General features: G+C 39.7%; 44 protein-coding genes, 1 tRNA gene and 2 pseudogenes. 30 read left to right on the forward strand and 17 right to left on the reverse strand.

Annotation, left to right across the window (positions count from 1 at the left end):
* The first annotated feature begins 255 nt into the window (after nucleotides 1-255).
* The 4 genes from Q0Z55_RS07500 (at nucleotide 256) to Q0Z55_RS07515 (ending at nucleotide 6,950) form a co-directional block, all read left to right on the forward strand.
* On the forward strand, nucleotides 256-927 hold the full coding sequence (locus Q0Z55_RS07500) for a hypothetical protein (RefSeq protein WP_297426490.1): 672 nt from the start codon (nucleotides 256-258) through the stop codon (nucleotides 925-927).
* Complete coding sequence (locus Q0Z55_RS07505) at nucleotides 927-3,254, forward strand: hypothetical protein (protein ID WP_297426493.1); 2,328 nt, start codon at nucleotides 927-929, stop codon at nucleotides 3,252-3,254. The genes Q0Z55_RS07500 and Q0Z55_RS07505 overlap by 1 nt, the downstream gene beginning before the upstream one ends.
* Entirely contained in the window at nucleotides 3,238-6,453 is a 3,216-nt protein-coding gene (locus Q0Z55_RS07510) for a tyrosine-type recombinase/integrase (protein WP_297426495.1), read from the forward strand. Before Q0Z55_RS07505 ends, Q0Z55_RS07510 begins: the two co-directional genes overlap by 17 nt.
* Before the next feature lie 164 nt (nucleotides 6,454-6,617).
* Nucleotides 6,618-6,950 carry an antitoxin Xre/MbcA/ParS toxin-binding domain-containing protein gene (locus tag Q0Z55_RS07515; protein WP_297426498.1) on the forward strand — a complete coding sequence of 111 codons (333 nt, stop codon included), beginning with the start codon at nucleotides 6,618-6,620 and terminating at the stop codon, nucleotides 6,948-6,950.
* 60 nt (nucleotides 6,951-7,010) lie between these two features.
* Here Q0Z55_RS07515 and Q0Z55_RS07520 read toward each other — a convergent pair.
* A pseudogene (locus Q0Z55_RS07520) lies at nucleotides 7,011-10,358 on the reverse strand (DEAD/DEAH box helicase).
* A gap of 278 nt (nucleotides 10,359-10,636) precedes the next feature.
* On the opposite strand from Q0Z55_RS07520, the pseudogene Q0Z55_RS07525 reads away from it, so the two are divergent.
* A pseudogene (locus tag Q0Z55_RS07525) lies at nucleotides 10,637-11,182 on the forward strand (helix-turn-helix domain-containing protein); the annotation flags it as partial.
* A 425-nt stretch (nucleotides 11,183-11,607) separates the two neighbouring features.
* On the opposite strand, the gene ppk1 reads toward Q0Z55_RS07525, so the two are convergent.
* The 6 genes from ppk1 to Q0Z55_RS07555 form a co-directional block, all read right to left on the reverse strand.
* Nucleotides 11,608-13,686 carry a polyphosphate kinase 1 gene (gene ppk1 / locus Q0Z55_RS07530; protein ID WP_297426502.1) on the reverse strand — a complete coding sequence of 693 codons (2,079 nt, stop codon included), beginning with the start codon at nucleotides 13,684-13,686 and terminating at the stop codon, nucleotides 11,608-11,610.
* Between the two features lie 313 nt (nucleotides 13,687-13,999).
* On the reverse strand, nucleotides 14,000-14,794 hold the full coding sequence (locus Q0Z55_RS07535) for a MipA/OmpV family protein (RefSeq protein ID WP_297426505.1): 795 nt from the start codon (nucleotides 14,792-14,794) through the stop codon (nucleotides 14,000-14,002).
* Between the two features lie 235 nt (nucleotides 14,795-15,029).
* On the reverse strand, nucleotides 15,030-15,230 hold the full coding sequence (locus tag Q0Z55_RS07540) for a hypothetical protein (protein ID WP_297426508.1): 201 nt from the start codon (nucleotides 15,228-15,230) through the stop codon (nucleotides 15,030-15,032).
* Nucleotides 15,231-15,569: 339 nt separating this feature from the next.
* A complete protein-coding gene (locus Q0Z55_RS07545; RefSeq protein WP_122901178.1) occupies nucleotides 15,570-15,779 on the reverse strand; it encodes a cold-shock protein in 210 nt (69 codons plus the stop codon).
* Between the two features lie 249 nt (nucleotides 15,780-16,028).
* Nucleotides 16,029-17,390, reverse strand: coding sequence for an MFS transporter (locus tag Q0Z55_RS07550; RefSeq protein ID WP_297426515.1), 1,362 nt, complete (start codon nucleotides 17,388-17,390; stop codon nucleotides 16,029-16,031).
* Nucleotides 17,391-17,520: 130 nt separating this feature from the next.
* Complete coding sequence (locus tag Q0Z55_RS07555; RefSeq protein ID WP_297426519.1) at nucleotides 17,521-18,432, reverse strand: LysR family transcriptional regulator; 912 nt, start codon at nucleotides 18,430-18,432, stop codon at nucleotides 17,521-17,523.
* A gap of 126 nt (nucleotides 18,433-18,558) precedes the next feature.
* Here Q0Z55_RS07555 and Q0Z55_RS07560 point away from each other — a divergent pair, with 126 nt between their 5' ends.
* The 12 genes from Q0Z55_RS07560 to pcaD all read left to right on the forward strand — a co-directional run bounded on the left by Q0Z55_RS07560 (nucleotide 18,559) and on the right by pcaD (nucleotide 29,709).
* On the forward strand, nucleotides 18,559-19,665 hold the full coding sequence (locus Q0Z55_RS07560) for a muconate/chloromuconate family cycloisomerase (RefSeq protein WP_297426522.1): 1,107 nt from the start codon (nucleotides 18,559-18,561) through the stop codon (nucleotides 19,663-19,665).
* A 57-nt stretch (nucleotides 19,666-19,722) separates the two neighbouring features.
* Nucleotides 19,723-20,013, forward strand: coding sequence for a muconolactone Delta-isomerase (catC, locus tag Q0Z55_RS07565; protein WP_297426525.1), 291 nt, complete (start codon nucleotides 19,723-19,725; stop codon nucleotides 20,011-20,013).
* Nucleotides 20,014-20,160: 147 nt separating this feature from the next.
* On the forward strand, nucleotides 20,161-21,081 hold the full coding sequence (gene catA, locus Q0Z55_RS07570) for a catechol 1,2-dioxygenase (RefSeq protein WP_297426528.1): 921 nt from the start codon (nucleotides 20,161-20,163) through the stop codon (nucleotides 21,079-21,081).
* A gap of 73 nt (nucleotides 21,082-21,154) precedes the next feature.
* Complete coding sequence (gene benA, locus Q0Z55_RS07575; protein ID WP_297426531.1) at nucleotides 21,155-22,543, forward strand: benzoate 1,2-dioxygenase large subunit; 1,389 nt, start codon at nucleotides 21,155-21,157, stop codon at nucleotides 22,541-22,543.
* Nucleotides 22,540-23,049, forward strand: a complete 510-nt coding sequence (benB, locus tag Q0Z55_RS07580) for a benzoate 1,2-dioxygenase small subunit (protein ID WP_297426534.1) — start codon at nucleotides 22,540-22,542, stop codon at nucleotides 23,047-23,049. Before benA ends, benB begins: the two co-directional genes overlap by 4 nt.
* 86 nt (nucleotides 23,050-23,135) lie before the next feature.
* The gene (gene benC, locus Q0Z55_RS07585; RefSeq protein WP_297426537.1) at nucleotides 23,136-24,152 is read left to right on the forward strand and encodes a benzoate 1,2-dioxygenase electron transfer component BenC; all 1,017 of its coding nucleotides are present in this window, start codon (nucleotides 23,136-23,138) and stop codon (nucleotides 24,150-24,152) included.
* A gap of 13 nt (nucleotides 24,153-24,165) precedes the next feature.
* The gene (benD, locus tag Q0Z55_RS07590; protein WP_297426540.1) at nucleotides 24,166-24,945 is read left to right on the forward strand and encodes a benzoate diol dehydrogenase BenD; all 780 of its coding nucleotides are present in this window, start codon (nucleotides 24,166-24,168) and stop codon (nucleotides 24,943-24,945) included.
* A 44-nt stretch (nucleotides 24,946-24,989) separates the two neighbouring features.
* On the forward strand, nucleotides 24,990-26,210 hold the full coding sequence (benE, locus tag Q0Z55_RS07595) for a benzoate/H(+) symporter BenE (RefSeq protein WP_297426543.1): 1,221 nt from the start codon (nucleotides 24,990-24,992) through the stop codon (nucleotides 26,208-26,210).
* A gap of 27 nt (nucleotides 26,211-26,237) precedes the next feature.
* Complete coding sequence (locus Q0Z55_RS07600) at nucleotides 26,238-26,909, forward strand: 3-oxoacid CoA-transferase subunit A (RefSeq protein WP_297426546.1); 672 nt, start codon at nucleotides 26,238-26,240, stop codon at nucleotides 26,907-26,909.
* A gap of 21 nt (nucleotides 26,910-26,930) precedes the next feature.
* Complete coding sequence (locus Q0Z55_RS07605) at nucleotides 26,931-27,581, forward strand: 3-oxoacid CoA-transferase subunit B (RefSeq protein ID WP_297426549.1); 651 nt, start codon at nucleotides 26,931-26,933, stop codon at nucleotides 27,579-27,581.
* 87 nt (nucleotides 27,582-27,668) lie between these two features.
* Nucleotides 27,669-28,874: a 3-oxoadipyl-CoA thiolase gene (gene pcaF, locus Q0Z55_RS07610; RefSeq protein ID WP_297426619.1), complete on the forward strand. Its 1,206-nt coding sequence runs from the start codon at nucleotides 27,669-27,671 to the stop codon at nucleotides 28,872-28,874.
* A 49-nt stretch (nucleotides 28,875-28,923) separates the two neighbouring features.
* Nucleotides 28,924-29,709, forward strand: coding sequence for a 3-oxoadipate enol-lactonase (gene pcaD, locus Q0Z55_RS07615; RefSeq protein WP_297426552.1), 786 nt, complete (start codon nucleotides 28,924-28,926; stop codon nucleotides 29,707-29,709).
* 44 nt (nucleotides 29,710-29,753) lie between these two features.
* Here pcaD and Q0Z55_RS07620 read toward each other — a convergent pair whose 3' ends face one another.
* The 5 genes from Q0Z55_RS07620 to Q0Z55_RS07640 form a co-directional block, all read right to left on the reverse strand.
* The gene (locus tag Q0Z55_RS07620) at nucleotides 29,754-30,794 is read right to left on the reverse strand and encodes an enoyl-CoA hydratase/isomerase family protein (protein WP_297426555.1); all 1,041 of its coding nucleotides are present in this window, start codon (nucleotides 30,792-30,794) and stop codon (nucleotides 29,754-29,756) included.
* A 10-nt stretch (nucleotides 30,795-30,804) separates the two neighbouring features.
* Complete coding sequence (locus Q0Z55_RS07625) at nucleotides 30,805-31,989, reverse strand: acyl-CoA dehydrogenase family protein (RefSeq protein ID WP_297426622.1); 1,185 nt, start codon at nucleotides 31,987-31,989, stop codon at nucleotides 30,805-30,807.
* A 24-nt stretch (nucleotides 31,990-32,013) separates the two neighbouring features.
* Nucleotides 32,014-33,672 carry an AMP-binding protein gene (locus Q0Z55_RS07630; protein ID WP_297426558.1) on the reverse strand — a complete coding sequence of 553 codons (1,659 nt, stop codon included), beginning with the start codon at nucleotides 33,670-33,672 and terminating at the stop codon, nucleotides 32,014-32,016.
* An 84-nt stretch (nucleotides 33,673-33,756) separates the two neighbouring features.
* Nucleotides 33,757-34,653, reverse strand: a complete 897-nt coding sequence (mmsB, locus tag Q0Z55_RS07635) for a 3-hydroxyisobutyrate dehydrogenase (RefSeq protein ID WP_297426561.1) — start codon at nucleotides 34,651-34,653, stop codon at nucleotides 33,757-33,759.
* Between the two features lie 11 nt (nucleotides 34,654-34,664).
* A complete protein-coding gene (locus Q0Z55_RS07640; RefSeq protein WP_297426564.1) occupies nucleotides 34,665-36,194 on the reverse strand; it encodes a CoA-acylating methylmalonate-semialdehyde dehydrogenase in 1,530 nt (509 codons plus the stop codon).
* A gap of 194 nt (nucleotides 36,195-36,388) precedes the next feature.
* On the opposite strand from Q0Z55_RS07640, the gene Q0Z55_RS07645 reads away from it, so the two are divergent.
* Nucleotides 36,389-37,285, forward strand: a complete 897-nt coding sequence (locus Q0Z55_RS07645; RefSeq protein ID WP_297426567.1) for a LysR family transcriptional regulator — start codon at nucleotides 36,389-36,391, stop codon at nucleotides 37,283-37,285.
* An 806-nt stretch (nucleotides 37,286-38,091) separates the two neighbouring features.
* Here Q0Z55_RS07645 and repM read toward each other — a convergent pair.
* A complete protein-coding gene (gene repM, locus Q0Z55_RS07650) occupies nucleotides 38,092-39,018 on the reverse strand; it encodes a replication initiation protein RepM (protein WP_297426570.1) in 927 nt (308 codons plus the stop codon).
* 860 nt (nucleotides 39,019-39,878) lie between these two features.
* Here repM and Q0Z55_RS07655 point away from each other — a divergent pair.
* From Q0Z55_RS07655 to Q0Z55_RS07665, 3 genes are all read left to right on the forward strand, one after another.
* The gene (locus Q0Z55_RS07655) at nucleotides 39,879-40,712 is read left to right on the forward strand and encodes a ParA family protein (protein WP_297426573.1); all 834 of its coding nucleotides are present in this window, start codon (nucleotides 39,879-39,881) and stop codon (nucleotides 40,710-40,712) included.
* Nucleotides 40,713-40,724: 12 nt separating this feature from the next.
* Entirely contained in the window at nucleotides 40,725-41,780 is a 1,056-nt protein-coding gene (locus Q0Z55_RS07660; protein WP_297426576.1) for a ParB/RepB/Spo0J family partition protein, read from the forward strand.
* 182 nt (nucleotides 41,781-41,962) lie between these two features.
* Nucleotides 41,963-43,162, forward strand: a complete 1,200-nt coding sequence (locus Q0Z55_RS07665) for an MFS transporter (protein WP_297426578.1) — start codon at nucleotides 41,963-41,965, stop codon at nucleotides 43,160-43,162.
* Between the two features lie 34 nt (nucleotides 43,163-43,196).
* Here the strand turns inward: Q0Z55_RS07665 and Q0Z55_RS07670 are convergent, their stop codons facing one another.
* The gene (locus tag Q0Z55_RS07670) at nucleotides 43,197-43,556 is read right to left on the reverse strand and encodes a hypothetical protein (protein WP_297426581.1); all 360 of its coding nucleotides are present in this window, start codon (nucleotides 43,554-43,556) and stop codon (nucleotides 43,197-43,199) included.
* 89 nt (nucleotides 43,557-43,645) lie between these two features.
* Nucleotides 43,646-45,241, reverse strand: coding sequence for a fatty acyl-CoA synthetase (locus Q0Z55_RS07675; protein ID WP_297426584.1), 1,596 nt, complete (start codon nucleotides 45,239-45,241; stop codon nucleotides 43,646-43,648).
* Nucleotides 45,242-45,560: 319 nt separating this feature from the next.
* Between Q0Z55_RS07675 and Q0Z55_RS07680 the strand changes: the two genes are divergently transcribed.
* From Q0Z55_RS07680 to Q0Z55_RS07710, 7 genes are all read left to right on the forward strand, one after another.
* Nucleotides 45,561-46,727, forward strand: coding sequence for an acetyl-CoA C-acetyltransferase (locus Q0Z55_RS07680; RefSeq protein ID WP_297426587.1), 1,167 nt, complete (start codon nucleotides 45,561-45,563; stop codon nucleotides 46,725-46,727).
* 377 nt (nucleotides 46,728-47,104) lie between these two features.
* A complete protein-coding gene (locus tag Q0Z55_RS07685; RefSeq protein WP_297426590.1) occupies nucleotides 47,105-47,776 on the forward strand; it encodes a GntR family transcriptional regulator in 672 nt (223 codons plus the stop codon).
* 13 nt (nucleotides 47,777-47,789) lie between these two features.
* A complete protein-coding gene (gene prpB, locus Q0Z55_RS07690) occupies nucleotides 47,790-48,674 on the forward strand; it encodes a methylisocitrate lyase (protein WP_297426593.1) in 885 nt (294 codons plus the stop codon).
* A 78-nt stretch (nucleotides 48,675-48,752) separates the two neighbouring features.
* A complete protein-coding gene (prpC, locus tag Q0Z55_RS07695) occupies nucleotides 48,753-49,904 on the forward strand; it encodes a 2-methylcitrate synthase (RefSeq protein WP_297426597.1) in 1,152 nt (383 codons plus the stop codon).
* Nucleotides 49,904-52,546 (forward strand): Fe/S-dependent 2-methylisocitrate dehydratase AcnD, encoded by a 2,643-nt coding sequence (gene acnD / locus Q0Z55_RS07700; protein ID WP_297426600.1) that lies wholly within the window; start codon nucleotides 49,904-49,906, stop codon nucleotides 52,544-52,546. The genes prpC and acnD overlap by 1 nt, the downstream gene beginning before the upstream one ends.
* A 76-nt stretch (nucleotides 52,547-52,622) precedes the next feature.
* On the forward strand, nucleotides 52,623-53,174 hold the full coding sequence (locus tag Q0Z55_RS07705; protein ID WP_297426603.1) for a hypothetical protein: 552 nt from the start codon (nucleotides 52,623-52,625) through the stop codon (nucleotides 53,172-53,174).
* A 177-nt stretch (nucleotides 53,175-53,351) separates the two neighbouring features.
* Nucleotides 53,352-53,861, forward strand: coding sequence for a hypothetical protein (locus Q0Z55_RS07710; protein WP_297426606.1), 510 nt, complete (start codon nucleotides 53,352-53,354; stop codon nucleotides 53,859-53,861).
* A gap of 25 nt (nucleotides 53,862-53,886) precedes the next feature.
* Here the strand turns inward: Q0Z55_RS07710 and Q0Z55_RS07715 are convergent, their stop codons facing one another.
* Nucleotides 53,887-54,117 (reverse strand): hypothetical protein, encoded by a 231-nt coding sequence (locus tag Q0Z55_RS07715; protein ID WP_297426608.1) that lies wholly within the window; start codon nucleotides 54,115-54,117, stop codon nucleotides 53,887-53,889.
* 244 nt (nucleotides 54,118-54,361) lie between these two features.
* Nucleotides 54,362-54,438: transfer RNA gene (locus Q0Z55_RS07720), tRNA-Met, on the reverse strand.
* Between the two features lie 259 nt (nucleotides 54,439-54,697).
* On the opposite strand from Q0Z55_RS07720, the gene Q0Z55_RS07725 reads away from it, so the two are divergent.
* Together Q0Z55_RS07725 and Q0Z55_RS07730 are read left to right on the forward strand one after the other, a co-directional pair.
* Complete coding sequence (locus Q0Z55_RS07725) at nucleotides 54,698-55,075, forward strand: IS630 transposase-related protein (protein ID WP_297426612.1); 378 nt, start codon at nucleotides 54,698-54,700, stop codon at nucleotides 55,073-55,075.
* 23 nt (nucleotides 55,076-55,098) lie between these two features.
* Nucleotides 55,099-55,617 (forward strand): IS630 family transposase, encoded by a 519-nt coding sequence (locus Q0Z55_RS07730; protein WP_297426615.1) that lies wholly within the window; start codon nucleotides 55,099-55,101, stop codon nucleotides 55,615-55,617.
* Nucleotides 55,618-55,977: the final 360 nt, after the last annotated feature.

Raw genomic sequence — 55,977 nt, forward strand, 5'->3', positions numbered from 1 at the left:
ACTATGATAAGATTAACCCGTTAGGTCAGGTGGCTTAACTTAAATAAAAAAGTCTCCGACAAACCCGGTACGGTTCAGCTTTAAAATAAATAGCATTGCTATAAGTTGTGACCCAGTTCTTAAAAATATTAAAAATCACAATATATTGTATATTGATTGTAAGTAGACACAAAATATAGGGTAGATCAATCTTGTTTAATTTTTCAAAAAATTATAAGTATATTCACTTGATTATTTTTACATTTGTCGGGGAATATGGAAATAGCTTTGGATTTCAATGAAAAATTTGGCGCACCTAAAAAATTGTTGTGCAAAAATTTTAATAAAATCAAAATCAGCATACATCCTGATTTTTCTGGAATTTATCTTTGCTATCAAGAGGCTTTCAAATCTTTAAAAGCTGATCTATCAATATTTACTTCTTACCCTGAAATCCGCGTCTGGAAAGATCCTAATAGATCTGGCTATATCATCGCGAATGCCTGTCAATGGCATTTATATTGGTCTCAAAATATACCGAAAAATATCGAACTACTCATACATTCTTTCCCCCACGATTGGGAAAAAATTGAGTTATTAAAAAAAGTGACAAGTTTGGAATTCATGAAATTTCTGTCCTCTTATCATCATGATCTAGATCGTATGAATCCAGCAAAAATACAATCGCTGATCAATGCCCACATTTCATCTGAAGTTATCCTGGCTTTAAACAAAGAAAATTCTTTCAAACCTCACCGTACTATGAGCTTAGACCTGCTAGCAAAACTACTCTCATACACACGAAATCAGCTGAATTATCGCAATAAAGTTATAAACCGGAAAAGACAGAATGTACTTGATCAACTGGAACAAACCAGTGGAGTTGTACAACAGCTTTTAAATAATGTGGACTTCGTTCTCACGCCAGATCAGCTATGGAAAGCATAATGTCAGAATCCAACCCAACCCATCAAAATATTGCTGATATTCCACGGGTATCATTAAAACAGACATTGGAAAAACTCTTTGGTGATGAGCAGCTCCAACGTACCGAACATATTCAATATGTTGCTGATTTACTGACTTTACACCCCACTGATCAATATCTGGAAGGACTGAATCTCGATCTATTAGATTTTGATCTAGAAACTAATTCTGTTGTTGCTAGACCAGCTGCCTTGGTCTTCTCGCGAAAACATACTGTTAGCGCAACACCAGTTACTTGGTATGTGAACTCAATTGCACAATTAGCAGAGTCGGAAGAAAACGCCTTAATCTGGAATATCCTAGTCTTAAAAGCAGCAATCTATTTAATTGCACTTCCAGACATTAAACCTGAACTTTTTAAAGATGACCACACTGAACATTTCAATACTGTAAAACGTTTATTCCAGCGCTTCCGTGCAGCCAATCGGGCTTTAAACACTCAGAAAACATATGAAAATACTCCTGAATATATGCTTCTCTGGAAGAAGCATCTTCAAAACTCTACACTTTCTTTAGTGAAATTCGTTCAGTACCTGAAGGATGTCATTGATAAAAATAGTAATAAAGAGCCGTCTAATGACTTTATGCAAAACCTGCTAAAAGTGATCCGCATCACCTTTAATTATGTTTTGGAAAATAAGGCAAAAATTGCCAAAGCGAGCATCGAGACGCAACTGCAACATGAATTTTTAGATGAAGATCAGCTGATTGTAGAAAGTTCAGAAATTAAAAAAGGGCAAAAGTCTAAAGCTCTCAATATAGAAAAACAACTAGATGACCAAGATACACGTCAAATACTTGTAGACCCAACCATCGTTACCCCTCTTGCTGCATATTCAGAATCCATCCAGAACTATGTGCTGCCTCTGGTTGCCAAGCATATTCAACGAAAAGAACATTTACTGACATACAGTAGCCTCTTTCCTAATACCACAAGTATAGTTGCCTTAATTACTGAACTATATCAAAATTACATTGTTGAAATTGAAGAAGGCTCTAAAGACAAGGATAAAGAAACTAAAAAAAAGAAGGTATCCTTGATCCTGATGCTGTCATTTCTCACCGGAAATAAAATCCAGGAGTGGCTACGTCTACAAAGTAAACGTGCTAAAAATTTAAATGCTCGCCAACAGATCAAGCAAAGCAATGGGCAATATTTTCTGAGGAGTAAATTTTCAATTTTCGAAAATAAGGATTTTGCTTATCCAGAGGGTTTGCTCAACCAAACAGTCTATCTAGATATCCCAATTCCAAATTCATTTATTGCTTCGCTACGAGATGGTAACAGCGTTACGGAAGATGACCTTCAGCAACATTTGAAACAGCTGAGAGCCAAACTTTATATCCCAAAATTATCATTGATAAGAATTAGCTCTCTTTTACATCAGACTATTTTGCAACGCACTGGAAATAAACAGCTTGCTGACCTTCTCACCGGTATTGATGCCAACAAGTCTTCTTCTACTTCTTATTGTCATCAAAACATCCTGACTTTACAGACTGAATATGTCTCAATTGTAAAAGAGCTGTGTGAGTCGTTATCCGATGACTACCAGAATATCGAATATGCTGCAGAAAAAAACTTTGGAAGTCGCAAAGCACCTACTTCAAATGTGATTCAAAATATCTTTGCCACACTCAAATTCAGAATAATTTCACAAAAAGAAGACGACTGGATAGCAATTTTCAATCATTACAATCTGTGGATGTGGCATTTCTTGTTGCTCTTTACTGCTGCACGCCCCGTCGCTGAATTTCCAGGTTTTTTAAAAAACTTTAACCTGAAAAGAAAAATATGCATGGTTTCTGATAAAGAGGTGGGTGGGCGTCAAGGCTATGGACGTTTAATTCCACTGGGTAATTTTGTCGCACAAGAACTCCAGAAATTCATAGAATTTTTACATTATTTTAAAACTCAAATTGCTCCTAGTCAGCCAGAAATTCCACAACATATTCAACAAATTTTAGAGAGCAAGCTCCCACTTTTGAGTATCTTTCAGGATGGTCAATGGCACCCCTTAAGGCCATCAATTGTAAAAAACTTTCATCCCGAGTTAGGTTTGGAGCATGTAAACTGGCACCGGCATACTGCCCGTGCGTTTCTCAGCCATAAAATTAGCGAAATTGAAATTTTAGCTTTATTCGGTCATGAACCGATGCAGCAAGAAGCTGCTCATCCTTATTCCAGCTTATCTATTTCACAATATTCAAGCATTGCTCATATTCTTGAACAAATGAAAGATCATTTTAATATTACCGGTATTGAACTCGATGTCCTCACTCAATAAACGTACTAAGCAAACTCGAACACTATATGCCGAAGCACGTAGAAAACAAGACCGACTCGATCAGGAAAAACAGCTTCGAGCAGATGTAGAACAGGAACTAATTCAATATTTCCAAGAACAAGATTTGGAACAAAAAGAGCATCTTGAATCCTTCTATCCAGCAATTTATGAGTTTATTAAACGCAAAGCTCCAAGCTTGGCCTGGAAAAAATATGCACATGAATTTTTTCGGTCATATATCAAGCAAATCAATTTAAATCGTCGTGAGACTTTGCCCCTACCGAATCTGACATTTGAGATGCAGCGTGATCAGCCAGTTTTTACCATGGACTGGATCGAGAAGGGACAGCAGGTTGATGAAGTTCTTGATAAGCTTTGGGACTACTGGATTCTAGCAAAAGATAGCAAGACATTTTCTGATGATGAAATCATTGGGAATATTGTTATTTCTGCCCTGCTCTATTCCGGCTTAAATCAAAAAGCCTCTTTAGAAGCTTTGCTTGAACACTTAAAAGATCCGGCAAAAATCAGAAAGATCGAAGATCTGAACATTATATTTTTAGAACCGCTCTCTCCCTCTTATGGAGATCGATTTATTGATGAAAAAACCATTCGTAAATCGCGTAATTTTATTCCTGATCAAATTACCCGCTTATGGTTAATTCATTTTAATAGCAGAAATATTCGTACAGTAAACCAGAATGTAGAAGCTTATCTACAGCTTATTTTTAATAAGATTAAGTTACCATTTAATCTCAAAACTTATAAATTATTACGCGACTACGCCAACTTTAACTGGATGCAACTCCCGAAAGTTGACATTGATCCTGCTCTCTCACAATGTCTCATAGAAAATACTGCAACCTGTGGCTTATCAGAAATAGAATTTGAAAGATTTCTTCATCCAAAATTTAAATATCAGCAGGACACTCTTACTGATTCCAATGTAGAAAAATCACCATCTATTGTGTGTCAATCCAACTCTAATGATGACATTCAACAAGCCTTGGATGATGTTATAAAGATTCACAAAGACCTGTTACAACTTATTCGTACATCACAAACTGATCAAAGCATCGATACATTAATCATTAAATATTGCATTGAAAACACTAATAAATTTAATGAGTATAGTAAACGTGTCGCCTTATGGCTCATCAGTCTTTATAAACCAGCACTGGAACAAATTCAGCCGCTGGCTGAACGTTTTAATTTTTGCGTAAACCAATTTCAAAGATCATTTCAGCAGAATAGACCGTTAGCAGATAGTTCCATTTACACTTATTACTCCCGTATTGCTGAGCCCTGGCTCACCCATTCTTTACAATATCTAGATAGCGAAGATGATCTGAATACGAACTTAGCGAAGATCTACCAACAAATCATCACGAATACCCGACTCGCAGATGAAGCAGGCCAACCTGAGTTTAAAAAATCCAGTGGTCAGACCGTCAGGATGTTGAAGCGTTTCCAGAGCTTTCAACAAACAGTTTTCGAAGCTGAATCTCTCGAATTAGAGTCAATTTCCATACAAAATAGGCCTAGAGCCCGTATTATTGGCCCTTTGACTTATCAAGCTTTCATGAACAAGTTAGATACCTTATTTTCAGGTGCTAATATTCAAGAAAACACTTACAAGACATTAAAAATCATCTATATCTTAGCTTACCGAACTGGTATGCGTATTAATGAAATTCTAGGCTTACGTGTGCGGGATATCGAGGGCTTGAGCTGTCTATCAGTATGGATTCAGCCCTACGGCTCAAAAAAGAAAGGAAACTTACATCAACTTAAAACAGATAGTGCTGAACGCAAAGTCCCTGTACATTGCTTATTAAAAGCTGATGAATATCACTTATTCCATAGCTATGTGGTCGAACAACGTCTACTCAATCAACAAAACTTATACCTATTCCGTAATTGGAATGAAAATAGCAAGCTGAACAAACATACGGTGACAACACCTTTTAGAATGATTATGAACGAGCTTTTTAAAACTCATGATTATTCTTTTCACTCATTTCGACACACGGCTGCCAATCACCTATCCGTTGTTCTCAACTGTAATTACGCCCCACTGGTCAAGAATCTGACGGATTATACCGAAGAAGAATATCAATCTGTTCGAACAGAATTACTTCGTCATACGCATGGTCAAAATCATTGGTTTATGATTGCCCATTTATTGGGTCACATTGACCCTACAGAAACCTTTAAAAGCTATATTCATCTGAGCTACCTAATCGCTGGGCATAAAATACTGCAATATCATCCAGACATCGATACTCAATTAGCAAAGAAGATGATGGGCTACCTACCTTCTTTCAAATTTTTAAACACAGTAAAAGATTCTGCTCCATTCAATTTCGAAAAGCATGCTGTTCATTTAAGTCAGCAGTTACTCAACGATCAGACTGACTGGTTAAAAAGCAATCTAGAAGACATTCTAGATGATGTTTCATTTAACTCACAGCCTCATGATTTTTTTAAATATTTCGCAGGAACAAAGGAATCTAAAGTTTCATTTGCATGGTTTTTTAAGTGCCTAAATTTACTGGAAATTCATCATGATCCAGATCGGGTGTCGCAAGAAATGAGTTTACCTGTCGAACTAGTTAACTATTGGTATGAAAATGCCAAACAACTGGGCCAACTCAAGTCTCAAAAAAACAACCCAAGGTTATTTGATCTCAACAACATAAATCATCTGGATAAACCTTTGAAACCCGCGATGATAGATACCACTGAAGAGTGCAAAGCAAGAAACTATTTCTTTGAAAATATTCAAAATATCTTTGAAAAAAAGCCCGATCAAATAAAAGTGGTGCTTGAGACATTTTTAAGTCGTGTTACGGTTTCGCATACAGGCATTCATTATCGCTGGAATAAAATCGATCAATTGGAGTCATTTTATTCCAAGGTAAAAGACCTGTTTCCCCATCAATTTTGGCATTTACTTGGACAAGACTTGGTACCATTGTTAGATAAAAAGAAACAACCTTTTTTACTAAAGCTGGCTAAATCGAGCACAACAGAGCATCCTACGACCCAAGAAGATTATGTTCGTCTCCAGCTTTACTCAACAAAAGATGCCAAAGCACTGGCAGCGTTTAAATTCTGTTTACATCTAGCTTGTATTGGCAGACCTCGATCTCTTGAACTTAAAGCTGAAGGTCTAAAAAGAACTACATGCTGTTAAATAATTTAACCGTTGTTTCCTTATCTAAAGTCACATTATATATCTTTAGTAAACATTGGATGTCTAATCCACGATAATTAAATCATATAAACTCTATGAATTAGCAGCATCTGAAACAGAGATCGGTCATGCATACAACATCAGAAAAAACTGCAAAATAGAAAATGATATTAGCTAAGGCAGTTTTAGCTGCTGCTGAACGACTTGGTCTTGCACAGGATCAACTAGCCTTAATACTCAATATAGATTCCGTAAAAACTTTAACATCTCTTGAATTAAATCCCACTTCAAAACAGGGAGAAATCGCCCTCTCTTTAATCCGTATTATCACATCGCTAGATACTCTGACAGGTGGAGAGGCTAAATGGATGCAGCATTTTATGAAGTCACCAAATAAGCTGACCAAAGGCATTCCGATAGAACAGATTCAGAATACTCAGGGAGTAGCTAATGTATTAAACCTAGTCGAAGGACTTCGGCTTCAGGGTAATTATTAAGAGAATATTGGAAAAAAATTCATCCAGACTTACAGATGATTAGGGTGATCTGTAACCAAATTAAAATTTCTCAAACAAGTTCATCACGTCATTTTCCGTCAGTTTTGCTTCGCCTTCATGATCTGTACTTAGAATAGAGTGTGCCAGTTCTGCTTTATTTTGCTGTAAGGCAAGAATTTTTTCTTCTATGCTTTTATTGGTAATCAGCTTATACACAAATACCGGCTTGTCCTGTCCAATCCGCCATGCACGATCTGAAGCTTGATCTTCAGCAGCAGGGTTCCACCATGGATCATAGTGAATGACTGTATCTGCGGTAGTTAAATTCAGACCGACTCCTCCTGCTTTCAGACTGATTAAAAATACCGGTACTTGTCCAGACTGAAATGCGGTAATGACTTCATCTCGCTTTTTGGTCTGCCCAGTCAGTTTTACATAGCCAATTTCTGCGTGATCGAGCTGTTGCGCAATCAGTTCCAACATTGAGGTAAACTGAGAGAAGATAAGAATTTTTCGCCCCTCTTCCACCATTGGAACGACCATATCCATCAACTGTTCAAGTTTGGCAGAGTGTGCCTGCCCGCTTTTCACTGAATCCAGCTTTAGTAAGCTAGGATGGCAGCACACCTGACGTAGCTTCAGTAAGGCATCTAAAATTTGAATTTAACTACGTTTAAAGCCTTTTTCTGCCACAATTTTCTGAATGCTTGCCTGCATCGTGGCGCGAACAGCCTCATATAACTTGGATTGCTGGTCATTCATATCAATATTGACTTCAATCGTAGTTTTTTCTGGCAATTCTTTGGCGACGTCAGTTTTCAAGCGACGTAAAATGAAGGGCTTAATCCGGTTGACCAGCTTTTGCCTTAACTGCTGATCACCGCGTTTTTCAATCGGATGACGGTATTTCTTATTAAAAATTTCTTGTGAATATAAAAACCCTGGCATCAGGAAATAAAATAGTGCCCACAGCTCACCCAAATGATTTTCCATCGGGGTACCGGTTAGACACAAACGATGTCGTGCTTTTAATTGCCGTACTACCTGTGCAGCTTTGGCACGCGGATTTTTAATATTCTGTGCCTCATCCAAAATGAGTTGATGATATTCATATTGCTTTAGTTGTTCTTCATCTCTCGCCAGAAGCGGATAGGTGGTTAAGACAATGTCATAGTGCAGAATCTGCTCAAAATACTGATGGCGGTCGGGGCCCTGTAGCAGCAATACCTTAAGCTCAGGGGTAAATTTCTCCGCTTCTTTGAACCAGTTATGCATCAGCGATGTGGGTGCAACAATTAAGGCGGGACTTTCCTGCAAATATCCAGCCTGCTTTTCCATAAGTAAATGGGCTAAAGTTTGTGCTGTTTTGCCCAATCCCATATCATCCGCCAGAATCCCGCCATGTTGAGTTTCCCGTAAAAACTGTAACCAACCTAAGCCCTGCTGCTGGTATGGACGCAATTCTCCCTGAAAACCTTTTGGAGTCGGCAATTGTTGCTGATAGCCTTGTTTAAATTTCTGTACAAATTGCTGCAGGCGATCACTGACCTGCCACACCATCCCAAGATTATGCTGTAATTCTAATAGTTGACTCGCATCATAGCGATCTATGCTACGCTCTTCTTGCTGAAAAATGCTTCGCAGATGTAACAATACCGGCTTAATGTCCTTGGCGGATAGTGCCAAATCGGGTTGACCCACTCCAGTTTCCAAGGTAAAAATTTGACTGTCATCAAGATCACTAAAAATCCGTGGATCAAGTAAATCAGGATGTTCTTTCACCAAAGCTAAAAGTGCATCGAGTAAATCATAGCTATTGCCTGCACTGTCCTGAACGGTCGCCCCGATATTGAACCAGTCTTGTTGGCTTTCAGATTCAGTGATGGAAATATTTAAATTTTCAACATATTGCAGCTTAAATGGGCTGTGTTCCAGATGCTCTATCTGCCATCCCCTCAATTCAATTTGATTGATGGGAATCAGCTGTTTGATCCAGTCTCCATAGAAAGCAAAAACCATAGAAGCAAGACGTTGTTTATCCAGTTTTAATTGCTGGTAATAGCTAAGATCTTTCACCCACTCCAGTGATTCGACCAACAGTTGTAAATGTTGGATTGCCTGTCGTTCCTGAACTAAGTCCCGAAGCTGTCGCACCATTTTTCCATGCTGCTCACCGATAAAACTGTCACCTAATATACCTGCTTTTATTCGCCCACCTGCATAGGAGAATTCAATTTCAGCACAAACAGACTCCTCCAATTTCCAATCAAATTTATCTAAAACACCAAATCGTAAAATTGGCTGGGGACTACCCTCAAGGACCTCAACATGCTGAATAGACTCGGGCTGAGGTAGATTTTTCATGTCTGAATATTGATGAGTCAGTTTCTCAAACTCTGGCAAGAGCGTAGCTGGAAGATCAGGCATCTGTAAAAAATGGTACAGAAGATTTGGCGTATATTCACCATATAACTGGCCCACCGTGTTCTGTTGAATATCCACATAACATGGTGGCTGGCTCGCGAGAATCTGGATATGTGGATTTGATTTTAAATCGAGTCGAATATCACCATTGACCAATTCAATGTTTAAATGCTCCGTCTGTTTGTTGACACCTTGTTCCCAGATCAGTTCGATGTGATAGCCTTGTTCTGACCATTGAAGTGCAGCATGGCTTTTTTTTTGCCAGTACACATCGCCACTTTGAATAAAAGATTTAAAGTGCTCCAATAAAATTCCGGAGATATCAAGGTTGCTTTGATAAAAGCGCTCGTCACTGTTTATTTTAGCGTGATAATAAATTTGGTTAAATAATTGTCGTTTTTGTTCAGGTAAAGTCAGATGCTTTCTGGTGATATTTTCATAGTGCGTATAATCACTTTCACCGGCAATCGAGCCATTTTTATTGCGTCTGGCCTTCTGCACCACAAGGGTCAATTTCTTTGAGCTGACAGACTGATTTAACAGGTAAATTAAACATGTGTTTGTTTTGACAGGCTGCTCAGGTTCAGCCTGTTGTAAATACCGTTTAAAATCATTCAACCAGCGTTGCGCCTGATCATCCCCCTGTTGGCGTTTTACGATTCCCTGTGGGGATTGAGAGTCAGCATAATGCTGCTGAAATTCATGGCGATATTCTTGAAAGAATAACCGCGCTAGAGCAGCAGCATGTTTACAGTTATATCCAACCGGACAAGTGCAGTCGTCATCTATTAAACGGTTTTTTTGGGGATTATAGGTAATTGCAGTATCGTAATAATCTGTCCCTTCAATTTGAGCATACATCGTGACCTCGTCTTCTTCCTCAAAGAACTCAATCGTTTCCCTATCAATGTGTTTAGCATAGCTAAGACTGCGCTGAATAGTTGCGGTACTAAAGCGAGATAGAAAATTGATCAAGGAGGACATAATTACCAGACACTAAAAATGTTTATACAATTATAACGGACAAAGATGTCATTTCGAAACAGTGGCCGAACTGCTCAACCTGAGCACTGGTTCGACTTACTCAATAGGAATATTGTGAGTAAACACAATCAAATCCGAGAAGTTAAATAGTTCATTGAGGTCGAAAATATCCTTATAGAAAGTGATGATTTCTTCACAACAGTTAATTTTAAACCAAATGGGGTCAAAAGTTTTAAGCTTTGTGATTCATAGAAATCATTTCAATATAATGGGTGTCTATGAACAGAGAAATTCAACAAAGACTCGTATGGGTTAAATTATTTGAAGAGACCAATGATGCTGGCCTAGTTTGTCGGAGATGTGGCATTTCTAGACCAACGTTACGCAAGTGGTAAAAACGATATTCTGAGCAAGGTATTGATGGATTAAGTAGCCTGAGTAAACGTCCATTAAAATCTCCAAATAATAAAATCAATGCTGAGCTAGAAGCCTCAATATTAGAAATGCGCTCAGCCAGAAATCTTGGTGCTCGACGTTTGCAAACAGAATTGATGAGGCTGCAAGGAGTCTCGTTGTCCTTAGCGACTATCCATAAAGTACTATCCACCCATCAGGTCAAACCAATTAAAAAATTCTGTCATAAAGCAGATTTCATTCGTTATGAACGCCCATTACCAGGTGATAGAATTCAAATGGATACCTGTAAACTGGGTCCTGGACTATATCAATACACATCTATCGATGACTGCACAAGATATCGTGTTTTAAGGATATATAAACGCCGAACAGCAGCGAATACTCTCGACTTTTTAGACTGTGTAATGTAAGCGTCCGCTGAGCCCCAGGCAACACCCCTCTCATCATAAAATTATACCAGTCAGTAAAATACCTTTAGATTAAGCATGTGTATGTTGGTTATTATTGTTGATTATCACAATAAATTAGTGACCAAAAATCAAAGTAGCCTACCCTACCTTAAATTAAACCACACAAAATAAAAACTCTATATAACTGTTATATATAGAGTTTACTAAAATGCCAATTATATTATTTAGTCTATTTCATGTCGGTGACTCTTTTCAAAGTTGGGGTGTCAAAAAATAAGTTTGATTTTAAGAAATCATGCATTTATAAATTTTAAGGTGATAATGCTTTAAAAGCCTGGCTAAACAGCGCAAAGTATTTTTTTAATTTTAAATCAATAAAGACCACAATATTTTGATTGTGGTCTTTATGATGGCTGAAAGATTTATTTTACTTTCTTTAACTTTTGATCCAACAAATATTGCTGAGCAATAAACACGTCTTGATTTTCCTGTGGCTCAAGTAAAGTCCATTGATCGTGTTCATCTAATTGCCAAGCACGTTTATTGTCTTTGAGATAATTGAGCAAGCCATCTTCAATAATTTGTTTTTTCAGCTTTTTATTTTCAATTGGGAAACAGCTTTCAACTCTTGAAAATAAATTACGCGCCATCCAATCTGCACTGGCACAATATAATTTTTCTTCACCCTGATGATAGAAGTAATAGACACGGGTATGCTCTAAATAACGGCCTACAATAGAACGTACTGTGATATTTTCCGATAAACCTTTGACTTGTGGACGTAAACAGCAAATTGAGCGAATAATTAAATCCACTTTTACACCTGCTTGTGAAGCCGTATATAAAGCTGAAATTAACTCAGGCTCAGTTAAAGCATTTACCTTAATGATGATATGTGCCTTTTCTCCAGCAAGCGCAGCTTGGGTCTCATACTGAATGTACTTAAGTAATTGCTCATGCAAAGTAAACGGTGCATGTAATAACTTTTTAAGCTTGGCCATACGCCCCATGCCAGTGAGTTCTTGAAAAATTTTATGCACATCTTCAGCAATTTCATCGTGGGTGGTGAATAAACCGTAGTCGGTATACATTTTTGCGTTACCGGCATGATAATTGCCAGTACCTAAATGCACATAACGACGCAGATTTTCACCTTCACGACGCACAATTAAAATCATCTTAGCATGGGTTTTATAGCCCACAATGCCATATACCACCACAGCGCCGGCTTCTTGTAATAAGTTGGCCACAATAATATTGGACTCTTCATCAAAACGGGCACGAAGTTCAATGACTGCGGTCACTTCTTTACCATTACGTGCCGCTTCAATCAAGGCTTGTACAATTTCAGAATCAGGCCCACTGCGGTATAGGGTTTGTTTAATGGCCAAAACATGTGGGTCTTTGGCTGCCTCACGCAGTAAATTGACCACAGGTTGAAATGAGTCAAACGGATGATGAAGTAAAACATCTTCACGTTTTAGCACTTCAAACATTAAATCCTGTTGACGTAATACTTTGGGCATCACCGGTTGAAAAGGTTTAAAACGTAAAGCTTCAATATCAAAACTGCTCGGCAAACGGGTTAAATTGACCGGTCCTTGAATGCGATATAATTCTTGTTCACTTAAATTAAATTGTTGTAATAAATAATGATTAAGTTTTTCAGGACAGTTTTCATCTACTTCTAAACGCACCGCTCGACCAAAACGACGTGATGACAGTTCGTCTTTTAACGCCACTGCTAGATCGTCTACATCGGCATTTAAGGTTAAGTCAGCATTACGTGTAACCCGAAATTGATAACACCCGGTGGCGGTCATACCCGGAAATAGATCATTAACATGATACTGAATCATGGCAGAAAGCAAAATATAATGTTGTTCACCTGTTGGACACAACTCATCGGGTAAACGTACGACACGCGGTAACGAACGTGGTGCAGGTACAATGGCCAAATCAATATGACGACCAAAGGCATCTTTACCTTCAAGTGAGACAATAAAGTTTAAACTTTTATTGACTAAACGTGGAAATGGATGGGCAGGATCTAAACTAATTGGCGTAACAACAGGTTGAATTTGCTTAGAAAAATAATTTTTAATCCAATCTTTATGCCGTTCTAAAATATCATGATATTGAATAAAACGAATACCATGTTGTTGTAGCTGTGGCAAAATTTGCTGATTTAAAATATCGTATTGTGTTTCAACAGCGCGATGGGCTTTGTCCGAAATTTCCTGCAAAATAATTTCATTTGGAATACTGTCGGGTGCTGTGGTGAGCATTTTTAAATCGAGTTGTTTCATTAAACCCGCAACACGAATCTCAAAAAACTCATCTAAGTTACTCGAAAAGATTTTTAAAAAATTTAATCTTTCTAATAAAGGGTGATCCACATCGGCAGCTTGGGCTAAAACACGCTTATGAAATTCTAATAAAGAAAGTTCACGATTAATATAGGTATCAGAATTATGTAAGTTTGCTTTAAGAGAAGACATATTAAATAGGAATCGTTACGAACAGCTTAGATGTGCACATCCTAGGATTAAATTATGACAGATGTGTTACAATGCACATATTCTTTAGTTGAATTGTTTAAAATAAATATTTGTATAAAAAAGATTTTTCATAAAAAACTCAAATTAAAGCCCAACTAAAAGGCCATTTTTTTAATGCTCATTTTGATAAAAAAATCATGACATTTAATTTATACCTTGAGAAATATTGTGTGTTTAGACTCACCTATTACAGCAAATGCCGCAATCCGAGAGAACCTGCTCTCGGAGTTTCACACAGCCTATAGATTGATTATTAAAATTTATAGTTAACTGCCATATAAAAGTTAGTCTGCGAACTTTGATCCACTAAAGGACCATCTTGTACTTTATTGGGTAAGAATTTTTGCATTGCAACCCCAAAGACATTCACTTTTTCATTAATGACATAATTGGCACCTAATGAAACATGCGGAATAAAGACCTGATCTGGACGATACGCGTCAACACCACGCGCAACCTCACTGTTTAAAATACCGTAATAGTAATTGGCACGTTTATCGGATAACCACTCCACACCCACATTTGGAATCAAGCTTAAACGAGGATCAATTTGCCAAAAATATTGATAATTTAAACGTAATTCTGCCCCTTCACTGGCTCCACCAACATCATGCAAGGCTTGTGCTGAGATAATGCCATAGGGTTTACGCATGCTCGCTTCAACACCTAGGTCAACACTGCGATCACGATCTTCAAGCTGTGCTTTGCTGATGCCTTTTTCTGCAAGTTGACGTGTACTTAACTCACCCACATCTAAATTCATCATATTGACATTAGCAATCGCATTGACACTAAAAACACGGTCGCCATACAACGCAGCGCCTGCTGATAATCCACGCACAAAGAAACGCTCACTTTCATAAGCAATTACAGGAACAGGAATAATTTCAGTTTTTTCGCCAATATAGATACCGCTACTGCCAACAGCACCCAAACCCACACTTAAGCCTTGTGGTTTGCCCGTTTGGGCAGGACGTTGTGGCTGTTTTTCTGCAAAAGCAAGCGTAGGAATACAAAGTGCTGTAATTGTTACAATTTTTTTTAGCATGTCTTGTCCATCATATGCGCGTGAGTTAGTTTTAATATACAGCAGCACAGGGTGAATTATATGTGAAATTTAAGCGACCATCTTATCAAGATCGATCTTGTTGTAATTCTGAATGCTATTTAACATAGGAGTAGTAAATTGCCAATCTGTAATTGATGAACAATCTTTGAGTTCATTTTCAGTACAATAGATTTAAACAGTTACCTTAAATAAATGAAGACTTTTATAGATTTGTTTAACGCAAACGTTGTAATGCACGTTGTCTCTTGATTAAACCTAAGACCTGTTTGCGCGCATTAATTTGCTCTTCATCAAATAGAAGCACTTGTTGTAATTGGGCAATAGTTTGAGTGGCATGTTCAATCAAATAGCAATCTTGTTCAACACTCCACTGGGCAGTGAGCTCAACAGCTAATGCTATTTTATGACGTTTCATACTTGAACTCACAATATGAATGATCAACCTAAAACTGCAAAATAAAAAGCTCCAACATGATCGAGTAACAAAGTAACAGGGGTGTTAAATAGATCATGTTGGAGTATGGGTATTATTCAATTTAATTCCGACAATTTCAATCAAGATTACATGTTTATGCTGTAAAAATTAAATAAACTTACAGATTGGTTAAAAAATCAGCCCAATTTTGTCATTTCTTACACAAAATATGAAAGGTATAGTATTTCACTGTCATTTGTCTTTGAGGATAAAGTAAATTTTAGACAATAAAAAACCCATGCAGTGCACGGGTTTTTCAACTTTATTTTCTAATGAAAATTAAAGTGGGCTAATCGCGTTAGCTTGAGAGCCTTTAGGACCAGCAACGATTTCGAATTGAACGCGTTGGCCTTCTTGCAATACTTTGAAGCCTTTTACTTGAATTTGGCTGTAGTGTGCAAACACGTCTTCGCCAGAATCTGCTGCAATAAAACCGAAACCTTTAGTTTCGTTGAACCATTTAACTGTGCCAGTTACTACGTTTGACATAGATTTTTCCTATACTTTAAAAACTTTATATGGCTTGTGCCATAACGCCTAAGACAATAAACTTTGTAACGAAAAAATCTGATAAAACGAAGGGAACAACGAGATGAAAAGATTTGCGATAACAACAGTATTATTATTTTAGTGTCCCTCATTATACACCACTAAATTAAACATACAAGGGGTTATTTCAATTTTTTTATAGCATTGAAAAAGCGCAGTTCAATAGCTGCGCTTTTTGTATGAGTGGCTTTAAGTTTGTGAATCAAGCTTGAATTGATCTAAGCTTGCAGCAGTTGACTTTGCGTCAACTGACACACGTAAATTCACCATAAAAATTGCACATGCAGCAATCACACCCGGAATTGCAATAGCTAAGAAATTCATTTGATGTGGCAACTCAAAGGTCAGTAATGCACCGGTTAACACAGGACCTACGATCGCACCAATACGGCCAATACCCGACGCCCATCCCATCCCTGTTGAACGCACACTGGCTGGATAAAACTGTGCCACGAAAGTATACAATAAAATCTGTGAGCCAATGGTTGCAGCACCGGCGATGGCAATTAAGCTATACAACACAATTTGTGGACTGTTAAAACCAAGTAAAATCAATGCCAAAGCACCTACCACAAATAAAGTAGTGAGTACTTTTTTGATATGAAAACGATCTGCTAAGACACCACCACCAATGGCGCCTAACATGCCTCCAATATTGAGTGCAAACAAGAACATCATACTTGCCCCAAGTGAGTACCCCGCTTGAAGCATCAGTTTTGGTAACCAACTTCCCAAAGCATACACCATTAATAAGCACATAAAAAATGCTAACCAAAACATAAATGTACTTGTACTGCGTCCTTGTTGGAACAAAGCTTTGAGTGGTGCTTGATCCACGGCGTTCACTTCAGGCAGAGTAAATTGGGTCTGTGCGGTAATTTTACGCTCTGGCGCAATCTTAGTGACAATTTTAGCCACTTCTATATTGTTGTTTTTTTGCGTTAAAAACATTAAGGATTCAGGTAAATACTTGCATAGAATCGGTAAAAATAAGCATGGAATTCCTGCAATATAAAACATGATTTTCCAACCATAATCACCCACTAACCAAGCGCCTAACAGTGCAGAGCTCATACCACCGATGGCATAACCACTAAACATGACGGCCACTAAGGTACTTCGAATACGTTTAGGCGCATACTCGGTCATCAGCGCAACCACATTCGGCATCACGCCGCCAATCCCTAAACCGGCTAAAAAGCGCAACACGGCAAACTGAGTTGGGTTTTCAGCAAAAGCCCCTAAGAAAGTGAAACCACTAAAAATGGTGACACACATAATAATGGTTTTTTTACGACCTAATTTATCTGATAAAGTACCAAAACACATGGCACCAAACATCATTCCAAATAAGGCACTACTGGCCAGCAAGCCTGCTTGTACCGTGGTCAAACCCCATTCTTGCATTAATAAAGGCAGCACTACGCCATAAATCACTAAATCATAGCCATCAAAAATAATAATGATTAAACACCATAATAAGACACTCCAATGAAATGGACGGAACTTCGCCTCATCCACCACCTGTTGGATTTCAATCTGTATTGACATGCTTCACCTCCTCCTTGTGAAGATCACTTTGATATGCACAATGCGTGATCTAAATGGCTTTGTCCAAAACCGTTTAAGCATGCTTATATACTTTAAAAGTTGGGTTTTTTAGTTTGCTAAAACTTCAGATTTAAAGTAGGGCACGTTCATATTGAATCGCTTCGAGATCATAAACTTGATAGATGCAATCAAATAAGGCGCGTAAATCATCAGCCGTGTCTAAATGACGAATCGCCATAAACACAGGGCTGGTCGCATCGTGGTCAATAATGGGGATATATTTGACATGCGCCAATTGAATTGATTTGGCGCTTTCAGGCACGATACACATGCCTTCTGCTGCTGCGACTAAACCAAGTGCCAGTTGAATTTCCCGGACCACTTTGAGATTTTTTGGAGTTAAACCATGTTCAGCAAAAATACTTTGTACTTGAGTGGCAAAATTTGCCTCTTGACTCTTTGGGTACAAAAATAGCTGTTCTTGTTCAAGCTGTGCAAAAGTAACACACTGCTTTTGGGCTAAAACATGACTTTGATGGACTGCCAAGACTAAGGGCTCTTCACGCAATAAAATCCGTTTAATATGTGGATCAGAGATGCGTAGCCGTCCAAATCCCACGTCTATTTTGCCTTGTTTTAGGGCTTGAATTTGCTCAAAGGTCGACATTTCGATCAACTCAACTTTAAGATTGGGCTGTTGTTGACGAAAGACATAAATAATTTTAGACAACAAACCATAAAGCAATGAAGCTACAAAACCAATTTTAATGCTGCGTTCAACAATACCAATACGTGCCGTCATACATTTAATTTCTTCAGCATTCGACAAAAGTTTAAGTGCATGCTGATAGAAGAATTGTCCAGCTTCTGTGAGTTGTAAAGGGCGGCTACTACGTTCAAAAAGTTGCACACCCAGTTCCGCCTCAAGCTGTTGTATTTGGCGACTTAACGGGGGTTGAGCGATAAATAAACGCTCAGCGGCTTGGGTGAAACTTCTACTTTCTGCGACAGCAACAAAATAACGTAAATGACGCAATTCCATGCGTTCTGCTCCCTATAAAATACCTTTTTAGTATAAAAAAATGCAAAAACAGTCTTCGACAGCCTAATTTTATTCTTTTAAGGTATATCCAAGAACAGCGAAACGCAAGTGCAGCCGGAATAGATCATGTATAAAAAAATTGAAACCATTTTGGTTGAAATTCCAACCATTCGCCCACACAAGATGGCGGTTGCCACCATGCAAACCCAAACTTTGGTGTTGGTTAAAATCACCAGCGATGACGGTTTTATCGGTTGGGGGGAAGCCACGACCATTGGTGGTTTAGGCTATGGAGAAGAAAGCCCTGAAAGCATTAAAACCAATATTGATAGTTACTTTGCCCCACTTTTGAGATCCCTTCAGGGACATAACCTTGCACAAATCATGCAAGTGTTAAAAAAGCATATCAATGGTAACCGTTTTGCCAAATGTGCCATTCAGACGGCACTGCTGGATATTCAAGCCCAGCGTTTAGGTTTACCACTGTCTGAGCTGTTAGGCGGTCGTTTACGTGATAGCGTGCCAGTACTGTGGGTACTCGCGTCTGGCGATACCGAAAAAGATATCGCTGAAGCTCAACAAATGCTCGAAGCCAAACGGCATAATTTTTTCAAACTCAAAATCGGCTCACGCGCTGTAGAAGCAGATGTTGAACATGTACTTGCGATTAAACAGGCACTTGGCAATGAGGTGTCGATTCGTGTGGATGTCAACCGTGCTTGGTCTGAACTCGATGCAATTAAAGGCATCAAGCGATTACAAGCTGGTGGTATTGACTTAATCGAGCAGCCTTGTGCGATTGACAACATTGAAGCCATGCAGCGTTTAACGCATCGTTTTGATATTGCCATCATGGCAGATGAATCCTTAATGGGTCCAAGTAGTGCTTATCGTCTAGCCAAAAGCAATGCAGCCTCTGTATTTGCAGTCAAAGTGGCCCAATCGGGCGGTCTCCTTGAAGGTCGTGACGTGGCAACCATTGCACAGCTGGCTGGGATTGACCTGTATGGCGGCACGATGCTTGAAGGTACGGTGGGTACTATGGCTTCAGCACAGCTGTTCTCCACATTTGAAAATTTAAAATTTGGTACTGAATTATTTGGTCCATTGTTATTAACCCAAGAAATTCTCACTACCCCATTACGTTATGAAAATTTTGAACTACACCTACCTAACACACCAGGTTTAGGGATCGAGATTGACGAAAACAAAATTGAGCAATTACGTCGTTAATTCATTTTAATCCTCGACAACGAGATCTTGTCGAATCAATGCATCAAGGAGTGAGACATGCTGTTTCATGTACGTATGGATGTCAACATCCCAAAAGATATGCCCGTTGAACAAGCCAATGAAATTAAAGCGGTAGAAAAGGCGTATTCACAGCAATTACAGCAACAAGGCAAATGGCGTCACATTTGGCGCATTACGGGTCAATATTCAAACATCAGTATTTTTGATGTGGACAGTAACGAAGAATTGCATACGATTTTACAAGGCTTGCCTTTGTATCCGTATATGCAGATTGAAGTGATGGCGCTGAATCGTCATCCGTCTTCAATTCGTGAAGATGACCGTTAATTTAAACCCTTAAATCCATTTAAAGCTTAAGGCTGTGTGCACGTAAAAACGTGCGCCTTTAGCCTTCTTATATCTAAAAACAAGGAAAATGGTCGCCCTCTCGCTTGTAATGCGATGAAGGCTTGCCATACAAACAGGAGTATTTGTATGAATCGCCAAGACATTGATGCTTTAGTCAAAAAAATGAACGTAGACACTGCAACCGGTCCAGTTGACCCACGTATGCAACAAATTGTGGTGCGTTTATTAGGAGATTTTTTCCAAGCCATTGAGGATTTGGACTTAACTCAAACTGAGCTATGGAAAGGCTTAGAGTACTTTACGGACGCAGGTCAAGCCAATGAACTGGGCTTACTGGCAGCAGGTTTAGGTTTAGAACATTATTTAGATTTACGTGCTGATGAAGCCGATGCCAAAGCCGGTATCACAGGCGGTACACCACGTACCATTGAAGGACCACTTTATGTGGCCGGTGCGCCTGAATCTGTCGGATTTGCGCGCATGGATGATGGTTCTGAAGAAGGTGAAATTCCAACCTTAATTATTGAAGGCACAGTGAAAGATACCCAAGGCAATCTCATCGAAGGTGCTAAAGTTGAAATGTGGCATGCCAACCGCCTAGGCAACTATTCATTCTTTGACAAGTCACAATCAGACTTTAACTTACGTCGCAGCATTTTCACCGATGCTCAGGGTCAATACACGGCGTTAACCACTATGCCTGTTGGCTATGGCTGCCCACCAGAAGGCACCACACAATTTGTACTGGATAAACTGGGGCGTCATGGCAACCGTCCATCACACGTTCACTACTTTGTGACTGCACCGGGTTTTCGTAAATTAACCACGCAATTTAACATTGAAGGTGATCAATACCTTTGGGATGACTTTGCATTTGCAACACGTGAAGGTTTAGTGGCAACTGCTATTGATATCACAGATGAGGCTGAAATCGCGCGCCGTGGTTTAACTGGTCCATTTAAATATATTCGCTTTGACATTGAGTTAGTGCCGATGGTTGAAGGTGCACCATCAACAGACGTCGAACGTCGCCGCGCAGCTGCATAACACTTCAAGCCATATCGGGATAAATCATTTATCCCGATTCACTCCCCATACTTGACCAAGTCGGAGAACGGATATGCCACGTATTCCTGTAATTAATACCAGCCATCTCGATCGTATTGACGAATTACTTGTCGACAATTTTGAAACCGGTGAATTTAAACTTCATCGTTCAGTATTTACCGACCAAGCACTATTTGACCTTGAAATGAAATACATTTTCGAAGGCAATTGGGTGTATTTGGCACATGAAAGCCAAATTCCAAACAACAACGATTACTTTACCACCCATATTGGGCGCCAACCGATCATCATTGCACGTAACCGCAACGGTGAACTCAATGCCATGATCAATGCCTGTTCACACCGTGGTGCACAGCTTTGCCGTAATAAAAAAGGCAATAAAGCCACGTATACTTGCCCATTCCATGGTTGGACATTCAACAACTCAGGCAAACTTTTAAAAGTCAAAGACCCAACAGATGCAGGCTACTCAGACTGCTTTAATAAAGAAGGTTCACACGACCTGACCAAAGTGGCGAAATTTGAAAGCTATAAAGGCTTCTTATTTGGTAGCTTAAACCCAGATGTTCCATCGCTTGAAGACTACTTAGGTGAAACCACCAAAATCATCGACATGATTGTCGGTCAGTCTGAGCAAGGTTTAGAAGTGCTTCGTGGTTCATCCACCTATACCTATGAAGGTAACTGGAAACTCACCGCTGAAAATGGCGCCGATGGTTATCACGTATCGGCAGTTCACTGGAACTATGCAGCAACCACACAGCAGCGTAAAGAAAAAGAAGCCGGTGATGACATCCGCGCCATGAGCGCAGGTTCATGGGGCAAACAAGGCGGTGGTTCTTACGGCTTTGACAATGGTCATATGCTGCTTTGGACACAGTGGGCGAACCCTGAAGATCGTCCAAACTTCCCAAAAGCGGATGAATATTCAGAAAAATTTGGTCAGGCCATGTCCAAATGGATGATCGAACGTTCACGTAACTTATGTCTGTATCCAAACGTGTATTTGATGGATCAGTTTGGTTCTCAAATTCGTGTACTTCGCCCAATTTCAGTCAATAAAACTGAAGTGACCATTTACTGTATTGCACCTGTGGGTGAAGAGCCTGAAGCACGTACTCGCCGTATTCGCCAATACGAGGACTTCTTTAATGCTTCAGGGATGGCAACACCAGATGATTTAGAAGAATTCCGCGCCTGCCAAGCCGGTTATGCAGGTATTGAAACCCAATGGAATGACATGTGCCGTGGTTCTAAGCACTGGATTCATGGGCCTGATGAAGCAGCCAATGAAATCGGTTTGAAACCAAAACTATCTGGGATTAAAACTGAAGATGAAGGTTTATACCTTGCACAGCACCAATATTGGTTAGACATGATGAAAATCGCGATTGCCAATGAAAAAGCACTGGCAGCATCTGTAGAAGGAGAAATGGCATGAATGCTCAAACCAACTTAAACCAAGTGAGCCTAGACGCAATTTCTCAATTCCTTTTTCAAGAAGCACGTTTTTTAGATGATGAGCAATGGGATGATTGGTTAGCCTGCTACGCACCAAGCGCAACATTTTGGATGCCTTCTTGGGATGACGATGACAAACTCACCACCGATCCACAATCTGAAATTTCCTTGATCTACTACCCGAACCGTCAAGGTTTAGAAGACCGCGTTTTTCGGATTAAAACCGAGCGTTCTTCTGCAACTATGCCGGATACACGTACAAGCCATAACATCAATAACATTGAAGTGATTGCACAAGAGGCTGACAAAGTCACCGTACGTTTTAACTGGAATACCTTGAGCTTTCGTTACAAAACCGCATACAGCTACTTTGGTATGTCACGTTATGAAATCGATTTTTCAGGTGAAAAGCCACAAATTTTAAGTAAATACGTGGTACTGAAAAACGATTATATCAATCAAGTCATCGACATTTACCATCTGTAATTTGCCTCGATCACAGATTTGCTTCAGCCAAATGGAATTTTGGCTGAAGTTCTCCCCAGTTTAAGAGTTTTTAAAAGGATTCAGCCATGTCTAGTCACAATGTTGCACTTCAATTTGAAGATGGCGTTACCCGTTTTATTTCAGTTACTCAAGGTGAATCACTCTCTGATGCAGCCTACCGTCAAAAAATTAACATTCCACTCGATTGCCGTGATGGTGCATGTGGCACATGTCGTGCATTTTGCGAATCTGGCAGCTATGACATGCCTGAAGAAACCTATATTGAAGATGCACTCACCCCTGAAGAGGCAGCACAAGGTTATATCCTTGCTTGCCAATGTCGTCCGTCTTCAGACGCCGTGTTTCAAATTCAAGCCTCCTCTGATGTCTGTAAAACAGAAATTCATACTTATCAAGGTACTTTGGCACGTGTAGATAACTTATCTGAATCAACTATTACGTTTGATATTCAACTTGATGAAGGTCAGCCAGAGATTAACTTCCTTGCCGGTCAATATGTGAATGTTGGGATTCCGGGGACTCACGACACGCGTTCATATTCATTTAGCTCTAAACCGGGAAATCGTTTAACCAGCTTTGTGGTACGTAATGTCCCGAATGGCAAAATGAGTGGCTTTTTAAGCGTTGATGCTAAAGTGGGCGAAAAAATGTCGTTTACAGGTCCATTTGGTAGCTTCTATTTACGTCATGTTGTACGCCCTGTGGTGATGCTTGCAGGTGGTACAGGTATTGCACCATTTATGTCGATGCTGCAAGTATTGGCAGAAAAAGGCTCTGATCATCCAGTACGTTTAGTCTTTGGCGTGACCAATGATTTTGACTTGGTGGCCCTGGAAGAACTCAATAATTTGCAAGAAAAATTCGCTTGGTTTGAATACCGCACAGTGGTGGCAAATCCTGACTCTGCACATGCACGTAAAGGTTATGTCACAGCTCATATCGAAACCGAATGGTTAAACGGTGGCAACGTAGATGTTTATCTGTGTGGTCCTGTACCCATGGTCGATGCAGTTCGTGGTTGGTTAGATGCAGAAGGCGTGAAACCTGCCAATTTCTTATTTGAAAAATTCTCTGCAAATTAATTCGGAGCGCATTATGTCAAAAAGATTTGAACATAAAGTCGTGATTGTGACGGGTGCTGCTCAAGGCATTGGTCGTGGGGTTGCATTACAAGTAGCAAGCGAAGGTGCTCAAGTAGTATTGGCTGATTTTTCAGACTATGTGGATGATGTACTTACAGAAATCACCCATGCAGGCGGTCAAGCGGTTGTGATGAAAGCCAACTTAGAGACTTTCTCGGGTGCAGAATCTGTGGTAGCAAAAGCAGTTGCAACCTATGGTCGTGTAGATGTGCTCATCAATAACGTTGGTGGTGCAATTTGGATGAAGCCTTTTGATGCATTTTCTGAAGAAGAAATCATCAAAGAAGTCAATCGCTCATTGTTCCCAACATTGTGGTGCTGCCGTGCCGTACTGCCTGAAATGATCAAGAATCAAAAGGGTACAATTGTAAATGTGTCATCCATTGCCACGCGTGGTATTCACCGTGTGCCTTACTCAGCTGCCAAAGGCGGCGTCAATGCTTTAACTGCCTCGCTTGCATTTGAACATGCAAAAGATGGGATCCGTGTCAATGCTGTTGCCACAGGTGGTACACAAGCGCCTCCTCGTAAAGTGCCTCGCAATGCCAATCCTTTGACTGAGGATGAAAAGCAATGGATGCAAGACGTGGTCGATCAAACCATTGAGCGTAGTTTTATGCGACGCTACGGCACGATTCAAGAGCAAGTCAATGCGATTGTCTTTCTTGCCTCAGATGAGTCTTCTTATATGACAGGTACGGTAGTGCCTGTAGGTGGCGGTGATCAGGGTTAAATCTGATCACTTTTTAAGCACATTGTTGCAAGGAGGCAGAAACAATGACAACCCTATTGCAAGACTTAAAAAAAGATTGGTCAATTTCAGCCACGGTGGCAGGATTTTTAGCCGTGCTGATTTCCTATGCAGGCCCCTTGATCATTCTTTTTCAAGCCGCTCAAAATGCCCAAGTGCCTCCTGATATGTTGATTTCATGGATATGGGGAATCTCAATTGGTGCAGCTGTAGCCGGTATATGGCTATCGCTTAGGTTTAAAGTCCCGATCGTCACGGCGTGGTCAGCGCCAGGTACGGCTTTATTGGTGACTCTTTTTCCAAGCTTATCTGTAAATGAAGCTGTGGCGGCTTACATCATGTCTGCGCTGGTGATGTTTATTATTGGTATCAGTGGGTATTTTGACAAGCTGCTACAGCTTATTCCGCAATCAATTGCAGCTGGCATGATGGCTGGTATTTTATTTCAGTTTGGTTTAGGACTGTTTAGTGCCTCAGCACATATGCCGTGGATTGTACTGAGCATGTTATTGGTGTTTTTGCTGAGTAAACGTTTAGCGCCACGCTATAGCATGCTTTGGGTACTGGCCAGTGGTGTTGTTTTAAGCCTATTGCTCGGTCATATGAATCCAATCACATGGAATTTTCAACTGGCTATACCGCAATTGATTGTGCCTGAGTTTACTTGGAATGCCCTATTTAACTTAACCATTCCATTAGTTTTAGTCAGTTTGACAGGACAATTTTTACCCGGCATGTCCATTTTAAAACTCAGTGGATATGAGGTAGCAGCCAAACCGATTATTGCAACCACAAGTATTGTTTCTATGGCGGTCGCCTGCGTTGGTGGCATTAGCATCGTATTGGCTTCAATTACTGCTGCGTTATGTACCGGCAAAGATGCGCATGAGTTGACCCATAAACGCTATATCGCAGGCATTGCAAATGGGGTGTTTTACATTTTAGGTGGCTTATTTGCCGGCAGCATTGTGATGTTATTTAGTCTATTACCCAAAGAGCTGGTGGCAGCTCTTGCAGGTTTAGCCCTCCTAGGTGCAATTGGCCACAACATTACACTGGCCATGGGTCATGAATCACAACGTGACGCAGCCCTCATCACATTTTTGACCACTGCTTCTGGCATGCATTTTTTAGGCTTGAGTTCGGTATTTTGGGGCATTTGCATCGGCATGATTGCACATTTGATCTTAAGAAAACCGCAAAGCTCAAGTGGTTTAAGCACATCAACACACCCTTCTAAAAGTTAACTGGCAACCTTTGCTCTAGGAAATTCTATGATTGATAAAAGCACAGCGTCTTTAACCGAAGCGCTCTCCCAAATTAAAGATGGTTCAACCATCATGATTGGTGGTTTTGGTACTGCAGGTCAACCTGCTGAACTGATTGATGGTCTGATTGCACTTGGCATCAAAGATCTCGTGATCGTCAACAATAACGCAGGCAATGGCGACTATGGTCTAGCCAAACTCTTAAAAGCGGGTGCAGTTCGTAAAATCATCTGCTCTTTCCCGCGTCAGTCAGATTCTTGGGTTTTTGATGAACTGTATCGGGCAGGCAAAATTGAATTAGAACTTGTACCACAAGGTAACTTGGCATGTCGTATTCAAGCAGCAGGCATGGGTCTAGGTCCGATTTATACCCCGACAGGTTTTGGTACTTTGCTCGCAGAAGGGAAACCAACCATGAACTATGAAGGCAAAGACTACGTTTTAGAACACCCAATTAAAGCCGATTTTGCCCTAATTAAAGCACATCAAGGCGACCGTTGGGGCAACTTGGTATATCGCAAATCTGCACGTAACTTCGGTCCAATCATGGCCATGGCAGCAGACGTGACCATTGCACAAGTCTCTGAAGTGGTTGAACTGGGTGCATTAGACCCTGAACACATCATCACCGCGGGCATTTTTGTACAACACGTCGTACAAGTTACACCAGCACAGTAAGCACGGATAAGGAGAAAACCAATGAGCTATACCAAACTGACCCGTGACCAAATTGCTGAGCGTGTTGCACAAGATATTCCTGATGGCGCTTATGTCAATTTAGGCATTGGCTTACCCACCAAAATTTCGAGCTATTTACCTTCAGATAAAGATGTATTTTTGCATTCTGAAAATGGCTTGCTGGCATTTGGTCCACCACCTGCCGAAGAAGAGCGTGATCCTGAATTGATTAATGCGGGTAAAGAATTTGTCACTTTGCTCGAAGGCGGCGCTTTCTTTCACCACGGTGATTCATTTGCCATGATGCGTGGCGGTCACTTAGATATTGCTGTACTGGGTGCATTTCAAGTGGCACAAAATGGCGACCTTGCCAATTGGCACACAGGTGCACCTGATGCGATTCCTGCTGTGGGTGGCGCGATGGATTTGGCCGTCGGTGCTAAAAAAGTTTTTATCACCACCGATCATGTGACCAAAAAAGGCGAGCCCAAAATTGTAGCTGAGCTGTCTTACCCTGCAACAGGCTTAAAATGTGTCGATCGTATTTACACTGACCTGTGTGTGATTGATGTGACCGGTGACGGCATGAAAGTGATTGAAAAAGTTGAAGGATTGTCTTTTGATGAATTGCAAGCCATGACGGGTGCAACGCTGATTGATGCCACAATTTAATCAAGTTTCCTCTTAAGAGGGGTACAAAATACATTTTAGCCGTATCCCTCTTTCTTTTTATTTTAAATTAAAATTGAATAAATCATGATGAAAAATGCCTATATTATTGATGCCATCCGTACACCCTTTGGTCGTTATGCCGGTGGTTTAGCTTCTGTACGTGCTGATGATTTGGGTGCTGTACCACTCAAAGCGCTCATGGAACGCAACCCAAATATTAACTGGGAACAGGTTGACGATATTATTTACGGCTGTGCGAATCAAGCAGGCGAAGATAACCGTAACGTGGGGCGTATGTCCGCCCTGCTTGCCGGTGTGCCTTACCAAGTGCCTGCAACCACAGTTAATCGTTTATGTGGTTCATCTTTGGATGCTATAGCGATAGCAGCACGTGCCATTAAAGCCGGCGAAGCTGACTTAATTGTGGCAGGTGGTGTGGAAAGCATGTCACGTGCTCCTTTAGTGATGGGCAAGCCAGAAGCAGCCTATGGTCGCAACCAAAAACTCGAAGACACCACCATGGGTTGGCGCTTTATCAATCCAAAACTCAAAGAATTGTATGGTGTAGACAGCATGCCGCAAACGGCTGAAAACCTAGCCGAACAATTTAACATCAGCCGCGAAGATCAAGACACATTTGCCTTCAACAGCCAACAACGCACCGCTACTGCTCAAGGCAAAGGTTTTTTTAATAAAGAAATCGTTGCCGTTGAAATTCCACAGCGTAAAGGCGCACCAATCATTATTGATACAGACGAGCATCCACGTGCATCGACTACTTTAGAAGGCTTAAACAAGCTTAAACCTGTGGTCAAAGCTGATGGTAGCATTACAGCCGGTAATGCCTCAGGCATTAATGATGGTGCAGCTGCAATCTTGATTGCCTCGGATAATGCGGTTGCAACATACAATCTGAAACCACGCGCCAAAATCATTGCTGCAACAGTGGTGGGTGTTGAACCCCGCATTATGGGCTTTGGTCCTGCACCCGCTATTAAAAAACTCCTTGCTCAAACCGGTTTAACGCTTGAGCAAATGGATGTGATCGAATTAAACGAAGCATTTTCAGCGCAGGCACTTTCTGTAATGCGTGATTTGGGTCTTGCCGATGATGAAGTGCGTGTTAACCCGAACGGTGGTGCCATTGCCTTGGGTCATCCACTCGGTGCATCGGGTGCGCGTTTGGTGATCACCGCACTGAATCAGCTTGAAGCAACAGGTAGTCAATATGCGCTTTGCTCAATGTGTATTGGGGTCGGTCAAGGCATCGCTTTGATGATTGAACGCGTTTAACTATTTAAAAATCCCCTTCCTTTAATAGAGGAAGGTTGGGAGGGATTCAATGCCAAAATTTACATCTCACAATGCAGATATTTATTACCAAACTTTTGGTGATTCAAGCCATCCTGCACTGATTTTCTCTAATTCTTTAGGGACAAATCTCAGCATGTGGCAAGCACAAATTGAAGTGTTTAGCCAAGATTATTTTGTGATTTGTTATGACACACGTGGACATGGTGCATCTACAGCACCTCAAGGCCCCTATACGATTGAACAATTGGCTCAAGATGTGGTGAATTTATTGGATCACCTAAATATTGAAAAAGCAGCTTTTTGCGGTATTTCAATGGGTGGTTTAACAGGTCAATGGCTTGCCATTCATCACGCAAAGCGTTTTAGTCATATTGTTGTATGTAATACAGCAGCCAAAATTGGTCAAGAACAGGCTTGGTTGGATCGCGCATCTTTGGTTCGTGAACAAGGTTTAGCACCGATCGCATCAACCGCTGCAGGCCGTTGGTTTACTGAAGCCTTTGTACAAAGCAACCCAGATATCGTTGCAAAACTTTCAAACGACTTAGGTGCTGGCAGCCCCGAAGGTTATGCAAGTTGCTGTGAAGCTTTGGCAAAGGCGGATGTACGTGAGCAGTTAAAACAGATTAATGTTCCAATCCTTATTGTGGCAGGTCAACAAGACCCGATTACCACCGTTGCAGATGGTGAATTTATGCAACAAGGCATTGCAGGTAGCCAACTTTTTGAAATTAACGCCTCGCACATTTCCAATATTGAGCAAGCTGAATGTTTTAATCGGGCAGTACATGATTTTATAACCACAACGTCTTAATATAAGATAGAAAAAATCCCCAACATTTGGGGATTTTTTTATTTTTAAGCACTTAAAGCCAGTTGCTGTTGATACAAAGCATTAATTTTTGCATCTAAATCAGGCTGATCAGCACGCCACTTGGGTTGTTTATCTTTATCAATAATTAAAGCACGTACGCCTTCAATAAAGTCACCTTGTTCAAACCAAAGTGTTTGGACTTGACGTTCAAGCAACATCGCTTGCTGACGTGATAGATTACGCCCCAAGTGGTGTAAAACAAAACTTGCACGTTTTGCCATAGGCGAGCGCTGCTGTAGTATAGCAAGGACGCGGTGTGCCCATGCTTGCTCTTCATCTTGTACATGCTGCAAAGCTGACTCAATATTTTCTACACTGGCCTGTTTAAAGCATTGCTCAATACAAGCCACATGACTCTTTAGAGGATACGTTTCGAGCTGCACTGCATGTTCAGAAATCAAGCGCTTAATGCTGGCAATATCAAGCATTTGTGCTGCAATCAAAGTATGTTCAAGCTGAGCTAAATCTTGCTGTTGCACCATCGCATCAACCAGTTGCAATGCTAAAGCATCGGCAGCGCTGATTTGCTCACCTGTGAGTGCCAAATACAAGCCAATTTCCTTAAGTTGTGCTAAAAAATGCGTTGCAGCAACATCGGGGAAGTAGCCAATCACGGTTTCAGGCATGGCAAAACGCGATTTTTCTGATGTGACTTTAAGATGACAGGCTTGTGCCAAACCCAACCCACCGCCAAGTACATAACCATCTAACAATGCGATGATGGGTTTTGTTGAAGCCGACAAAGTATCCAACATAGCATACTCATCTGCAAAGTAATTTAAATGCTGATTGCCCTGAGCATGATAACCGTCGTAGATATAACGTACATCACCACCGGCACAAAAGGCTTTTGGACTGTTCGAGGTGATTAAAATCGCTTCTACCTGAGGAAATGCTTGCCACGTCAATACTTGCTGACGGATGCCATGAATCATGTCAATCGACAATGCATTTAAACTTGCAGCACGGTTCAGGCGAATAATGCCTAAATGTCCTTGTTGTTCAATGATCAGTTCTTGTGTCATGCCATGCTCCTTATTGTGCCAAGCTACGTGCAATCACTAAGCGCTGAATATCACTGGTGCCTTCATAAATTTGGCAAATACGCGCGTCACGATAGATACGTTCAATTGGGAAATCTTTTAAGTAGCCATAACCACCAAAGATTTGGAGTGCTTTAGAACACACACGCTCTACCATTTCTGAGGCAAATAATTTTGCCATAGAGGCTTCTGTTAAACAGGGCTGTCCTGCTTCTTTTAAACGTGCAGCATAATGCACCAATTGACGCGCTGCGGTAATTTCGGTTGCCATAGTGGCTAAACGAAAGCCAATCGCTTGTTGCTCAAAAATTGGTTTGCCAAAGGCGACACGTTCATGGGCATATTTGGTGGCCTCTTCAAGTGCAGCACGAGCTAGACCTACCGCTTGGGCTGCAATGCCAATACGTCCACCTTCTAAATTTGACAGTGCAATTTTTAAACCTTCTCCTTCAGCACCTAAGCGTAGACTTTCATGCAGACGTAAGTCGGTTAAGGCAATTTGGCAAGTATCTGAGGCATGTAAGCCTAGCTTTTCCTCTACACGAATCACTTCATATCCCGGCGTATCACGTGGGACTAAAAATGCACTCATGCCTTTTTTACCCAAGCTTGGATCAGTCACAGCAAACACAATGATCACGCCTGCATTATCACCTGAGGTAATAAACTGTTTGGCACCATTTAAAATATAATGCTCACCGTCTTTTACAGCACGCGTTTTAATCGCGGCTGCATCTGAACCGGTATGCGGTTCTGTCAATGCAAATGCACCGATCATTTCACCACGTGCCAAAGGCACCAAGAAACGTTGTTTTTGTTCATCTGTACCATATTTTAAAATCGGCACACAACCGACTGAATTATGCACGCTCATAATCGTGGAGGTTGCACCATCTGCCGCAGCAATTTCTTCTAACGCTAAAACATAAGCTAAGTTACCTGTTTCAGAACCGCCCCACTGTTCAGGCACAAGCATGCCCATAAGTCCCAACTCACCCATTTGTTTTAACGCAGTCGTCGGAAATGTACCATGCGTATCCCATTCGGCGGCATAAGGCTTAATTTGCTCATGAGCAAAGCTTTTGGTCATGTCTTGAATCAGCAACTGCTCTTCTGTGTATTGTGCAGAGGTCGGGAAAGTTGCTGCTTGATCTTGCTGTGGTTGTTCGTATTGCATATTCATTGTTATATCCTTATATCTTTAGCTTGCCACGTTGAGCTTAACTTTTTGTTTTTCAATTTCTTGGTTACGTAGTAAAAAGCGTTGAATCTTACCACTTGGGGTTTTTGGCAATTCTGTCACAAATTCAACCAAACGTGGATAGGCATGCGCCGAAAGTCGCTTCTTGACAAATTGACTCAAGCTTTCCGCTAAGCTATCTGATGCAGCATCAGGCTCGGCCAATACCACAAAGGCTTTGACAATTTCAGTCCGCTCAGGGTCAGGCACGCCAATGACTGCCGCTTCAATCACCGCTTCATGTTCAAGTAAAGCGCTTTCTACATCAAATGGACCAATACGATAGCCAGATGTGGTAATCACATCATCACTACGCCCAACAAAGCTCATACTGCCATCGCTATGGATTTCAGCAGTATCTCCGGTTAAATAATAGTGTTTTACAAAAGGAGACTTACGGCTTTCTTCATAACCACCAAACCACATCATCGGCGATTTTTCTAAATCTACTGCTAAGATTCCCGGTGTGTCATGCGCTAATTCATTGCCTTGTTCATCCACAGTCACCACACGATAACCTAAACTTGCAAAACCTGCAGAACCGGGCTTGACCTCATGTTGTAAACCGTGATGATTACATACCACCATGCCCACTTCAGTTTGACCGTAGTGATCATAAATTGGGGCATCCAATACTTGATCAAACCAACGAATCACTTCTGGATTAAGAGGCTCACCTGCGCTACTCACCACACGGAACTGACCACGTAGCTTTTGCATTTGTTTTGGATCGGCGGCCAGCATCATGCGATAAGCAGTTGGAGCGCCAGCCAAATTATTCACACCATAATCTTTCACAATTTCACAAAGACTGTCGATGCTAAAACCACCTTCGTAAAACAAGGTCGGTTGACCCAGCAATAGTGGTCCAGTAATCCCATAGTACAAACCATAGGCCCAGCCCGGATCAGCAATATTCCAAAAACTATCTTGAGGTTGTAAGCCAATGGCATTTTTCATATAGCCACCGAAGGCAATTAGCGCTTTAAGTGGCACTTTGAGGGGTTTAGCAGGACCTGTGGTCCCCGAGGTAAACATCAATAAAAACGGATCATCAATACTTAAATATTCAATCTCACATTGGGTCGATTGACGCTCAAGTTCTGCCCAAAAACTATAATCACCTTGATATAATCCAGTGCCTTTTTCACCCGTTACCGTCACAATACTTGGGCAGCCTTCTACCTCGTGCAACTTGTCACGGTTGGTGGGATCAGTCACTACAAATTTACTTTTTGCTAAATTTAAACGATGCTCAATCGCTTTAGGCCCAAATGCTGTAAATAAAGGCTGATAAACTGCACCAATCCGCCAGGTGGCTAAAATGGTAATAATCAGCTCAGGAGTACGTGGCAATAAACCTGAAACACGATCTCCTTTACCCACACCATTGGCTTTTAAAAAATTAGCAAACTGTGCGGCACGTTTTTGTAACTCAGCAAAGGTATATTGCAATTTTCGACCATCTTTACCGCGCCAAAATAAAGCAATACGCCCCGGTAAGGCATGACGATCACAACACTCCTCACAGGCATTTAAGGCATCTAGTTTGCCAGATAGAAATTCTTGTGCAGCTTGATTTAAATCAAAATTTGCTGCTGTTTGTTGATATGTGAGCATCCGCTATACCTCTGTCGATTTGTTGTTATGTCTTGACATGAAGATGAAACAGGTCGCAGCTCCTTGCGACCTGGTGAACCCAAGTTACGCTAAAACAGGTTCGGGTAAATAATGTTGAATAATATTAGAAAAATCTAAATGACCTTGTCCTTCATCACACAGTTGTTGGTAATGTTGACGTACAAACTCACCCAACACCACCGACTGATCGACTTGCTGGGCAGCTTGCACGGCCAAGCCTAAATCTTTGAGCATCAGTTGTGCTGCAAAACCATCACGATAACCACGTGAAGCAGGCGCATTTGGACAAATGCCCGGCCATGGGTTGTATACTTCTGAACTCCAGCAACGCCCAGTTGAGCTATTGATTACACCTGCAAGTGCCTGTGGGTCAATACCTAACTGTGCACCTAAGGCCATCCCTTCCGCGACAGCCGCCATGGAAATACCTAAAATTAAATTATTACAAATCTTAGCAATCTGTCCTGTGCCGACATCACCGCAATGTACAATATTGCTGCCCATATGTTTAAGTACAGAACTCACTGTAATTAATACATCATGTTCAGCACCCACCATAAAGGTCAGCGTACCGGCTTGTGCACCTAATGTTCCACCCGAAACAGGGGCATCACACACCGAAATTTCGCGTGATTTTGCAACTTTAGCAATTTCTTGAATGGTTTGCGGATCAATAGTACTGCTGTCAATACAGTGAGCACCTTGTTTGAGTACCGCTAAAATGCCCTTTTCGCCTAAATAGACCTCTTGTACATGTTTAGCCGCAGGCAACATCGTCACGACTACATCTGCTTGACGCGCAGCAGCTTGTGGGCTATCACATATAATACCGCCTGCTTGAGAAAATTGTTCCAGCGCATGTGGACTTAAATCAAAACCATAAACCTTTTGACCCGCTTTAAGTAGGTTGTGTGCCATTGGGCCGCCCATGTTACCAAGGCCAATAAATGCAATCTGCATAGGTCTGCTCCTTAGCGTAGGCTGATGGTGGTATTCACACCAGTACTTGGTGATTGATCTTCAAACCAACGGCTGGTAATGGTTTTGGTCTGTGTATAGAACTGAACAGCTTGTTTACCATAAGGGCCTAAATCACCGAGCTTTGAACCACGCGAGCCAGTAAAGCTAAAAAACGGGGTTGGTACAGGAATTGGAATGTTAATGCCGACCTGACCAACATCAATCACATCTTGGAATTGACGTGCAATTGCACCACTTTGAGTAAATAAACCGACTCCATTACCAAATGGATTGGCATTGATCAAAGCAATGGCTTGTTCTAGCGTATCGACATGAATAATGGCAAGCACTGGACCAAACACTTCTTCATTATAAATGCGCATTTTTGTGGTCACTTGATTAAAGACGGTTGGTCCAACAAAGTTACCTTGCTCATAACCTACAACTTCAACATTACGTCCATCCAGCAATAACTCTGCACCTTCATCCACACCGCTTTGGATTAAATCCAATACGCGTTGTTTAGCACGTAACGAAATCACAGGACCTAAATCTGCATCGGGTTCATGCCCTGCATTGACTTTTAAAGTTTTAGTTTTTTCGATCAACTCATTGACCCAATGTTTGGTCTCGCCCACCATAATGGCAACCGATAAAGCCATACAGCGTTGTCCCGCTGCACCAAATGCCGCACCAACTAGTGCATTTAAGGTTTGTTCTTTATTGGCATCTGGCATAATCACCGCATGGTTTTTTGCACCCATCATAGATTGCACACGCTTACCATGTTGGCCTGCCAAGTTATATACATGCGTTCCAACAGCGGTTGAACCTACAAAGGAAATAGCTTTGATATCTTGATGTGTACAGAGTAAATCTACCACCTCTTTACCGCCGTGTACCACATTCAGCACACCAGCAGGTACCCCCGCTTCCATCGCCAATTCAACCAACAACATAGTCGTTAATGGGTTTTGTTCAGAAGGTTTAAGCACAAAGGTATTGCCACATACAATCGCCATGGGGAACATCCAAAGCGGAATCATGGCAGGGAAGTTAAAAGGGGTAATGCCTGCACATACACCTAGCGGTTGTTGCAAGGTGTAAGTATCAACGCCACGTGCCACACCATCTAAGTACTCGCCCATTTGCAAGGTACCTACCGAACAGGCATGTTCAACCACTTCTAAACCGCGTTGAATATCACCTTCAGCATCGGCTAAGGTTTTACCTTGTTCAGCAGTCAGCACCTGCGCAATTGATTTAGCATTTTGACGAATCAAATCTTGCAACTTAAGCATAATACGCATACGCGCTTGTACTGGTGTTTGACGCCATGTCGCAAAAGCTGCCTGTGCTGATGCAATCGCTGCATTGACTTCATCTTGAGTCGCCATAGGCACACGACCTAAAACCTCTTGGGTGGCTGGATTTAAAATATCTTGCCAATCTGAAGTAGTTGATTCAACAAATTCACCATTGATCAGCAATTTGGCTGTGGTTAATTGCTGTCCTTGCAGATTCTTATAAATTGCGTTCATGTTCGCTCCGTGCGTGATTCTATGATTGTTGTATTAATCTCAATTTGACGAGCAAATTGAATTATTGTTGTTGTCCTTGTAATTGACACTAACAAAGATTATTTTGACCAACAAGCCAAATTCATGCACGATTGATGTGCAAATTTGCACACACCATGTTTTAAAAACCATAAAATTTAGGAAAAATAACAACGATGAAAGTTGATTGGGATCATTTACGCTTTTTCTTAGTGTTGGCACGTGCAAAAACGCTCACCAATGCGGCACGTTTAATGGGCGTTGAACACACCACTGTAGCACGCCGCATTCAAGCACTCGAACACAATTTAGGCATCACTTTATTTAAACGTGAGCAACACGGTTACGAACTGACTACCGAAGGTTTAGCTTTAATGCCACGTGTAGAACAAATGGAGCAGGCATTTTTTCAAATTGAACGCGTGAACACGCCCTTACAAGGACGCATACGCATTGGTACGCCTGAAGGCTTTGGAACCACATTTTTAGCACAACGTTTGGCACAGTTTTCCAAACAGTATCCCAGCTTAACAATCGACTTAATTCCTGTATCTAAAACCATTAAATTATCGCATCGTGAAGCGGATATTGTGATCTCGATCGACCGCCCTAAAAATGGTCCTTACATTATCACGCGCTTTTCTGACTATTGTTTAAAGCTTTATGGTAGCCAGCACTATCTTGCTCAACATGCGCCTATTTTATGTATTCAAGATTTAAAACAACATCAATTTGTCAATTATATTAATGACTTAGTATATAGTTCAGAATTATACTGTTTAGAACGCCTTCCTATTGAGGTCAGCGCCTGTTTACGTAGCAGCAGTATTGTGGCACAGCAAATGGCAGTGTCAGCTGGTGCAGGTTTAGCCATCTTACCGGTATTTATGGCGGGTCATCAGCCGGAATTAACAGAAGTCTTAAGCAAAGAAATTCAATTTGTGCATACCTTTTGGATGCTCACCTTTGCCGATTTAAAACACGAACCACGCATTAAACTTGTCTGGGATTTCTTACGTCAAGTCGCTGTTGAAGAACGAGCTACCCTAATGGGGCAGTATACTCAAATATAGTTTTTTAGTACTGTAATATAAAAATAGCACTAAAATTTAGCACTTTAATGACCTATGTCCCAAATTCTGTGCAAATAAAGATAGTTTTTCCCGACTAAACTGATCAACATAGGAAAAATGAGATCAAAAAATATCATAGCCGTATTGTATCAGGTGAATTTCTGGCAATAAAGATAGTTTTTCACTACTCAAACCACCTCGTTTCCAGCATTAATAAGGATAGTTTTTCACTACTTAGCCTCTATAAAGATAGTTTTTCACTACCAAATAGCAGTGATTGCTTAATTTAAATACAAATATTGTTTATCAATTCTACAAATAAACTTTTATATTCTGCTTAAAGATAGTTTTTCACTACCAAGAGATTGCAAGCTCATAAATAATGATAGCTTTTCACTACTTAGAGCATAAAAAATGCTTATTTATTATCCTTAACTGTTGTTTTTTAATACAAAAAATTATTTAAGGATAGTTTTTCACTACTCTTTTTGGGCGAAAATTAGGCTAATGGCAGTTATAAAGATAGTTTTTCACTACTTATGTTATCTTCATTGCTTATGTCACTATCTTTGAGGATATTCATTATTGATTTGCTTAATAATTTTTCTATAAAGATAGTTTTTCACTACTTAGTTTTACGCACTATGCACTGAGATTGATTGGATAAGAATAGTTTTTCACTACTTAAAAATATATAAATTTTTCATTAGCTTAAAGATAAAGATAGTTTTTCACTACTTCAGATACAAAAACACATAAAAAATGCCAAGTCATCATAATTTGGCATTGTTTATTCGTATATTAACTTAAGGGATAAAACCGACACCCATCAGGGTTTCTAAGTTTTGTTCAACCCAATCTGGATCGCTGAGCATGCTTTTAATACGTGTTTGGAATTCTTTACTTGTTTCACCCATATTGGCATGTTGACTACCAAACAAAGGATCTTGGCTTAGTTTAGAACTGAATAGGTCAATTTGTGGCTCAGTCAAATTATAATTAAAATCGCCTAAGTCATCCCCTTCAATGATTTGTACTGTCTTTGGATCTTTAGGTTCTAATTTAAATTGCAAATGGGTAATGGTTTTACCTTGTTTGAATTGTTCATAACTGACAATTAAATCCGTTTGATCATTAATCTCTTCTAAAGCACGTTCTAGAACATTGGCTTTAAATAAACTCATGGTTTTATATTGCTGAGGTTCAATGCCTAATTTACTGCGTAAATCATCAATGTCGTAACGTTGCGTCATACCACGTATACGCCATTTCATAATCAACTCATATAATCGAATTGAATATTTACTTTTAAAATTACTGACTTGATCAAGATAATACCGAGTGAATTGTTGTTCGAGACGACTAATCATTTTAATAACAATATCAGTAAAATACAGTACCACTAAGCCTTGATCTTTTACATAAGTAATCTTGTTGACCCAATTATCACACGTTACAGCATCAAAGCTTTTATAACGATCAATGTAGCTAAACTCACGACGTTTTAAGGTCAATGCAGCATCTCTTAAGGCACTGTAACTTTCCTTTTCATTGATACCAAATTGTTCCATATATGATTTGGCACTAACTTCAACAGGTGTATTATAGGTTAATTCACTGAATTCTCGTGCTTCTACAATCGCCAATAACATAAGACGTTGTTCAACGAGGCTTAAATTAAAGCTCGCATCGATTAAAGAGTTATCCTTAACAACAATTTTTTTAGGTTTCACAGTCATTTCTTTTAACGTTTCTTCGTTCAGAAATAAGCATGCCCTTTTTAATAAAGATAGTCAATATATTAACTATTCATTTGTAGTGAAAAACTATCTTTGAAGTAGTGAAAAACTATCTTTGAAGTAGTGAAAAACTATCTTTGAAGTAGTGAAAAACTATCTTTATATCTTCTGAAAGCCTTGCTGGGTATAGCTTTGCTATGATCCCAAAAGCATTAAAATAAATTTAAAATAAATTTAAAAAGACTTTATCTGTGGATAACTTTTAAAAATACTATTTTTCTGTTGATTAAATAAATTGTTTAGAACAAATAAAAGCTTATTTTATCCACAAGCTAACAGTTTTTAAATTTAAATCTCTTTACAAAGTTATGAGACTCATATAATCTTATCCACAGTTTTAAATTTAAAGAAAAATAATAAAATTAAATATAATTCAAACCTAAATAAACGATAATCACTGAAAACTGAAAACTGAAAACTGAAAACTGAAAACTGAAAACTGAAAACTGAAAACTGAAAACTGAAAACTGAAAACTGAAAACTGAAAACTGAAAACTGAAAACTGAAAACTGAAAACTGCGAGTAAAAAATTTAAATAATCTTCTAATCTTCTAATCTTCTAACCTTCTAACCTTCTAACCTTCTAACCTTCTAACCTTCTAACCTTCTAACCTTCTGCTATAGCTCAAAGTAAAAAATTTACCTTTCAATTTACTACAATATTTTTCAAGTTTCGCAGCGAAATAAAATTTAAAAAATAATCAATTAAGTATTTATTTTTTTAAACACATTGCTTTTTTTTCAAAAAATACTTAGATTCATATCAGTACAAAAATACATTGCTAGGTATCTATATGAATGGAAATAAAGCGTTAAAAACCGCAGTCGCTCAAAATAAAGGTGGTGTGGGTAAAACCACAATCACTGTGAATGTTGCAGTCGCTTTAGCCAATCGAGGTTATCAAGTCCTTATTGTTGATTTAGATGCACAATGTAATGCGACCAATCATATTAGTGTGACACCTGCAGTAGAATTGTCTTACTCTGTGGCTGATTTTTTTGATGACTATAAACGCTTTGAGCCAAATCTTGCCCTATTAAAAGATCAACAAACGCGTTTTAACAATGTCAGTTTATTGCCAAGTTCAAAACGCATTGGTGATGCTGCACGTAACTTACAAAGAAATAGTCCAATTCCAAATGAAATCTTATCGCGTATTTTATCGCGTATAGAAAGTGACTATGATTTTATTTTGGTTGACTGCCCACCTGAAATTGAAACACTCACCTTTAATGCCTTAGTGGCTGTAAATAACTTTATCCTGCCTGCTCAAGGACAATACTCAATTGAGGGCTTTGAAAAGATTCTAGATGCCATGGATAGCCTAGATCGAATTAATCCTGAATTGAAAATTTTATGTCCGGTCTTAAACTTCTTTAAAAAGAATCAACTTGCTGATAAGAATATGAAGGAACAACTAGAAGATGAATTTTCTACTGTTGTCTTAGAGGATCGGGTCATTCATCCTGAAATTGTGTTGATTCCACAATCAGCTGTGTTTGAACAAGCTGCGATTACTAAAATGTCAATTTATGATTTGGCCGCAAGTAAATCCCCTGCAGTTGCAGCAATTAATCGTATTGTAGATTTGCTTGAACAACAATATCAGCAACAAAAAGCAGCTTAAGGGACAACCTTTATGTCAAAGTTTAATCAGTTGCTTCATAAACAAAAGCAAGAAAAAAAAGTTACTTCAATTCAGCCTGAAAACCAGCAAACACAAGAGGAACATTTATCTCCAGTACAACGTCGTGCGCAAACTGGTAACCAGTATGGTAGTGCTCTAAAACGTTTAAGCGTAGATTTAATTGATCCTTCACCGTATCAGCCACGTCTCGTTGCAGCTTTAGATACTCAAGATCTACAAGAGCTTGCCGAAAATATTCGTCAACATGGACAGATCAATCCAATTGTTGTACGTCCTAAAAATGGTCGTTATGAACTGATTGGTGGGGAACGTCGTTTACATGCTATTCGAGATCTATTAAAGCTTAAAGACATTGATTGTTTGATCAAAGATGTTAGTGATGAAAAAGCTGCTTTAACTGCATTGGTTGATAATATTAATCGTGCAGACTTATCTGACTACGAAATTGCGCATGCATTATTAAATAACTGTGAACGTTTTGGTTATCCCATCGACAATGTCGAGTTTATAACAGAAAAATTTAATATTTCCCGTAATAAATATTATCGTTTGATCAGTCTGTTTGATTTGCCTGAATGTATTCGCGATGATTTAAACGTTATGCCTGATGCTTTAAGTGGTTCAGGAGCAAGTCTGTTAAAAACAGCTTTTAATAAGGTCAAAGAACAACTTGGTCCACAACAGGCAGATGAACTTTTATATCAAGCTTGGAAAGATTATTTGACTTTAGATTTTGCGCATCATAAAAAACGAAATACACAGTTTATTAAAAGTTTTGAACAACAGGCGCAAACTTTGTATGAGGATGCTCAGCCTATAACAAAGGATATGCACAGACCAGCTCCAGAGTTGGTACAGATGCCTACACCTAGTAAAGTTACACCTCAACAAGAAAGTTTACTTAATGCGGCAGGTAAAAAGTTTGGTTCCTTAAAATGTTCTGAAAGCTTAAAAGGCAAAACAGTCGTGTCTATTCGCATGAGTGTAGAGGATTTGGATGAAAGTAAACTTGATAAAATTAAAGCCTTTTTAAAAGAACTCGCTTAATTTTTTAAGTTTCGTTGCGAAACATCAAAAAAAGCACCGACCCGGTGCTTTTTCTACATCCTGTATTTACGTAAGTGAATCCAACAAAAATATATGCATCTTTAGCTATCATTTTAAAGTCAGGTTATGATGACAGTGTTTAAAGTTGCTATGACACATGTTCATGTGCAGTCAGGAATATTATGCCACCCAAAAGTACAGCTAAATCTTCTAAAGATCATCTACCGAATCAGATGGTTATATCTATGGTTGCTGCGGTAGCAATCGCACATTTGTTAAATGATTTGATTCAAGCAGTTTTACCTGCAATTTATCCAATGCTTAAAATCGAATTTAATTTAAGTTTTTCACAAATCGGCTTAATCGCGCTTATTTATCAAATTACCGCTTCATTATTGCAGCCTTTTGTTGGGTTATATACTGACCGACATCCATTACCGTATTTGCTACCTGTCGGTATGAGCATCACCTTGGTTGGCATTACGGTGATGGCGTTTGCTACACATTTTTATATCTTGTTATTAGCAGCTGTATTGGTGGGAATCGGTTCTTCAACGTTTCATCCAGAAGCATCCCGTGTGGCACGTATGGCCTCTGGTGGTCGTTTTGGTACAGCGCAATCTGCTTTTCAAGTGGGTGGCAATAGTGGCTCTGCAATAGGCCCTTTGCTGGCTGCGTTAATTATTGTACCTAATGGTAAAAGTGCTGTGGCTTGGTTTACAGGTTTTGCACTTTTAGCTATTTTTATACTTTTTCGAGTCAGTCGTTGGTTGATACAACAAGATCAGCAACCTAAAAAACAAAGTGCTATTCAGCATACAGGTTTAAAGGGAATTTTACTTTATCGTGCACTTGGGGTAATTGGCATATTAATGTTGGTTAAATTTACCTATATTGCAAGTATTAGTAACTATTATACCTTCTATCTGATGGAACGTTTTAGCTTAAGCCTTGTACAGTCGCAAGTCTATTTATTTGCCTTTTTAGCAGCAGTGGCTTTAGGTACATTTGCAGGTGGACCCATTGGCGATAAAATTGGACGTAGTGCAGTGATCTGGGTGTCATTTTTAGGCATTATCCCTTTCGCTTTAGTTTTACCTTATGTCAATTTGATGTGGACAGCCATTTTGTCAATTATGATTGGTTTAGTCATCTCTTCGGCATTTTCAGCTATGGTCGTGTATGCACAAGAAGCTATGCCTGGGCGTGTAGGTCTGGTGTCCGGTTTGATGTTTGGTGTGATGTTTGGGATTGGTGGTATTGCAGCAGCAGGCTTGGGGGTATTAGCTGATCACTTTGGGATTATTTTTGTTTATCAACTATGTGCTTTTTTACCATTATTGGGTTTATTGACGATTTTCTTACCTAAAACTCAGCATTGAATGTTAAAAAAGACCTACTCAGGTAGGTCAATATTTAGGTGCATTTAATGTCGAAGCGTTGCTGGTAATAATTCAAAGTAAATTGCATCTCTTGAATAAGCTTTTCTTGACTAGTATCTGCCGGCTGAAGTGCTAAAAATGCCGGCATATATTCTTCTTGGTAAGTTTTAGGGCATTCAATACAAAGTAGTTTTTGACGCTGTGATGTACTGAGTGTCGTATTTTCAATTTGATCGGTTAAGAAGCTAAGTTTATAGTCGGCTTTTTCAAAAGAGTTTAAAGATTGAGTTTGAGGCTCAGAAGAGGATGTAGTTTGTATGACTACATCGTTTTTTTCACATCCCGCTGCGAAACTTATAAAAATTGCGCTAGCAAGGCAAAGAGTTCTTTTCATAAAATAAAGCTGGTGTTGGAATAAACCTCTATCATAGCGCAACGCACTAGAGTTTGTAGCTATAGTGCGTCTCCATTTTATAAATGCGCTTAAGCAGTTTGCTCTTGTATATAAAGTGATTGATATTGTTGACGCAACTGACGCTTTAAAATTTTACCACTGGCATTTTTAGGTAATGCTTCAACCATATGCACAGATTTCGGCATTTTATAGGTGGATAAATGCTTTTTACAATGCGCTAATAACTCGTCTAAAACAAAGTGGTGTCCCTGTTTAATGACAATGACAGCAGTGACCGCTTCAATCCAATGTGGATGAGGGACACCAAACACCGCCACCTCTTGGATGGCATTAAAACGATAGATCACATCTTCAACTTCTCGGGTTGCAACATTCTCACCACCCGTTTTCACCATATCTTTAATACGATCTACAATATACAGATGACCAGTTTCTGCAAAATAGCCTAAATCTCCACTATGAAACCAGCCATGTACAAATGCTTCAGTGGTTTTATCATCTTGATCGGCATAACCCAAGGTTAAATGTGGACTTTTATGAACAATTTCACCAATTTCGCCAGTTTCAACTAAGCGCCCATCTTTGGCCATAATGGCAGTTTCCACGTGGAACGCAGGTTTTCCAACTGAAGTGGAAAATTCTTGATGGTCTTCGGGATAAAGTACCGTTGCAACCGGGGCCATCTCTGTTTGACCATAAAATTGCCAAAAACGAATATGGGGTAATTTTTCCATCAAGCTACTGATGATACTCTTTGGCATGCTTGAGGCACCATAATAAGCTTTATTCAATGAAGTTAAATCTGTTGAAGCAAAGCCTTTTGCATTGAGTAAGGCAATCCATGCAGTGGGTGGACAAAATAGTTTATTGATCTTTTCTTTTTCAATCAGAGCAAGAACGCGTTTAGGTTCAAAGCCACGTAAAATATAACTGGTTGCACCTAAATAGAGATCTACATTTAAAAACACATCAAATTGTGCACAGTGATACAACGGAAAGGCATGTAATTCCCGATCATTTACCTGCATCTCACCTTCTAAAATAGCACTCATATATTGCCACATTAGTGCTTCACTGTTGAGAAGTACTCCTTTGGGCATGGACTCAGTCCCACTGGTGTACATCATACGAATAGGTTCATAGGCACTAAGCAGTTGTGGCGGTAAAGGGCTTAATTTTTGCGTAAAGCATTCATTGAAGTTCTTCCAACTTGCTGAGCTTACACCATCATTTAAAGGGATTTTATAAAAATGAGTTAACTGGTGTTTGGCTTGTCCTAAGGCTGTATCTACAGTTGCCGTGAGTTGATCTTCTGCAAAAATAATCTGGGTTTTGCTGTTTTCAATAATATAAGCCAACTCTTGAGCATTGAGCATAAAATTGACAGGCACTGTAAGCACCCCAATTCTAGCCGCAGCAAAGTGAATGACAGGGAATTGCCAACAATTATGCGACAGCAATAGTAATCGATCAGCTTTCTTTAACCCAATCTGCAATAAATAAGCTGCCAGTTGTTCAACCTGATCATGTAATTGTTGATAAGTCAGACGAGTGTCGCCATCAACTAATGCTAATTTATGTGGATGACGCTGTGCGCTCCTTTTCGGAATATCACTGATATGATAATTGCGGGCTTGTTGTACAGTGTTTGATAGATTTGACATAAAGATTCCTTATTATTTTACATTCCATTTAAGATTGCCTATATTTTTTATGATGGCATGCAATTACAGTAGACAAAAAATAACACTTTGTATAGTTTGCATGAAAACTATAGTTTATTTAGCCAAGTTATATTCATTAAAAAATTTCGCTGCGAAACTTCTAAAAGTTAATTGATTGTCTGAGCTAGGCATTTTAAGATGGCAACTCTATTTAAAATATAAAGCAACTTAAATTTGAGATCAGTTTAAGTTTCGCTGCGAAATTTATAAAAATATTTTTTTATTAAAGACAACAAAAAATAATCATAGGACAAGATGAATGAAACACGCATATATTGTTGATGCAGTACGTAGTGCAGGTGGACGCCGCAAAGGACGTTTAAGTGATATACATGCAGCCGACTTAGGTGCAGATGTAATTAATGGATTACTCAGTCGTATTCAAGTTGACCCTAATCTGATTGATGATGTGATTTTAGGTTGCGTCACCCAAGGTGGCGAACAAGCATTTTCATTTGCGCGTAATGTAATTTTAGCTTCACAACTTCCAGATCATATTCCGGGGGTCACAATCGACCGCCAATGTGGTAGCTCACAGCAAGCCATTCAATTTGCAGCTCAAGCAGTCATGAGTGGCACACAAGATATGATTATTGCAGCTGGTGTGGAAAGCATGAGCCGTGTGCCGATGTTTAGTAATATTCAATTGGCGAAACAAGCAGGTTTGGCAGCTGATCCTTTAAGTGACAGAATCAAAGCACGTTTTGGCGTAGACGCATTTAGCCAATTTCACGGCGCAGAACTATTGGCTCAAAAATATGATTTAAGCCGTGATGACTTAGATTGTTATGCATTACGTAGTCACCAACGCGCGCAATACGCCATTGAGCAACAATGGTTTGATCAGGAAATTATTCCAATTCAATTAAAAGATGGTACATGGCATTGCCAAGATGAAGGTGTACGCTTTGATACCAACTTAGATGCTATTTCCAGTGTACAAACCTTACAACCCGATGGTGTGATCAGTGCTGCTAATGCGAGTCAAATTTGCGATGGTGCAAGTGCCTGTTTGATTGTCAGTGAACGCGCATTACAACACTATGGATTAGTGCCGAAAGCTCGCATTATTAACCTGACTGTCACTGCAGGTGATCCTGTGATCATGTTAGAAGAGCCAATTTTTGCTACGCAACGTGCCTTAAAAAAAGCAGGTTTAAGCCTAAAAGATATTGATCTTTTTGAAGTGAATGAAGCATTTGCCAGTGTACCGTTAGCATGGATAAAAGCTTTACAGGTTGACCCCGCTCAAGTCAATAAATATGGCGGTGCAATTGCATTGGGTCATCCATTGGGAGCGAGTGGTACAAAATTAATGAGTACCTTATTACATGGCTTACAACGTGAAAAGAAAAAATATGGTTTACAAACCATGTGCGAAGGTGGTGGTATGGCCAATGTCACTATTATTGAAGCCTATGTTTAAATAGGCTGTATCAGTACTGGGGTCTAGTTAATATGCATCTCATCTATATAGTATTGTATGAGCAAAATTACCGTACTATCAGTTTAAGCTGACAACAGCATATAAAAACAATACTCAGTACTATCTAAAATTTTATCCAAGTTAAGCTCTGCTATGCAGGCAAATATAGAGAAGTACTAGCACATATCAATGCGACAGCGCACTTTTGCCCTAAATACCGACTCAACTATTGAAATTTTGTGCTGTATCTATCGTTTTTTTCTTAGTCTTTAGTCTTAAATTCGATTATTGTTGACAATTGTGATTGAAAAAAAGCAAATTTACTCGTATTTTGAATATATGTTGATCACATTGTTGACAATTTAATCAAGGACTCTATGGACGCTACATTAGATAAAAACCACAGCACGACTTTAATGCATCAGATTTTTGAAAAGATTCAAAATGCGATTGTGTGCGGTGATTTACCTGCTGGTAGCAAAATCTCTGAACCTGAGTTGGCACGTATCTACGGCATTAGTCGTGGTCCACTGCGTGAGGCGATTCATCGTTTAGAAGGGCAAAAATTGGTGGAGCGTACAGCACATGTCGGTGCGCGTGTGGTGTCTTTGTCGAGTCAGCAGTTGACTGAGCTTTATCAAATTCGTGAGAACTTAGAAGGCCTAGCTTGTCGTCTTGCGGCACAAAATATTGATAAAGAGCAGATTCTCAGCCTAAGAGAGGTCTTACGTTTACATAGTGAAGATCCGAACTTTAAACAGGGCAAGGGTTACTATGTGCAACATGGTGATGATGACTTTCATTACTGCGTGATTCGTAATTGTGGCAACAAGATTTTAGAAAAAATGTTGTGCCAAGAGTTATATCATTTAATTCGTATGTACCGTATTCAGTTCTCTAATACGCCAAATCGACCACGCAAGGCACTGATGGAGCATCTGCGTGTTTTAGATGCAATTGCTGAGGGAGATGGTGAATTGGCTGAATTGTTGATGCGTCGTCATATTAGCGCATCTTATCAAAATATTAAAAACAATATCGTTTTATAATCAGGAGAAATACATGTCACAACTTACAGCAGGGCAAAAATTCCGCGATGCGGTTGCAAACGAACATCCTTTACAAGTGGTCGGTGCCATCAACGCCAATCATGCTTTACTTGCCAAGCGTGCAGGTTATAAAGCGATTTACTTGTCAGGCGGTGGCGTTGCAGCTGGTTCGTTGGGTTTACCTGATCTAGGGATTAGTAATTTAGATGACGTGTTAACAGATGTACGCCGTATTACCGATGTATGCGATTTACCATTATTGGTTGATGCAGATACAGGTTTTGGCGCATCAGCATTTAATATGGCACGTACCACCAAATCTTTAATTAAGTTTGGTGCAGCAGCGATGCACATTGAAGATCAAGTGGGTGCAAAACGTTGCGGTCATCGTCCAAATAAAGCGATTGTAACCCAGCAAGAAATGGTCGATCGTATTAAAGCAGCAGTGGATGCGCGTACCGATAGTAGCTTTGTGATTATGGCACGTACTGATGCCTTAGCAGTTGAAGGTTTACAAGCTGCAATTGACCGTGCTGGTGCATATATTGAAGCAGGTGCAGATATGTTATTCCCAGAAGCGATTACTGAACTTGAAATGTATCGCCAATTTGCACAAGCCACTCAAGCGCCAATTCTTGCCAATATCACTGAATTTGGTTCAACCCCATTATTTACCACACAAGAGCTTGCTTCTGCCGATGTAAGCTTGGCGTTATATCCGTTATCAGCTTTCCGCGCTATGAACAAAGCGGCTGAAAATGTCTATGTCACTTTACGTCAAGAAGGCACGCAAAAAAATGTCGTAGATACCATGCAAACTCGTCAAGAGTTGTATGAGCGTATTAACTATCATGCATTTGAACAATATCTGGATGCAGCTTTTGTCAAAGCCAAATAAATTATTGTTGTCAACACTTAAATAAAGATCGCGCATGGAGCGCTAAGTAGCCAAACCGCCAAGATAAGGAAAACTATCATGACAAGTGCAGTAACCGCAATTAAACCAAAAAAATCAGTTGCTTTAAGTGGTCAAGTCGCAGGTAACACTGCGTTATGTACCGTAGGCCGTAGTGGTAATGATCTCCATTACCGTGGCTACGACATTATGGATTTAGCAGGTCAATGTGAATTTGAAGAAGTGGCTTATTTATTGGTCCATGGCAAATTACCGAATCAAGCAGAACTCAACGCGTATAAAGCTAAACTTAAAGCATTACGTGGTTTACCTGCTGGTTTAAAAACAGCTTTAGAACAATTACCACCTTCAGCGCATCCAATGGATGTCATGCGTACTGGTGTGTCAGTTTTAGGTTGCCTAAGTCCAGAACACGAAGATCATAACTATGCAGGCGCACGCGATATTGCCGACAAACTAATGGCAAGCTTTGGTTCAATGTTATTGTATTGGTACCACTTTAGCCACAATGGTCGTCGTATTGAAGTAGAAACAGAAGATGATTCAATTGGTGGGCATTTCCTGCATTTGTTACATGGCAAAGCACCATCAAAAGAATGGATCGACGCGATGCATACGTCACTAATTTTGTATGCAGAGCATGAGTTTAATGCCTCAACCTTTACTTCGCGCGTGATTGCCGGTACAGGCTCTGATATGTATTCAACCATTGCCGGTGCAATTGGTGCTTTACGTGGACCAAAACATGGTGGTGCCAACGAAGTTGCTTTTGTGATTCAACAACGTTACAACGATGCTGACGAAGCAGAAGCTGATATCCGTCAACGTGTTGCCAACAAAGAAGTGGTGATTGGTTTTGGTCATCCAGTGTATACCATTGCTGATCCACGTAATGATGTGATTAAAAAAGTGGCTTTAGACTTAGCTGATGCACAAAACAACAAAAAAATGTATCTCATCGCGGAACGCTTAGAAGCAGTGATGAAAGAAGTAAAAAACATGTTCCCGAACCTAGATTGGTTTAGTGCAGTGAGCTATCACCTCATGGGTGTACCAACAGCGATGTTTACGCCATTGTTTGTGATTGCACGTACCTCAGGTTGGGCAGCGCATGTGATTGAACAACGTCAAGATGGCAAAATCATTCGTCCAAGCGCCAACTACACAGGACCTGAAGATTTAGAATTCAAACCATTGGCGGAGCGTGTTTAATGAATCAGTTGTACCGTAAACCATTGGCCAATACAGGTTTAGATTATTACGATGTACGCCAAGCGGTTGAAGATATTCAAGCGGGAAGTTATGCCAAATTACCTTACACCTCTAAAGTGTTGGCAGAACAATTGGTACGTCGTGCCGAGCCAGAACAACTCAGTGCATTTTTAACGCAGCTCATTGAAAATCGCCAAGATTTAGACTTTCCTTGGTATCCTGCTCGTGTCGTTTGTCATGATATTTTAGGTCAAACAGCATTGGTTGACTTAGCAGGTTTGCGTGACGCGATTGCTGAAAAAGGCGGTGATCCATCTAAAGTCAATCCTGTGGTGCCAACACAACTCATTGTGGATCACTCATTGGCTGTTGAATATGGCGGTTTTGATCCAGATGCATTTGAGAAAAACCGTGCTATTGAAGATCGTCGTAATGAAGACCGTTTCCATTTTATTGAGTGGACCAAAACTGCCTTTGAAAATGTCGATGTCATTCCGGCAGGCAACGGTATCATGCACCAAATCAACTTGGAGAAAATGTCTCCAGTGATTCAAAACCGTGCTGGTGTAGCTTTCCCTGATACCTGTGTCGGGACAGATTCACATACCCCGCATACCGATGCTTTAGGTGTCATCTCAATTGGTGTTGGTGGTTTAGAAGCGGAAAATGTAATGTTAGGTCGTGCATCATGGATGCGTGTTCCCGATATTATTGGTGTTGAGTTTGTGGGGCAGCGTCAGCCGGGAATCACCGCAACTGATATCGTGTTGGCATTAACCGAGTTCTTACGTAAAGAACGTGTAGTGGGTGCTTACTTAGAATTCTTTGGTGAAGGTGCTGATAGCATGTCGGTCGGAGATCGTGCCACGATTTCTAATATGACCCCTGAATATGGCGCAACTGCGGCCATGTTCTATATCGATCAAAACACCATTGATTATTTAACCCTAACGGGTCGTGAGTCTGAGCAAGTCAAACTGGTTGAAACCTATGCCAAAGAAATTGGTCTTTGGGCAAGTGATATGACCGAAGCTCAGTATCCGCGTGTACTACGTTTTGATTTATCGACGGTGACGCGTAATATTGCAGGTCCATCCAACCCACATGCACGTGTATCAACAAGTGATTTAAAAGCCAAAGGTATTGCAGGTAATTTAGAGGCTGCACGCGCACAAGAAGCAGAAGGTTTAATGCCAGATGGTGCGGTGATTATTGCCGCGATTACCTCATGTACCAATACCTCAAACCCACGTAACACTGTGGCAGCCGGTTTGCTGGCACGTAAAGCCAACGAATTAGGTCTAGTGCGTAAACCTTGGGTGAAATCATCTTTTGCACCGGGTTCTAAAGCAGCTGCTTTATACCTAGAAGAAGCAGGTGTATTGGGTGATTTAGAAAAACTTGGTTTTGGTATTGTGGCTTATGCATGTACCACCTGTAATGGTATGTCTGGTGCATTAGATCCAAAGATCCAGCAAGAAATTATTGACCGTGATTTATATGCCACTGCGGTGTTATCGGGTAACCGTAACTTTGACGGTCGTATCCATCCTTATGCAAAACAAGCCTTTTTGGCATCGCCTCCGCTGGTAGTGGCTTATGCGATTGCAGGAACCATTCGTTTTGACATCGAAACAGATGCGTTAGGGCACGATAAAGATGGCAACCCAATTTACTTAAAAGACATTTGGCCATCGGATGAAGAGATTGATGCATTGGTGAAGGTTGCAGTCAAGCCTGAACAATTCAAAAAAATCTATATTCCAATGTTTGATTTAGGCGTGAATGCCAAGTCTGAAAGCCCACTCTATGATTGGCGTCCGCAAAGTACCTACATTCGTCGTCCGCCATATTGGGAAGGTGCACTTGCAGCACCACGTACTTTAGCCAATATGCGTCCATTAGCGATTTTAGGCGATAACATCACCACCGATCATTTATCACCATCCAATGCAATTGTATTAGATAGTGCTTCAGGTGAATACTTAAAGAAAATGGGTGTGCCTGAAGAGGACTTTAACTCTTATGCAACGCATCGTGGTGACCACTTAACTACGCAGCGTGCCACCTTTGCCAACCCGAAATTGTTTAACGAAATGGTAGTTCGCTCAGATGGCAGCATTAAGCAAGGTTCAAAAGCGCGTGTAGAGCCTGAAGGCGAAGTGATGCGTATGTGGGAAGCGATTGAAACCTACATGAACCGTAAGCAACCGCTGATCATTATTGCGGGTAAAGATTATGGTCAAGGTTCAAGCCGTGACTGGGCAGCCAAAGGTGTACGCCTTGCCGGTGTAGAAGCGATTGTAGCAGAAGGCTTTGAGCGTATTCACCGTACTAACTTAGTCGGTATGGGCGTATTACCACTTGAGTTTAAAGCCGGTACAGACCGTAAAACACTTGGTTTAGATGGTACTGAGCTGTATAGCGTGATTGGTAATATTGCGCCACGTTCGACTTTAACTTTAGTGGTGGAACGTGCAACTGCTGATGGTAAGAATGAAATCGTAGAAGTGCCAGTAACTTGCCGTTTAGATACAGAAGAAGAAGTATCTGTATATGAAGCGGGTGGGGTATTACAACGCTTTGCACAAGACTTCCTAGAAGCCAATGAAAATACTCAAGATGCACAAGCGATTGCTTAAGACTTTATATTTAAAGTAATTGAAATTGTTTAAAAAAGCCCTACTGTAAAGTAGGGCTTTTTTACTGAGATTAAAAATGGTAAATAGAGTTAGAAACGGTGATTTTGAATTTTTATCTAACTTATTTGATAAATTTTTTTCACAAAAATATATTCGTAATCGTTTAAATTTGATTGAACAACGAAATATCACAGGTTGGGAAATATGGCTACAGGTTGAATTGGCATTCTTCTTAGACGAACATGAAAATGTGATGGAATGGATGAGAGAGATATCTTGCTCGACTGATAGAAGAGTTGAAAAATTAAAAGCAAAAGGAATTATTGATTTTTGGGTTAGAGAAAAAAATAAGTCAACTGAAACGATGATTGCTATTGAGCTAAAACAATCCCAATCAGCCAAAAGCTGTATTACAGCAATGATTAAAGACTTAAATAAGTTTTATTCTTTGAAACCGAGTGAATATGATTATATTCGTACATTTTGGTGCATAGGTGTGCATTTGCAAGTGCAAGAAAAAACCTGTTTAGATTATATCAACGCAAATAAAGAAGGTTATGAATTCGATCCTAATCATCTATTAAGTAAAAACATTAAAGGAACCAACTTTAGCTTTACTATTTTATAGTTAAATATTTTTAGACTTGTTGAAGCGAGCAACAAGTCATAAGGTAAAATAAGATTTTTTACAAGCTCATAAAACACATGACCTCAGGAGAATTTGATTAAGATTTTTAATCAATAAATTTAAATACTTCAAACCCTCCGTATTTTGAGGTAGGGTTTTTTATTTGGATAATTAAAAATGTACGAAGAGCGCTATGCAAAAGCAATTTCTCTAGGATATAGATTTTTAGAAGAAGATGATAACGGTGGCGCCATTTATGTTAAGGAGGGCTTAAAGTGGATTGAAAACTACGCTGACCTTGCAGATGAATTAAAAGAAGAACAAGATGAGCCTCTATCATTTGACAATTTAGAATATAAGTATGGTTATCATATTGATGATTACTTTTTTTATAATTTTAATGAGGGTGATAAACACCCAGATAATATTAGCCTAGAACGTCAAATAAAGTGGATTAATGCCAATTTAGCTAATTTCGTTAATATTTTTGACAAAAGCGTAAATCAGGACGTCTTAAATGGTAAGGATTATAGTAGTTGCCAAATCATTGAGTGTGAAAAAATACCTTTTGTTTTATTAGGTTTTGATGATAAAAATAGGGATGAGCTATATAGCGAAATAAAACTTTGTTCTATTGATGTGAGAAAAAGTGTAGAAATAGCTTTGAAATTAGGCTATGACCAATAAAAAACCGCCCTTGGGCGGTTTTTTATTAACATACACGGTTTTCTAATTTAAACATTTCATTTAAACCCGTATAGAAACTACGGCCGTCTAAATTCAATTCAATTTCTGTGCCAGAAGAAAGTAAAACTTTTTTACCGACTTCAACCCATTTAAAACCATCATTTGTATTTTGACGCTTTTTATTTGCGATTAACGACACAATAATTTCATGACCATTTACAGATTTTGCAATTAAATTTTCAGTTTGCTTTAACATATATATACCAATAACTTTTTACAGCGCGATATTTGGCGCTTAAATATTTTTAAAATTCAAATAATTAAATACTACTTGACTTGATTTTAACAGAACATACAACGATCTAAATGAGAGAGTTAGATACAAGGAGATTAATAGCTGATTAATCTAGAAGAGGTCTAAAACGACTTAAAATATATGTTTTGTTTTTTGTGATAGTAGGCTACATATCTCATGTAGCAAGGTAAATCACTTTTCTCGTTGGTAGCGGGAGCTGGATTTGAACCAACGACCTTCGGGTTATGAGCCCGACGAGCTACCAGACTGCTCCATCCCGCATCAACGAAGTTACTTTATACGCTCAATATTCCAATAATGCAAATTTATTTCATCTTTTTGCATATTTTTTCATAAAAGGAGTGTTTTTTAAACAATCAAAGTGTTTAATAGCCACTTATTTATAGCCGGAAGTTAAAATAAGATCATTTAATGATTAGTTTATATGTCTAGGTTTTGATCTTGTTCCCTATCAAATCAGGTAGGTATAGCTAAGAACCTAATATGAGCTACAACACAAAAAATACTAGAATTTAAGATCATGCCAAAAACATATTCTGTTGATCTACGTGAAAAAGCAATGCAGTTTTATAAAGAATCAAAGCATAAGTCGAAGACTTGTGAGCTTTTTCATATCGCTCGAACGACTCTAGACGATTGGATCTTACTCGAACAGCAGACCGGTCAACTTAAACAACCTAAATCTCCAAACGCAGGACGTCCCTCAAAGATTCTGGATCTCCGAGCTTTTGAGCATTTTATAAAAAATACACCCTTTACTCAGGCTAAAGATTTGGTCCCATTATTTGAACAACATTTCGGTTATTCAGTTGGGTATCATGTCATTTTAAAAGCTCTGAATAAGATGGGCTGGACGCGTAAAAAAAGAGTTTCCTTTACAGACAAGCCTGTAAATTAAGTCGTGCTGTATTTGAATGGTGTTTGCCTCAATGGAAAGCACAATATGGTGAGGATCACATTCTTTATATCGATGAATCAGGCATCAATACCAATGAAACCGCAGAATATGGCTGGTCTCCTCAGGGACAACGCTGTCATGCGTTCAGGTCAGGTGGGCATGGTACGAGACTCAGCATGATCAGTGCTGTCAGATCAAATGCTCCATTGAAGTTTATTCAACTTTTAGTGTTTCAAGGCTCATGTGATCGGAATATTTTTGTCTGTTGGTTGGAATATTTGTTGAAAAGCTTACAGCACAAGGACATTCAAGCTAAGCGCTATTTGGTCATCCTCGATAATGCATCGATACGTAAAGGTAAAGTGATCGATGATTTAGCAGCTCAATATCAGACGAGAATTGTTTATCTACCTGCATATAGTCCTGACCTTAATCCTATTGAAAAAGCATGGTCTGTATTAAAAAGTAAAGTTAGACATATGATTGCTCAGAATAATAAAACCCTTCAGGAAGCTTTAGATATCGTCTTTAAAATGATGTAGCTTATATTTTGTACTTAGCTATATGAAGCTGTGCTGCGATCTATGTGAATAAAATCTATTGCGCTAAAACTTGTATCTGTTGCTGATGCCACTGAGTTTGCATGCGATAGGCTTGATTAAGTGATTGCGTATTTGTAGATTGATAGACAAGTCATAAAACAAGATAAGGTTTTATAACATCTTGTGCTACTTCATTTTATATAAGGTATGGTGAGATTAATGATGTTTTAAATTTAATCAGGTGTATCTTAGATTTATTTAAAATGAAATAAACCACCTAATTAACCCGAATCATGGATAAGGAATTTAGTTGAAAAAAAGATGACTGAGTTGATAAGAGAGTTACCACACACTTTTATT

It is taken from the genome of uncultured Acinetobacter sp., assembly GCF_947626835.1.
In the GTDB taxonomy this organism is placed as follows: domain Bacteria; phylum Pseudomonadota; class Gammaproteobacteria; order Pseudomonadales; family Moraxellaceae; genus Acinetobacter.

Coding starts and splice junctions, on each gene's coding strand:
- Q0Z55_RS07500 (WP_297426490.1), top strand. CDS start 256: ATGGAAATAGCTTTGGATTTCAATGAAAAATTTGGCGCACCTAAAAAA.
- Q0Z55_RS07505 (WP_297426493.1), top strand. CDS start 927: ATGTCAGAATCCAACCCAACCCATCAAAATATTGCTGATATTCCACGG.
- Q0Z55_RS07510 (WP_297426495.1), top strand. CDS start 3,238: ATGTCCTCACTCAATAAACGTACTAAGCAAACTCGAACACTATATGCC.
- Q0Z55_RS07515 (WP_297426498.1), top strand. CDS start 6,618: ATGATATTAGCTAAGGCAGTTTTAGCTGCTGCTGAACGACTTGGTCTT.
- ppk1 (WP_297426502.1), bottom strand. CDS start 13,686: ATGTCTTCTCTTAAAGCAAACTTACATAATTCTGATACCTATATTAAT.
- Q0Z55_RS07535 (WP_297426505.1), bottom strand. CDS start 14,794: ATGCTAAAAAAAATTGTAACAATTACAGCACTTTGTATTCCTACGCTT.
- Q0Z55_RS07540 (WP_297426508.1), bottom strand. CDS start 15,230: ATGAAACGTCATAAAATAGCATTAGCTGTTGAGCTCACTGCCCAGTGG.
- Q0Z55_RS07545 (WP_122901178.1), bottom strand. CDS start 15,779: ATGTCAAACGTAGTAACTGGCACAGTTAAATGGTTCAACGAAACTAAA.
- Q0Z55_RS07550 (WP_297426515.1), bottom strand. CDS start 17,390: ATGTCAATACAGATTGAAATCCAACAGGTGGTGGATGAGGCGAAGTTC.
- Q0Z55_RS07555 (WP_297426519.1), bottom strand. CDS start 18,432: ATGGAATTGCGTCATTTACGTTATTTTGTTGCTGTCGCAGAAAGTAGA.
- Q0Z55_RS07560 (WP_297426522.1), top strand. CDS start 18,559: ATGTATAAAAAAATTGAAACCATTTTGGTTGAAATTCCAACCATTCGC.
- catC (WP_297426525.1), top strand. CDS start 19,723: ATGCTGTTTCATGTACGTATGGATGTCAACATCCCAAAAGATATGCCC.
- catA (WP_297426528.1), top strand. CDS start 20,161: ATGAATCGCCAAGACATTGATGCTTTAGTCAAAAAAATGAACGTAGAC.
- benA (WP_297426531.1), top strand. CDS start 21,155: ATGCCACGTATTCCTGTAATTAATACCAGCCATCTCGATCGTATTGAC.
- benB (WP_297426534.1), top strand. CDS start 22,540: ATGAATGCTCAAACCAACTTAAACCAAGTGAGCCTAGACGCAATTTCT.
- benC (WP_297426537.1), top strand. CDS start 23,136: ATGTCTAGTCACAATGTTGCACTTCAATTTGAAGATGGCGTTACCCGT.
- benD (WP_297426540.1), top strand. CDS start 24,166: ATGTCAAAAAGATTTGAACATAAAGTCGTGATTGTGACGGGTGCTGCT.
- benE (WP_297426543.1), top strand. CDS start 24,990: ATGACAACCCTATTGCAAGACTTAAAAAAAGATTGGTCAATTTCAGCC.
- Q0Z55_RS07600 (WP_297426546.1), top strand. CDS start 26,238: ATGATTGATAAAAGCACAGCGTCTTTAACCGAAGCGCTCTCCCAAATT.
- Q0Z55_RS07605 (WP_297426549.1), top strand. CDS start 26,931: ATGAGCTATACCAAACTGACCCGTGACCAAATTGCTGAGCGTGTTGCA.
- pcaF (WP_297426619.1), top strand. CDS start 27,669: ATGAAAAATGCCTATATTATTGATGCCATCCGTACACCCTTTGGTCGT.
- pcaD (WP_297426552.1), top strand. CDS start 28,924: ATGCCAAAATTTACATCTCACAATGCAGATATTTATTACCAAACTTTT.
- Q0Z55_RS07620 (WP_297426555.1), bottom strand. CDS start 30,794: ATGACACAAGAACTGATCATTGAACAACAAGGACATTTAGGCATTATT.
- Q0Z55_RS07625 (WP_297426622.1), bottom strand. CDS start 31,989: ATGCAATACGAACAACCACAGCAAGATCAAGCAGCAACTTTCCCGACC.
- Q0Z55_RS07630 (WP_297426558.1), bottom strand. CDS start 33,672: ATGCTCACATATCAACAAACAGCAGCAAATTTTGATTTAAATCAAGCT.
- mmsB (WP_297426561.1), bottom strand. CDS start 34,653: ATGCAGATTGCATTTATTGGCCTTGGTAACATGGGCGGCCCAATGGCA.
- Q0Z55_RS07640 (WP_297426564.1), bottom strand. CDS start 36,194: ATGAACGCAATTTATAAGAATCTGCAAGGACAGCAATTAACCACAGCC.
- Q0Z55_RS07645 (WP_297426567.1), top strand. CDS start 36,389: ATGAAAGTTGATTGGGATCATTTACGCTTTTTCTTAGTGTTGGCACGT.
- Q0Z55_RS07655 (WP_297426573.1), top strand. CDS start 39,879: ATGAATGGAAATAAAGCGTTAAAAACCGCAGTCGCTCAAAATAAAGGT.
- Q0Z55_RS07660 (WP_297426576.1), top strand. CDS start 40,725: ATGTCAAAGTTTAATCAGTTGCTTCATAAACAAAAGCAAGAAAAAAAA.
- Q0Z55_RS07665 (WP_297426578.1), top strand. CDS start 41,963: ATGCCACCCAAAAGTACAGCTAAATCTTCTAAAGATCATCTACCGAAT.
- Q0Z55_RS07670 (WP_297426581.1), bottom strand. CDS start 43,556: ATGAAAAGAACTCTTTGCCTTGCTAGCGCAATTTTTATAAGTTTCGCA.
- Q0Z55_RS07675 (WP_297426584.1), bottom strand. CDS start 45,241: ATGTCAAATCTATCAAACACTGTACAACAAGCCCGCAATTATCATATC.
- Q0Z55_RS07680 (WP_297426587.1), top strand. CDS start 45,561: ATGAAACACGCATATATTGTTGATGCAGTACGTAGTGCAGGTGGACGC.
- Q0Z55_RS07685 (WP_297426590.1), top strand. CDS start 47,105: ATGGACGCTACATTAGATAAAAACCACAGCACGACTTTAATGCATCAG.
- prpB (WP_297426593.1), top strand. CDS start 47,790: ATGTCACAACTTACAGCAGGGCAAAAATTCCGCGATGCGGTTGCAAAC.
- prpC (WP_297426597.1), top strand. CDS start 48,753: ATGACAAGTGCAGTAACCGCAATTAAACCAAAAAAATCAGTTGCTTTA.
- acnD (WP_297426600.1), top strand. CDS start 49,904: ATGAATCAGTTGTACCGTAAACCATTGGCCAATACAGGTTTAGATTAT.
- Q0Z55_RS07705 (WP_297426603.1), top strand. CDS start 52,623: ATGGTAAATAGAGTTAGAAACGGTGATTTTGAATTTTTATCTAACTTA.
- Q0Z55_RS07710 (WP_297426606.1), top strand. CDS start 53,352: ATGTACGAAGAGCGCTATGCAAAAGCAATTTCTCTAGGATATAGATTT.
- Q0Z55_RS07715 (WP_297426608.1), bottom strand. CDS start 54,117: ATGTTAAAGCAAACTGAAAATTTAATTGCAAAATCTGTAAATGGTCAT.
- Q0Z55_RS07725 (WP_297426612.1), top strand. CDS start 54,698: ATGCCAAAAACATATTCTGTTGATCTACGTGAAAAAGCAATGCAGTTT.